General features: G+C 70.4%; 48 protein-coding genes, 1 other RNA gene and 1 riboswitch. Of the genes, 32 read left to right on the top strand and 17 right to left on the bottom strand.

Annotated elements, in window-relative coordinates; translation table 11 throughout:
- A partial coding sequence (locus tag P3L51_RS10350; protein ID WP_354604821.1) for an alkaline phosphatase D family protein occupies nucleotides 1-602 on the bottom strand: 602 nt, incomplete at its 3' end.
- A gap of 202 nt (nucleotides 603-804) precedes the next feature.
- Between P3L51_RS10350 and P3L51_RS10345 the strand changes: the two genes are divergently transcribed.
- Nucleotides 805-1,590, top strand: coding sequence for an SDR family oxidoreductase (locus P3L51_RS10345; protein WP_354604820.1), 786 nt, complete (start codon nucleotides 805-807; stop codon nucleotides 1,588-1,590).
- 55 nt (nucleotides 1,591-1,645) lie between these two features.
- Nucleotides 1,646-2,539 carry a PhzF family phenazine biosynthesis protein gene (locus P3L51_RS10340; RefSeq protein ID WP_354604819.1) on the top strand — a complete coding sequence of 298 codons (894 nt, stop codon included), beginning with the start codon at nucleotides 1,646-1,648 and terminating at the stop codon, nucleotides 2,537-2,539.
- A 56-nt stretch (nucleotides 2,540-2,595) separates the two neighbouring features.
- Here P3L51_RS10340 and P3L51_RS10335 read toward each other — a convergent pair whose 3' ends face one another.
- Together P3L51_RS10335 and P3L51_RS10330 are read right to left on the bottom strand one after the other, a co-directional pair.
- Complete coding sequence (locus P3L51_RS10335; RefSeq protein WP_354604818.1) at nucleotides 2,596-3,594, bottom strand: aldo/keto reductase; 999 nt, start codon at nucleotides 3,592-3,594, stop codon at nucleotides 2,596-2,598.
- A gap of 93 nt (nucleotides 3,595-3,687) precedes the next feature.
- A complete protein-coding gene (locus P3L51_RS10330; protein WP_354604817.1) occupies nucleotides 3,688-3,993 on the bottom strand; it encodes a hypothetical protein in 306 nt (101 codons plus the stop codon).
- Nucleotides 3,994-4,006: 13 nt separating this feature from the next.
- Here P3L51_RS10330 and P3L51_RS10325 point away from each other — a divergent pair, with 13 nt between their 5' ends.
- Complete coding sequence (locus tag P3L51_RS10325) at nucleotides 4,007-4,870, top strand: hypothetical protein (protein ID WP_354604816.1); 864 nt, start codon at nucleotides 4,007-4,009, stop codon at nucleotides 4,868-4,870.
- A complete protein-coding gene (locus P3L51_RS10320) occupies nucleotides 4,849-5,199 on the top strand; it encodes a hypothetical protein (protein ID WP_354604815.1) in 351 nt (116 codons plus the stop codon). Before P3L51_RS10325 ends, P3L51_RS10320 begins: the two co-directional genes overlap by 22 nt.
- A gap of 12 nt (nucleotides 5,200-5,211) precedes the next feature.
- Here the strand turns inward: P3L51_RS10320 and P3L51_RS10315 are convergent, their stop codons facing one another.
- Nucleotides 5,212-5,436, bottom strand: coding sequence for a hypothetical protein (locus tag P3L51_RS10315; protein ID WP_354604814.1), 225 nt, complete (start codon nucleotides 5,434-5,436; stop codon nucleotides 5,212-5,214).
- 273 nt (nucleotides 5,437-5,709) lie between these two features.
- Nucleotides 5,710-7,404: a TIGR04141 family sporadically distributed protein gene (locus P3L51_RS10310; RefSeq protein WP_354604813.1), complete on the bottom strand. Its 1,695-nt coding sequence runs from the start codon at nucleotides 7,402-7,404 to the stop codon at nucleotides 5,710-5,712.
- Nucleotides 7,405-7,597: 193 nt separating this feature from the next.
- Between P3L51_RS10310 and P3L51_RS10305 the strand changes: the two genes are divergently transcribed.
- The 6 genes from P3L51_RS10305 (at nucleotide 7,598) to P3L51_RS10280 (ending at nucleotide 18,163) form a co-directional block, all read left to right on the top strand.
- Nucleotides 7,598-9,721: an N-6 DNA methylase gene (locus tag P3L51_RS10305; RefSeq protein WP_354604812.1), complete on the top strand. Its 2,124-nt coding sequence runs from the start codon at nucleotides 7,598-7,600 to the stop codon at nucleotides 9,719-9,721.
- A 79-nt stretch (nucleotides 9,722-9,800) separates the two neighbouring features.
- A complete protein-coding gene (locus P3L51_RS10300) occupies nucleotides 9,801-11,867 on the top strand; it encodes a type I restriction-modification system subunit M (RefSeq protein ID WP_354604811.1) in 2,067 nt (688 codons plus the stop codon).
- The gene (locus P3L51_RS10295; RefSeq protein ID WP_354604810.1) at nucleotides 11,864-13,117 is read left to right on the top strand and encodes a restriction endonuclease subunit S; all 1,254 of its coding nucleotides are present in this window, start codon (nucleotides 11,864-11,866) and stop codon (nucleotides 13,115-13,117) included. The genes P3L51_RS10300 and P3L51_RS10295 overlap by 4 nt, the downstream gene beginning before the upstream one ends.
- Before the next feature lie 7 nt (nucleotides 13,118-13,124).
- The gene (locus tag P3L51_RS10290; protein WP_354604809.1) at nucleotides 13,125-14,342 is read left to right on the top strand and encodes an AAA family ATPase; all 1,218 of its coding nucleotides are present in this window, start codon (nucleotides 13,125-13,127) and stop codon (nucleotides 14,340-14,342) included.
- A complete protein-coding gene (locus P3L51_RS10285) occupies nucleotides 14,339-14,953 on the top strand; it encodes a DUF4276 family protein (RefSeq protein WP_354604808.1) in 615 nt (204 codons plus the stop codon). Before P3L51_RS10290 ends, P3L51_RS10285 begins: the two co-directional genes overlap by 4 nt.
- Nucleotides 14,954-14,959: 6 nt before the next feature.
- The gene (locus tag P3L51_RS10280) at nucleotides 14,960-18,163 is read left to right on the top strand and encodes a type I restriction endonuclease subunit R (protein ID WP_354604807.1); all 3,204 of its coding nucleotides are present in this window, start codon (nucleotides 14,960-14,962) and stop codon (nucleotides 18,161-18,163) included.
- Nucleotides 18,164-18,193: 30 nt separating this feature from the next.
- Here the strand turns inward: P3L51_RS10280 and P3L51_RS10275 are convergent, their stop codons facing one another.
- Nucleotides 18,194-18,607 (bottom strand): ATP-binding protein, encoded by a 414-nt coding sequence (locus P3L51_RS10275; RefSeq protein ID WP_354604806.1) that lies wholly within the window; start codon nucleotides 18,605-18,607, stop codon nucleotides 18,194-18,196.
- 253 nt (nucleotides 18,608-18,860) lie between these two features.
- Between P3L51_RS10275 and P3L51_RS10270 the strand changes: the two genes are divergently transcribed.
- The 3 genes from P3L51_RS10270 (at nucleotide 18,861) to P3L51_RS10260 (ending at nucleotide 21,605) form a co-directional block, all read left to right on the top strand.
- Nucleotides 18,861-19,709 carry a helix-turn-helix domain-containing protein gene (locus P3L51_RS10270; RefSeq protein WP_354604805.1) on the top strand — a complete coding sequence of 283 codons (849 nt, stop codon included), beginning with the start codon at nucleotides 18,861-18,863 and terminating at the stop codon, nucleotides 19,707-19,709.
- Between the two features lie 9 nt (nucleotides 19,710-19,718).
- Complete coding sequence (locus tag P3L51_RS10265) at nucleotides 19,719-19,910, top strand: hypothetical protein (RefSeq protein ID WP_354604804.1); 192 nt, start codon at nucleotides 19,719-19,721, stop codon at nucleotides 19,908-19,910.
- A gap of 78 nt (nucleotides 19,911-19,988) precedes the next feature.
- On the top strand, nucleotides 19,989-21,605 hold the full coding sequence (locus tag P3L51_RS10260) for a serine/threonine-protein kinase (protein ID WP_354604803.1): 1,617 nt from the start codon (nucleotides 19,989-19,991) through the stop codon (nucleotides 21,603-21,605).
- 25 nt (nucleotides 21,606-21,630) lie between these two features.
- Here the strand turns inward: P3L51_RS10260 and P3L51_RS10255 are convergent, their stop codons facing one another.
- Both P3L51_RS10255 and rnpB read right to left on the bottom strand, forming a co-directional pair.
- Nucleotides 21,631-23,748 (bottom strand): AIPR family protein, encoded by a 2,118-nt coding sequence (locus P3L51_RS10255; RefSeq protein WP_354604802.1) that lies wholly within the window; start codon nucleotides 23,746-23,748, stop codon nucleotides 21,631-21,633.
- A gap of 332 nt (nucleotides 23,749-24,080) precedes the next feature.
- An RNA gene (gene rnpB, locus P3L51_RS10250) (RNase P RNA component class A) lies at nucleotides 24,081-24,482 on the bottom strand.
- A gap of 97 nt (nucleotides 24,483-24,579) precedes the next feature.
- On the opposite strand from rnpB, the gene P3L51_RS10245 reads away from it, so the two are divergent.
- The 4 genes from P3L51_RS10245 to eda all read left to right on the top strand — a co-directional run bounded on the left by P3L51_RS10245 (nucleotide 24,580) and on the right by eda (nucleotide 27,741).
- Nucleotides 24,580-25,326, top strand: coding sequence for a MerR family transcriptional regulator (locus P3L51_RS10245; protein WP_354604801.1), 747 nt, complete (start codon nucleotides 24,580-24,582; stop codon nucleotides 25,324-25,326).
- Nucleotides 25,323-26,237 (top strand): hypothetical protein, encoded by a 915-nt coding sequence (locus P3L51_RS10240; RefSeq protein WP_354604800.1) that lies wholly within the window; start codon nucleotides 25,323-25,325, stop codon nucleotides 26,235-26,237. The genes P3L51_RS10245 and P3L51_RS10240 overlap by 4 nt, the downstream gene beginning before the upstream one ends.
- An 11-nt stretch (nucleotides 26,238-26,248) precedes the next feature.
- Entirely contained in the window at nucleotides 26,249-27,049 is an 801-nt protein-coding gene (gene yaaA / locus P3L51_RS10235; protein WP_354604799.1) for a peroxide stress protein YaaA, read from the top strand.
- 77 nt (nucleotides 27,050-27,126) lie between these two features.
- Nucleotides 27,127-27,741 carry a bifunctional 4-hydroxy-2-oxoglutarate aldolase/2-dehydro-3-deoxy-phosphogluconate aldolase gene (gene eda / locus P3L51_RS10230; protein ID WP_354604825.1) on the top strand — a complete coding sequence of 205 codons (615 nt, stop codon included), beginning with the start codon at nucleotides 27,127-27,129 and terminating at the stop codon, nucleotides 27,739-27,741.
- A 67-nt stretch (nucleotides 27,742-27,808) separates the two neighbouring features.
- On the opposite strand, the gene P3L51_RS10225 is transcribed toward eda, so the two are convergent.
- From P3L51_RS10225 to P3L51_RS10205, 5 genes are all read right to left on the bottom strand, one after another.
- Nucleotides 27,809-28,666, bottom strand: coding sequence for a GNAT family N-acetyltransferase (locus tag P3L51_RS10225; protein ID WP_354604798.1), 858 nt, complete (start codon nucleotides 28,664-28,666; stop codon nucleotides 27,809-27,811).
- Nucleotides 28,667-28,678: 12 nt separating this feature from the next.
- Nucleotides 28,679-29,929, bottom strand: a complete 1,251-nt coding sequence (locus tag P3L51_RS10220; protein ID WP_354604797.1) for a bifunctional RNase H/acid phosphatase — start codon at nucleotides 29,927-29,929, stop codon at nucleotides 28,679-28,681.
- The gene (locus P3L51_RS10215) at nucleotides 29,930-30,673 is read right to left on the bottom strand and encodes a zinc ribbon domain-containing protein (protein ID WP_354604824.1); all 744 of its coding nucleotides are present in this window, start codon (nucleotides 30,671-30,673) and stop codon (nucleotides 29,930-29,932) included.
- Entirely contained in the window at nucleotides 30,670-31,506 is an 837-nt protein-coding gene (locus tag P3L51_RS10210) for a Nif3-like dinuclear metal center hexameric protein (RefSeq protein ID WP_354604796.1), read from the bottom strand. Before P3L51_RS10210 ends, P3L51_RS10215 begins: the two co-directional genes overlap by 4 nt.
- Before the next feature lie 78 nt (nucleotides 31,507-31,584).
- Nucleotides 31,585-32,616, bottom strand: coding sequence for an ABC transporter substrate-binding protein (locus P3L51_RS10205; protein WP_354604795.1), 1,032 nt, complete (start codon nucleotides 32,614-32,616; stop codon nucleotides 31,585-31,587).
- Nucleotides 32,617-32,978: 362 nt separating this feature from the next.
- On the opposite strand from P3L51_RS10205, the gene P3L51_RS10200 reads away from it, so the two are divergent.
- The 6 genes from P3L51_RS10200 (at nucleotide 32,979) to P3L51_RS10175 (ending at nucleotide 38,121) form a co-directional block, all read left to right on the top strand.
- Complete coding sequence (locus P3L51_RS10200) at nucleotides 32,979-34,223, top strand: hypothetical protein (protein ID WP_354604794.1); 1,245 nt, start codon at nucleotides 32,979-32,981, stop codon at nucleotides 34,221-34,223.
- Between the two features lie 115 nt (nucleotides 34,224-34,338).
- Nucleotides 34,339-34,509, top strand: coding sequence for a hypothetical protein (locus P3L51_RS10195; RefSeq protein ID WP_354604793.1), 171 nt, complete (start codon nucleotides 34,339-34,341; stop codon nucleotides 34,507-34,509).
- Nucleotides 34,510-34,629: 120 nt separating this feature from the next.
- Nucleotides 34,630-35,574, top strand: a complete 945-nt coding sequence (locus tag P3L51_RS10190; protein ID WP_354604792.1) for an ABC transporter ATP-binding protein — start codon at nucleotides 34,630-34,632, stop codon at nucleotides 35,572-35,574.
- Nucleotides 35,574-36,299: an ABC transporter permease gene (locus tag P3L51_RS10185; RefSeq protein WP_354604791.1), complete on the top strand. Its 726-nt coding sequence runs from the start codon at nucleotides 35,574-35,576 to the stop codon at nucleotides 36,297-36,299. The genes P3L51_RS10190 and P3L51_RS10185 overlap by 1 nt, the downstream gene beginning before the upstream one ends.
- Complete coding sequence (locus P3L51_RS10180; RefSeq protein ID WP_354604790.1) at nucleotides 36,296-37,519, top strand: sensor histidine kinase; 1,224 nt, start codon at nucleotides 36,296-36,298, stop codon at nucleotides 37,517-37,519. Before P3L51_RS10185 ends, P3L51_RS10180 begins: the two co-directional genes overlap by 4 nt.
- On the top strand, nucleotides 37,516-38,121 hold the full coding sequence (locus P3L51_RS10175; protein WP_354604789.1) for a response regulator: 606 nt from the start codon (nucleotides 37,516-37,518) through the stop codon (nucleotides 38,119-38,121). The genes P3L51_RS10180 and P3L51_RS10175 overlap by 4 nt, the downstream gene beginning before the upstream one ends.
- A 22-nt stretch (nucleotides 38,122-38,143) precedes the next feature.
- Here P3L51_RS10175 and P3L51_RS10170 read toward each other — a convergent pair whose 3' ends face one another.
- Nucleotides 38,144-39,604, bottom strand: coding sequence for an MFS transporter (locus tag P3L51_RS10170; protein WP_354604788.1), 1,461 nt, complete (start codon nucleotides 39,602-39,604; stop codon nucleotides 38,144-38,146).
- Between the two features lie 252 nt (nucleotides 39,605-39,856).
- On the opposite strand from P3L51_RS10170, the gene P3L51_RS10165 reads away from it, so the two are divergent.
- From P3L51_RS10165 to P3L51_RS10145, 5 genes are all read left to right on the top strand, one after another.
- Nucleotides 39,857-41,620 (top strand): MFS transporter, encoded by a 1,764-nt coding sequence (locus P3L51_RS10165; protein WP_354604787.1) that lies wholly within the window; start codon nucleotides 39,857-39,859, stop codon nucleotides 41,618-41,620.
- A gap of 60 nt (nucleotides 41,621-41,680) precedes the next feature.
- Nucleotides 41,681-42,337: a class I SAM-dependent methyltransferase gene (locus tag P3L51_RS10160; RefSeq protein ID WP_354604786.1), complete on the top strand. Its 657-nt coding sequence runs from the start codon at nucleotides 41,681-41,683 to the stop codon at nucleotides 42,335-42,337.
- Nucleotides 42,338-42,368: 31 nt separating this feature from the next.
- Nucleotides 42,369-43,352, top strand: a complete 984-nt coding sequence (locus P3L51_RS10155) for an N-acetylmuramoyl-L-alanine amidase (protein ID WP_354604785.1) — start codon at nucleotides 42,369-42,371, stop codon at nucleotides 43,350-43,352.
- A gap of 344 nt (nucleotides 43,353-43,696) precedes the next feature.
- Complete coding sequence (locus P3L51_RS10150) at nucleotides 43,697-44,500, top strand: hypothetical protein (protein ID WP_354604784.1); 804 nt, start codon at nucleotides 43,697-43,699, stop codon at nucleotides 44,498-44,500.
- A 122-nt stretch (nucleotides 44,501-44,622) separates the two neighbouring features.
- The gene (locus P3L51_RS10145) at nucleotides 44,623-44,916 is read left to right on the top strand and encodes a hypothetical protein (RefSeq protein WP_354604783.1); all 294 of its coding nucleotides are present in this window, start codon (nucleotides 44,623-44,625) and stop codon (nucleotides 44,914-44,916) included.
- A 20-nt stretch (nucleotides 44,917-44,936) separates the two neighbouring features.
- On the opposite strand, the gene P3L51_RS10140 is transcribed toward P3L51_RS10145, so the two are convergent.
- The 3 genes from P3L51_RS10140 to P3L51_RS10130 all read right to left on the bottom strand — a co-directional run bounded on the left by P3L51_RS10140 (nucleotide 44,937) and on the right by P3L51_RS10130 (nucleotide 48,283).
- Nucleotides 44,937-46,025, bottom strand: coding sequence for a prenyltransferase/squalene oxidase repeat-containing protein (locus P3L51_RS10140; protein WP_435594418.1), 1,089 nt, complete (start codon nucleotides 46,023-46,025; stop codon nucleotides 44,937-44,939).
- A gap of 2 nt (nucleotides 46,026-46,027) precedes the next feature.
- Complete coding sequence (locus P3L51_RS10135) at nucleotides 46,028-46,762, bottom strand: class I SAM-dependent methyltransferase (RefSeq protein ID WP_354604781.1); 735 nt, start codon at nucleotides 46,760-46,762, stop codon at nucleotides 46,028-46,030.
- A gap of 204 nt (nucleotides 46,763-46,966) precedes the next feature.
- Entirely contained in the window at nucleotides 46,967-48,283 is a 1,317-nt protein-coding gene (locus P3L51_RS10130; RefSeq protein WP_354604780.1) for a glycosyltransferase family 4 protein, read from the bottom strand.
- Nucleotides 48,284-48,682: 399 nt separating this feature from the next.
- Nucleotides 48,683-48,755: riboswitch (cobalamin riboswitch) on the top strand.
- A gap of 165 nt (nucleotides 48,756-48,920) precedes the next feature.
- Between P3L51_RS10130 and P3L51_RS10125 the strand changes: the two genes are divergently transcribed.
- From P3L51_RS10125 to P3L51_RS10110, 4 genes are all read left to right on the top strand, one after another.
- Complete coding sequence (locus P3L51_RS10125) at nucleotides 48,921-50,234, top strand: SCO2321 family membrane protein (RefSeq protein ID WP_354604823.1); 1,314 nt, start codon at nucleotides 48,921-48,923, stop codon at nucleotides 50,232-50,234.
- Entirely contained in the window at nucleotides 50,231-50,923 is a 693-nt protein-coding gene (locus P3L51_RS10120) for an SCO2322 family protein (RefSeq protein WP_354604779.1), read from the top strand. Before P3L51_RS10125 ends, P3L51_RS10120 begins: the two co-directional genes overlap by 4 nt.
- Before the next feature lie 658 nt (nucleotides 50,924-51,581).
- Nucleotides 51,582-52,655 (top strand): energy-coupling factor transporter transmembrane protein EcfT, encoded by a 1,074-nt coding sequence (locus tag P3L51_RS10115; RefSeq protein WP_354604822.1) that lies wholly within the window; start codon nucleotides 51,582-51,584, stop codon nucleotides 52,653-52,655.
- Nucleotides 52,652-54,376 (top strand): ABC transporter ATP-binding protein, encoded by a 1,725-nt coding sequence (locus P3L51_RS10110; RefSeq protein ID WP_354604778.1) that lies wholly within the window; start codon nucleotides 52,652-52,654, stop codon nucleotides 54,374-54,376. Before P3L51_RS10115 ends, P3L51_RS10110 begins: the two co-directional genes overlap by 4 nt.
- Nucleotides 54,377-54,382: the final 6 nt, after the last annotated feature.

The following is a 54,382-nucleotide window of genomic DNA, read 5'->3' as shown; positions in this document are numbered from 1 at the left end:
TCGAGGTCTTCGGCGGCCAGGTGCTTGTAGGCGGTGAAGTAGCCGTCGTGGTAGGCCTGGCAGGAGACGGCGGCGAGCTTGAGTTCCCCGATGTTCGCGGAGCGCGCGGGGGCGGTGCGGGTGCGGCCGACCGGGCTGATCCACGTGCCGGCGCGGAAGCGGTAGAAGTAGAAGCGGTCCGTGTCCAGGCCGGGGACCTCGGCGTGCACGCTGTGGTCGAACTCCGGGTGGGCGGTGGCGGTTCCGCGTCTGACGATCCGGGTGAACCGCTCGTCGTGGGACACCTCCCAGCGTACGGAGACCCTGGCGCGGGGCATGCCGCTGTCGCTCTGGTACGGGCTCGGGGCGAGGCGGGTCCAGAGCAGTACGGAGGTGGGCCCCGGGTCGCCCGAGCCGACGCCGAGCGTGAAGGGGTCGCTCTTGATCTTCGCGGCGTCCAGCTCGGCGGCGCTCGCGGTGCCCGCCGTGGGCAGGTTGACGGCGAAGGCGAGCGCGGCGGCCGCACCGGTGACGGTGAGGAACCGGCGACGGCCGAGGTGCGCGGCGGCGGCCCGCAGTTCGGGTGAGTGCGTGGCGCGTGAGCTTGTTCGCACGGGTGTCATGGTGGTGTGCCCCTCCCCTGACGGCTGTTGTCAGAGGAAGTGCAGCCGGACCCGACGTCGGACCGTTGTCGGGTACACAACATTCGGATGTCCGCCCGGTGAGTTCCCCGTGCGCTCCTTGCGCGCCACCGCTTCGGCGGCCCGGTCACGGCTCGCCGGGCCCCGTACTCCCGCCGGTCCTCCTGCCGTACGCTGCGGGCCCATGACTGCTGTGCGGAAGATCGCTGTGGTGACGGGAGCGGGTTCGGGCATCGGACGGGGCGTCTCGGTCGCCCTGGCCGGGGCGGGCTGGTCGGTGGTGCTCGCGGGACGGAAGGCGGAGCGCCTGGAGGAGACGGCGGCGCTGATGGCGGACTCCGGGTCGAAGGCGGTGTCCGGGACGGCGCCCGAGGCGGTGTGTGTGCCGACGGACGTGGCGCGGCCGGAGGACGTGGACGCGCTCTTCGAGACGGTGCGCGAGCGGTACGGCCGGATCGACTTCCTCTTCAACAACGCGGGCACGTTCGGCCCCGGCGGCGTACCGCTGGAGGATCTGCCCTACTCGGCGTGGCGCAAGGTCGTCGACACCAACCTGACGGGCTCGTTCCTGTGCGCGCAGGCGGCGTACCGGCTGATGAAGGACCAGGACCCGCAGGGCGGCCGGATCATCAACAACGGCTCGATCTCCGCGCACGCGCCGCGCCCGGACTCGGTGGCGTACACGGCGACGAAGCACGCCCTCACCGGACTCACCAAGTCGCTTTCCCTGGACGGCCGTCCGTATCGCATCGCGTGCGGCCAGATCGACATCGGCAACGCGGCGACGGACATGACGCAGCGCATGCGGCGGGGTGTGCCGCAGGCGAACGGCGAACTGGCGGTGGAGCCGGTGATGGACGCGGCGGACGTGGCGACGACGGTGCTGCACATGGCGGAGCTGCCGCTGGAGGCGAACATCCAGTTCGTGACGGTGCTGGCGACGGCGATGCCGTTCATCGGGCGGGGCTGAGGGGGCGGCGGCCGTGGGCGGGAATGACCGCCCGCCCCGCGTCGTTGGCACACGCATGAGTGAACCTGGCCCCGCCACCCTGACCGGCGAAGTCCTGCGCTACACGGCCTTCTCGGCCGACCCCGCGGGCGGCAACCCCGCCGGCGTCGTGCTCGACGCCTCCGGGCTGACGGACGACGCGATGCTCGCGATCGCCGCCGACCTCGGCTACAGCGAGTCCGCGTTCCTGACAACGGCGCCCGACGGCGCGGGCGAGCCGGGACGGGCCTTCACCATCAGGTACTTCAGCCCGAAGGCCGAGGTCCCGTTCTGCGGACACGCCACGGTCGCCACCGCGGTCGCGCTGGCCGAGCGGATCGGCGCGGGTGACCTGGTCTTCGAGACGCGCGCCGGGACCGTACCGGTGACGGTCACCGCCGGGGACGACGGTGCGCCGCGCGCCACCCTCACCAGCGTCGAGCCGCACGTGGAGGACATCGCCGGCGCCGACCTCACCGAGGCATTGGCCGCGCTCGGCTGGCCCGCCGGTGATCTCGACCCGGCGCTGCCGCCCCGTATCGCCTACGGCGGTGCCCGCCACCTCGTCGTCGGCGCGGCGACCCGCACCCGCCTGGCGGACCTGAGTTACGACTTCGCCCGCCTCGAAACGCTGATGCACCGGCTGGATCTGACCACCGTCCAACTGGTGTGGCGCGAGTCGGCGGACGTCTTCCACGTACGCGACCCGTTCCCGGTGGGCGGTGTGGTCGAGGACCCGGCGACGGGCGCGGCGGCGGCGGCGTTCGGGGCGTACGCGCGTGAACTCGCCCTCGTCCCCGAGGCGTCGGTGCTCACGCTCCACCAGGGTGTGGACATGGGCCGCCCGGGCGTCCTGACGGTGGAGCTGCGGGCGGGCGACCCGCGCGTACGGGTGTCGGGCACGGCGACTCTCATCCCGGCGTCCCTCTAGGTCCTGTCCGGCGGCCGTTGATCCCCGGGCGGGCCGATCGATCCCGCCCGGGGGGGTCAGGACGCGTCGTCCGGCGCCGCCAGCAGCCCAGCGATCTCCTGGAGTTGGGCCGCGCTCAGCGGGCCGAAGTCCCGCGCGCCCGCGTTCTCCTCGACCTGCGCGACCGACCGGAAGCCCGGGATCGGCACGGTCAGTTCGCTGCGCGCCCACAGCCACGCGAGCGCGCCCTGCGCGAGGGTGCGTCCGTCGCTGGTGAGTACCGACCGGACCGCGTCGACCCGCGCCACCCACTCGGGCAGCGCCCCGCCGCCCTCCCCGAACCACCGCAGCCACGACGGCGGTACGGCCCTGATGTCGCCGCTGGCTCCCCGGCTGCCCGCACCGGTCTTGTCGGTGAGCAGCCCCATCGCGAGCGGGCCGCGGTTGACGCTGAGCAGTCCGTGCCGCGCGCACAGGTCGAGTATCTCGGGGGCGTCGTCGAGCACGTTGCACTGGTGCTGCACGGCGGCGCAGTGCGGCCCCTCCGCGAAGACGGCCGCACGCGCCGGGTCGTCGGTGCTCCAGGCGTAAGCGCGGATCAGCCCCTCGGCCACGAACTCCTCGCAGAGATCGCGGAGTTCGGCCCCTTCCGCGAGGGAGGCCTCACCGACGTGGAACTGGTACAGATCGATGTGGTCCGTACCGAGTCGGCGCAGCGACGCGGTCAGCGCCTTCCGCGCGTGCTCGGGGGTGGTGACGGGGCCGGTGGCGGTGCGGGTCGCCTCGTCGAAGGTGTTGCCCCACTTGGTGGCGATGACCACCTCGTCCCGCCGTCCGGCGATCGCGCGGCCGAGTACGCGCTCGCTGTGGCCGGCGCCGTACGTGTCCGCCGTGTCGAAGAAGTTCACCCCGAGTTCCAGCGCCCGCCTGATCGCGGCGACGGACTCCTCGTCGTCCACCTTGCCCCAGCCGAGCGGATTGCCGTCGCGGTCCTGCCACTCGCCTCCGACGGCCCAGCAGCCGAAGCCGAGCGGACCGATCTCGGGACCGCCGTGTCCCAACGTCCTTGTCTTCATGGCCGGAACGGTAGATGTTGAAGTGCGCTCGAAGGCAAGGACCGGACGCCCGTGACCTCATCCACCCATCCGCCCGGCCACCCGGCCACTCGGCTACTTCGGATCGGCGACCCGCGCGTACCAGCTCTCCGCCTCGTCCCGCCCGAGGACGCGTTCGAGCACCAGGTCGCCGCTCATCCCGGGGAAGTACCGGCCGGCGGGCCAACTCCGCTCGTACGGCGGCGGGTCGAGGACCAGCAGTCGCGCGCCGTCCACGACGGGGATGTCGGACGGTGTTCCCTCGTTCCAGATCCAACTGCCGTCGGGAGCAGAGAGGTTGTACGTGCCGACGGTGAGCGTCTGCCCGTCCTTGTCCCGGCACATGGCTATCGCCTCGGCGGTCGGGCTGTCGCCCGGCACATGCAGTCCGCCGATGAGCCCCGGCGACCAGCGTGTGGAGCTGGAAGTTGTCGCCGATGCCGGTCATCCGCATCAGATAGGCGGAGCGCGTCGCACGGTGCAGAACGACCAGCGGCTCGTCGTCGAGCACGCGGAGCGCGTACACGAGGCCCTTGAAGTCCTCGCCCGCGTCGCCCGCCGCGGACTGGACCCGCTCCACGAGCGACCTCAACTCGCCCCCGTCGGAGGCGATCCGCTGCCGTACGGCCCTGCTGTTGAGCAGTGCGAGCGACGCCATACGCCACTCGGGGAGCGTCCACCAGCCGAGCGCGGCCTCGAAGCCGACACGGTCGACGATCTGGTCACCCAGCTCGTCCTCGCCCGGATCGGGCAGCTCGCCGCCGCCGGTGGCCGACCACCGGTCGGTGAATCCGAGGGCGGCGGTGAAGGCCTCCCGTACCGCCGCGAAGAGACCGGGCGCGCACGGCAGGGGGTCGGCGCCGCGCTCGACACAGGCACCGACGAGCACCGCGGTCACCGCCCGGGGCCCCGGCGGGACCTGCTCCAGCAGCGCCGCCAACCGGGGCGCTCCCTCTTGGAGTTCGTCCTGGTCCGCCTCCTGGAACGCCCGGTGGAGCAGCGGGAAGGCCCGGTCGAACCGCTCGCCGTCCTGATCGCGCACGGCGGACTCGAACGCACCGAGGGCGTCCGTGAATGTGTGTGGTGCCGATGTCATCCGGAAACCCTATTCGACGCCCATGACCCCCGACGCGCGTCCGGCCGACGCCGGGACCGCGTCCGGCGTTCGATGACGTCTCACTCCTCCGGCTCGCGCTGCTACCCACACGGCCCATCCCGCCCGCCTATGCTCACGGCATGGAGCAGAGCGAGGTCCTGAAGCGCGTGATCGGCATCCTGACGCAGGCCGGTGACTGGCAGCGTCGGCTTGAGGAGGACACCGGTCAGGAGCAGGACATGGACGCCGAGATGGGTGTCGTGACCGAACTGCTCAACGAGACGATGCCCCGCGTCGAGGTCCCGGCCGACGCGACCCCCGAGGAACTCAGCGCCCTGCTCGGCCGGGAGGTCGGCAGCGCCGTGGAACAGCTCGTGGGGGCGTTCACCCTCGCCTTCGTGACGCTTGCCCGCGTCCACGACGCCGGCGGCCCCGAAGTCTCGTCGGCGGACATCCTCCAGGACCTGGCACTGCGCGCCGAGGAACTGTGACCGACCGTCCCGTCAGCGCCCCCGGTTCCTGGGGTGGTCACGGGCCACGCGCTCGTTCCCGAACTTGTACGCCCCGGTCCACCGGGCCATCACCAACTGGGCGTCGCCCGCCTCGACCTGCGCGACGAACTTGTCGGCGCGCCCGCCCCGCAGTGTGCTCGCCACCCGCCCCTGGTGCGTGATGACGACGGTGCCGTCGGTGTGCCGCTCGTAACTGAAACCGGTGGGTCGGGGCATGCCCCCATCCTCGCCCCTGCCGCACTCACGGACATCCCCTGGGGCGGGGCCCAAGGGGGCGGCACACGAGTCGGGCTCCACGCCGAAGAGAACCAGTGCCATGAACTGAACACACGTGCAGGAAGGGCGCTTGCGTAGCCGACTTGAAGGCGAAGCGCGACAATCGCGCCTTGCGGCGGTCCGGACATGGTCTACGTCGCTATTGGGGTCAGACGGTCTCCTCGAGACGCTCGAAGATGAGCGGGGCCGATTCCATTCGGCGCCTTCGCACAGCTAGGCGGCCAGGTGACGGATTCCTACCCGGCTCTGAGGGATCGACGTGGCCTGGATCCCGATAACCTCGACGGCCACACCCCATGCCTGGAGCATCTTGGCCGTCTGCACGAGAGTGACCTGGGAGAACGGGAAAAGCGTGTCGGCGGTGAGGTCGGTCCCGTTCTTCAGCAGGATCGCGAAGACGACCTTCGACGGCCGGAAACCCATCGGCAGGCTCCGGCCACGCCGGGCCGCGGCAACCTTCCGGGCAAAGGCGTCCGCGGCCTGCGGCGAGTGGAGCAGGGTCTGCACGGCCACCACGGCCTGGCCGAACAGATGGCTCAGCGCGTCGGACCCCTTGGCGCGTTTCACCATGACCAGGACGTTGTCCGGACTCAGCAGGTCGCAGATCTCCACGCCGTTGCCCCGGTGCAGCGACGTCCGGACGTTGTCCCGGTCGAAGCAGACGTACCCGGGCCGCAGATCGGGCACCGACTCGTTGTACTTCCGCTCGTTGTCGCCGAGCACCCAGGCCGGAAGGTTCACCGCAGGCGCCTCGGTGATGAGCGTCTTCACCTGCTCACGGATCGCCTCCAGGTATGCCTCCCCGATCACGTACCACTGCCCGTCCAGCAGAAAGAACCTGCGAGCACCGAGCGCCACCTCCGCCTCGATCCACCGCAGCACGCCCGACGTCCAGAGGATGTCGCCCTTCTCGGCCCGGGTGTGCGTGTAAAGGGTTACGGTGCCGTCCCGCAACGCGGCGAAGCGCGTTCCCGCCCGCTGCACGCGTGCCCGGTCGAGGACGTACTCCAGGCTGAAGTCGTCGGTGAGGTGGGCCTCCGAGCGCTTGACCCTGGTCGCGAACGCCTGGGCGGCGCCGTAGTCGTCCCAGTGGTCGGACGGAACGGCGACTGCGATACGGCCGTCCGCCCGCTCACCGAGCATGTCGTCGAGCTGCTCCTCCAGCCGCGCGACGAGGTTGTCGTCCTTGACCGGAACGATGTGCTCGACGAACTCCAACTCCGGCGTGGGTGCCTCCTCCCGCAGAACACGGGCGATGGCGCGGATGTCCGTGACCAGGTCCATGGCGTCGATTCCGAGGCGCATCCGCAGCCCGGTACCGCCCTCGACGCTGGAGATCTTCGTACGGTCGTTCTGAGCGATCGTCATCTGGAGGCCGTCCAGCCGCCCTCCCAGCCGCCGCACAATCTGCGCGTGCTCCTGGACACCCAGGCTCCAGACCGGAGCACCGCCGGGCACGAGCGTGATGTCGGTCCGGCCGTTGCCCGGCGTATGGGAGACCATGTCCCGGATCTGGCCGGGGTCCACCCGGCGGATCACGAAACCCAGCCCGAACCGCCGGTCCTTGACACGGTCGGGCACCAGACGGAAGCCCTGGTCGTACCCAACGGCATACACCTCTTCGTCGACCGCGAGCATCAGGAGCCCCGCCGACCGGTTCACGGGCCGCGACACCTCGCACCCGGTCGTACGACTGATCTCACCGCACCAGCTCGCGACCGGCTGCTCGAAACTGCCGGTGACCAGCAGCGCGGGAACGCCCAGCCGCTCCTGCGGGAAGTGCAGCTCCGCGTCTACGGCTTCGAGCTGGGCCGCATCGAGAACATCGAACATGGCGTCGACCGAGGGAGCGATACCCGTGAGCCGGTACAGGGTGCGCTTGGACGTGCCGGAAGTAGTGGTGGCCATGGAGCCGCTCCATTCGTATCGACGTCTTCCGGGCATGCGATGCCCGGGACACCCGGGGAAGCCGGGAATGCAGGTGAAAGCAGAACCAGTAGAGCGTCGACTGAAAGCACTGTCAAATGATTCACGACGGTTGGGTACTGGTATAGAGTGAACCCATCCGCCTCACCGTCCCGACGTCATCCGGCAGGAGCCCATGAACCAGCAGGCCAGTGGCCTCGTGACCGCCGCCGACATTTCCCGGCTGGCCGGGGTCACCCGTGCCACGGTGAGCAACTGGCGTCGTAGGCACCCGGACTTCCCCACCCCGGCGGGAGGCACGGACAGCAGCCCCACCTACGATCTCGACGCCGTTCGCGCCTGGCTTTCCGCCCGTGGTCAGCTCCCTGAGGACACCCCGGCGGACCGCCTTCGCACGACGCTGCGCACCCATCCCGACGGCGGCGAACTGGCGCTGGACCTGCTTCCCGTGGTACTCGGGGCCGCCCGGCTGGACCGGAGCGAGAGCGAGGCCCTCCCCGAACTGCGTGACGAACCCCTGCTGCGTTGGGTCAGGTCGGCAACGGACGACGGAGCCCAGTCCATCCCGGGACCCAAGGGCGTCGTGTACGGCCCCGAGGCGGCCGGGCCGGTGAGAAGCTTGCTCCGGTATTTCGTCACGGACGGCGCCGAGGCCGCGGCGGACGTCCTGGCCGAACGCCTGCTGGAGGACACGGGCGCCACCGGCACCTACCTCACACCACGCCCCCTGGCCGACCTCATGGCCCGTCTCCTGACCGACAGCGCGGGTGCGTTCCCCAAGAGCGTCCTCGACCCGGCGTGCGGCATCGGATCCCTACTCGCCGCCGCGGCATCCGAGGGCGCGACCGCGCTGCACGGCCAGGACATCCTGCCCGCGCAGGCCGCTCAGGCCGCCGTGCGGCTCCTGCTGAGAGCCCCCGAAGCCACTGTGTCCGTACGTGCGGGGGACAGTCTGCGCTCGGACACCTTCGAGGACTTCGCCGCCGACGCCGTACTGTGCAATCCCCCGTACGGAGTCCGTGAGTGGGGGCACGAGGATCTCGCGTACGACCAGCGCTGGGCCTACGGCGTCCCGCCCAAGGGCGAGCCCGAACTCGCCTGGGTCCAGCACTCCCTGGCCCATCTCGTGCCCGGGGGCCGTGCCGTGCTCCTCATGCCGCCCGCGGTCGCGGAACGCACCGCCGGCCGGCGCATCCGGGCGCAACTCGTACGTGACGGAGCCCTCCGCGCGATCGTCTCGCTCCCCCAGGGCGCGGCCACCCCACTCCATATCGGCCTGCACCTGTGGGTACTCGAACGGCCCGATCCCGGTAGTGAGCCTCCGGGGTCGGTGCTGCTCGTCGACGCCGCCGCCTCGGAGAACCGGAAACTCGACTGGGCTGCCGTCGACAACACCGTTCTGTCGGCATGGCGGACTTTCCTCGCCGACAAGGACGGCTTCACCGGAACTCCGGGCATCGCCGAAGCCGTACCGATCACGGACTTCCTCAACGAGGCCGTGGACCTGACCCCGGCCCGCCGTGTCCGCACGACCTCCCGGCAGACCCTGCGCCCCGCGCTGCTGGCCCGGCAGGCATCGGAGCTGTACGACCAACTCCACCAAGCCGCAAAGGACCTGAGCGACCTGAGCACTGACAGCGAGTGGGCACCGGCCGACGGCCTCCCCCGTGAGTGGCGTACGGCAACGGTCGCCGACCTTCTGCGCGGCGGCGCTCTCACTCTGCTTCGCACGCCGCCGGGAAGCCGCCGGACGCGGAGCGGCGAACCGCTGCCGGAGCCCGAACCCGAACGCGCCGGACGACCGACACTCACGGTTCGCGATGTCGTAAAGGACCGACCCGCCTCCGGGACGGAAGCAGACGCTCCCGCCGGCACGGTGCTCCCCCTGATCCAGACAAGTGACGTGCTGCTCACGGAGTTGCTTCGTACGGGGCACAGCACCGTGGCCCGGGTCGTCGAGCCGAGCGAGACAGGCTTCTTCCTGGGACGCCACCTGCTGCTCTTCCGCCCGGATCAACGTCGGCTCGACCCCTGGTTCCTGGCCGGGTTCCTCTCAGCCGAACAGAACGTCAACGCCGCAGCCACCGGTACATCCATCGTGCGGGTGGATCCTCGACGGCTACGCGTTCCCTTGCTCCCCCTCGCAGAACAGCAGCGGTACGGCGCCACGTTCCGCCGCTTGCATGACCTGCGGACCGCCGCCCGCCGGGCCGACCAAGCCGCCGAGGATGTCACACGTCTCCTCCGCACCGGACTCACCGGCGGCGCGCTGTTGCCACACGGTCACGGATCGGCGTGAAACGTGCGGTCCGGCACCGTGAACAGCCAGACTTGACGTCTCCGTCCCACAGGGACGGCGAAACTCCGGAAGGACAGCGTTGAACAGCAGTAAGCACACGGAACTGGCGAACCACGCATGGTCGGTCGCCGACCTCCTGCGCGGCGACTACAAACAGTCCGACTACGGCAAGGTGATCCTGCCGTTCACCGTGCTGCGGCGCCTGGAGTGTGTCCTCGCTCCGACCAAGGACAAGGTCCTGGAGGTTGCGGCCCAGTACGAGGGCAAGGACATGAACCCCGACCGCTTTCTGCGCAGGGCCGCCGGCCACAGCTTCTACAACACCAGCTCCTACACGCTGAAAGCCATCGCAGGCGACCCCTCGCACGCGGCGAAGCATCTCACCCAGTACTACGGCGCCTTCTCCCCCAACGCGCGGGAAGTCCTGGAGCGGTACGACTTCGCCCAGCAGATCAAGCGGCTGGCGGCAGCCGACCTGCTGTATCAGGTGGTGGGGCGCTTCGCCGACCTCGACCTTCGGCCCGTGAAGAGGGACGCGGACGGGAATGTCGTGCTCGACGAGCACGGCAAGCCGGTCGAGATCGTCGCCAACCATCAGATGGGTTACATCTTCGAAGAACTGATCCGGCGCTTCGCCGAGCAGTCCAACGAGACGGCCGGTGAGCACTTCACCCCCCGGGAAGTCATCCGGCTGATGGTCAACCTGCTCGTCGCACCGGACAGCGACGTGCTGACCCTGCCGGGCACCGTCCGTACCGTCATGGACCCGGCCTGCGGAACCGGCGGCATGCTCAGCGCGGCCGACGAGCACATCACGGCGTACAACGAGGACGCCACGGTCAAGGTCTTCGGTCAGGAACTGAACCCCGAGTCCTGGGCCATCTGCCGGTCCGACATGATGATCAAGGGCCAGGACCCGGAGAACATCAAGTTCGGCAACTCGTTCAGCGACGACGGCCACAGCGGCGCCACCTTCGACTATCTGCTGGCCAACCCGCCGTTCGGCGTGGAGTGGAAGAAGGTCAAGGACGCCGTCGAGGACGAACACGAACGCCTCGGCGAGAGCGGGCGGTTCGGGGCCGGCCTGCCCCGTATCAACGACGGCTCGCTGCTCTTCCTCCAGCACATGATCTCGAAGATGAAGCCCGTGGACGCTGCGGGGGCCGGCGGCAGCCGGATCGCGGTTGTCTTCAACGGCTCCCCGCTCTTCACGGGCGCGGCGGAATCGGGTGAGTCCAAGATCCGGCAGTGGATCTTGGAGAACGACTGGCTGGAAGGCATCGTCGCCCTCCCCGACCAGCTCTTCTACAACACCGGCATCTCCACGTACTTCTGGGTACTGAGCAACCGCAAGGCCAGGGACCGGCGAGGCAAGGTCGTCCTGCTGGACGCACGCGACTACTGGCGGAAGATGCGGAAGTCCCTCGGCGACAAGCGCAAAGAGCTGAGCAACGAGCACATCTCCGAGATCACCAAGCTCTACACGGAGGCGCTGGCGATCGTCGAGGCGGCGGAGAAGGACGGCGTCCATGACCTGGCTGACCGGGCCGGAAAGATCAAAATCTTCCGCAACGAGGACTTCGGCTACCACCGGATCACCGTCGAACGGCCGTTGAAGCTCCGCTTCGAGGTGACGGAGGAGACGCTGGCGGCGATCACCGCGTCGAAGCCGATCACACGGGCGACGGATGCGGAGGCGTTCGCGGAGGCGCTGCGTCCGCTGGTCGGCAAGTCGTGGGAGACGAAGTCCGACGCCTGGATCGACCTCAAGGACGCGGTCGTCGCGGCCGGCCTGCTTTGGCCGACGGGCGCCCCGTTCGGCAAGGCGCTGCGGGAGGCGGTCGGGGTACGGGATCCGGGGGGCGAGGTCCAGCGGATCAAGGGCGAGACTGAGCCGGACCTAGAGCTGCGGGATTACGAGAGCGTGCCGCTGGAGGAGGACGTGGAGGAGTATTTGCGGAGGGAGGTGCTGCCGCATGTCCCGGATGCGTGGATCGACCACAGCAAGACGAAGGTGGGGTACGAGATCCCGTTCACGCGGCATTTCTATGTGTACAAGGCACCACGGCCGTTGGCTGAGATCGACGGGGAGCTGAAGGCTCTGGAGACCGAGATCCAGGCGCTGCTTGGGGAAGTGACGGAGTGAGTACGGTCCCGCTGAAGTACATTGCCAAGATCAATGCTGGCCAATCTCCCCCGTCTGCCGAGGTTTCGAACCTATCGGACGACCCTCCTTTCTTGCAGGGAAATGCGGAGTTCCAACAAGAACATCCCCTACCAAGATTTCAGTGCCGCACAGCGCCAAAGGTTGCCCAGATCGGGGATATTTTGCTTTCCGTCAGGGCTCCTGTCGGTGCGCTTAATGTTGCCGACCGGAACTACGGCGTTGGGCGTGGTCTTTGCGCTATCACCCCTTCTGATTGCGACGGACGCTTTCTCTGGTGGTGGCTCCATAGCCAGCGCGCAAGACTCGACGCAGTGTCCACAGGCACGACGTACCGAGCGGTCACAGCAGAAGATGTCGGAGCCCTGCCATTCTCTCAGCTAGACATCGTAGAGCAGCGCCGAATCGCCGACTTCCTTGACGCCGAAACTGCCCGAATCGACACTTTGAGCTCACTCAGGAAATCCCAGCACGCGAGCTTGGATGAACGAGGTTACGCCGTCGTGTCGGAAGTCCTAGTACCCGGGATCCTGTCCAGCCCGGCGGGAGCTTGGCCATGGGTATGGCTTCCGGAAATGTCACCAGACCGGCCGCTCGTGCGCCTGGGATATTTCTGCCGCTTGCAGACCGGCCTTACCGTCGATGGCAAGCGGGAAGTGACTGGTGATGTGGTGACTCGTCCGTACCTAAGAGTGGCCAACGTGCAAGCGGGACGAGTAGATCTTGGCAATCTCAGTGAAATCACCGTCCCGACCGAAATGGCCAGTCGCGCAACTCTTCGCGCAGGCGACGTACTGATGACCGAGGGCGGCGATCTGGACAAGCTCGGACGCGGCACCGTCTGGCATGGAGAAGTCTCCGAATGTTTGCATCAGAACCATATTTTCGCTCTTCGTCCGGAAAGAAATAGCCTTGACGAAAACTATCTCGCTCTCATGACGAGAACGCTGCATGGTCGGAACTATTTCGAAAGCACGGGAGTCAAAACAACTAATCTGGCGTCAACAAACAGCAGCAAGATCCTGAGCTTTCCCATTCCGCTCCCAAGCGTGACAGAACAGCGCACCCTGGCCAAGAGGGCTCAGACTGCACTCAACAACGTGGCGGCTGCTGGTCAACTGCTTAACCGTCAACTCGAAGTGCTCGCCGAGCGGCGCCAAGCCCTGATCACCGCCGCAGTCACCGGTCAGATCGACGTGTCCACCGCCAGCGGACGTGGGATCGAGGAATGATCGCTCCATGAGTCCCGCCGCGCCTCACCAGCCGACGCCGTTCATCACCCGCGTCCGAATCAAGAACTACAAGTCCATCGCTCATTGTGATGTGACGCTCGACCGGTTCACCGTGCTGCTCGGGCTGAACGCTGCGGGAAAATCAAACTTCCTCGACGCCCTGCGTTTTGTCCGCGACGCGCTCACGGATGGGCCGGAGGAAGCCGTGGCTGCACGCGGAGGATGGTCGGAGGTGCTGCGCCGGGTCCCTGAGCCTGCGACCTCGTGCACGATCGGTCTGGACTTTCACCTGCCAGTGATCACCAACAACGAGACGCCCTGGGAAGGGCGGTACGAGATCACACTCGCTCCCACGATTCAGGACAGGACAAGCCCTCACTCAAGAGTGGGCGTCCACGTCCAGCATGAGTTCTGTGAGATGCGCCGCCCCGGGGGCGAGAGATTCTTGTTGCCGAACGATTTCGGAAAGAACCGCCATCAGCGGTTTCTGGAGCTTCCACGCACCAGGAGCGGAGAAGGACCGTTCCCCGTTCTCTGGGTGGCTCTCATGCAGATGTTCTTCTACAACCCTGCCCTGTCCAGGCTCCGCGAGGCCCGGCCCAACCTGTCACTTGCCCGCACGCTGGACAACGACGGCGGCAACCTCGGCCCAGCCCTCGCCGCCCTCGGAGAGCAGGAGCGCGACCGCGTCTCGCAGTACCTGGGAGTGATCGTGCCCGGAGTCGTAGAGGTCGGCCCCACGGACCCCTCCGCCGACTACATCGCGGCGCGAATCAACTTCGCCGCGGAGGGCGACACCGAACCACACGTCTTCCGGGCCGAGTCCATGTCGGAAGGCACCATCCGGGCCATCGGCCTGCTTACCGCGCTCTTCCAACCTGACGCTCGCGAAGGCTGGATTCCGCTCGTCGCCATAGAGGAACCCGAGTTGGCGCTGCACCCGCTCGCGGCCGGTGCCCTCTACGACGCGCTCACAGAAGCGAGCGAGCACGTACAGGTCCTCGTCACCACGCAGAGCGCGGAGTTGTTCGACCGCAAGGAAGCCGACCTGTCGGCCATCCGCGTGGTCGCCGCCGAGCACGGAGTGACCGTGATCGGCGAGGTTGACCCCGTAAGCCGGTCGATCGTGGCCGACGGTCTGGCCACCACGGCAGAACTACTGCGCTCCGACCAACTGCGTCCGGTCGTCGTGGAACCCCCGGCCCAGCCGGAGGGTGAGACGTGAACCAGCCGAGCGTCACGATCGCCTCCGTCGTGGAAGGTGAAGGTGAGATCAGCGCGCTGCCCGTGCTGCTCCGGAGGCTGATGCACGAGGCCCAGATCTGGGACGCGGACATCCAGAAGCCTTTCCTGGTCGACCGTGGCCGACTCGTCCGGCCCGGCGGGCTGGAACGCGCCGTAGAGGCCCAGGGCCGACGCGTACCCGCCGACCACCCCGGGGGCATCCTGGTCGTGATCGACGCCGACGACGATTGCCCGGCCAACCTCGGCCCTTCGCTCCTGGCCAGGGCCGAAACGACCCGCCCGGACCGCCGTACAGCGGTCGTCGTGGCGAACCGCGAGTTCGAGGCATGGTTCCTCGCGTCAGCGCCGTCGCTCGGCGGCCGGGCAGGTCTTGCCGACCGCCTGAAGGTCCCTGCCAACAGCGAGACGTTACGTGACTGCAAGGGGTGGCTGACCCACCACCGGCGCGACGGGGTGCGATACCGCCCGCGGGTGGACCAGCCCGCCCTGGCCCAGCACATGGATCTCGACCTTGCCCGCGCCAACTCTTCCTCGTTCGAGAAGTTCTGCCGCGACATCACGTACCTGATCACCGGAAAGCGGGGGGAATAGCCGCTCATGTCCGTCCACGACGAAGCAGCATTCGGAAACGCCATAGTCGCCGCCCTGTTGGAGCGCGGTTGGGCCGAAGGAAGCCAGTCGGGCTACCAAGCCCAACTCAGCCTGGACACGGCCCAGCTCTTCGAGTTCGTCGGCAAGACCCAGGCCGACGACTGGGCCGAGCTGATCGCTCTCTACGGCGGTGACCCCAACATCGCCCAGGCAGGGTTCGCCAAGCGCGTGGACCAGGCGATCGGCACCGACGGTGTGCTGGACGTACTCCGCAAGGGCGTGAAGGACCACGGCATCCTGATCAAACTCGCCTACTTCAAGCCGTCGCTCGTCGCATCGGACGATGTCCTGGACGACTACCGGGCGAACCGGCTGACCTTCGTCAAGGAACTGGTGTACGCCGCCAAGCAGGCGGACAAGGGCAAGCGCCTCGACCTCACCCTCTTCCTCAATGGAATCCCCCTGGCGACAGCCGAGTTCAAGAACGCCCTCACGCGCCAGGGAGTGGAGGGGGCCAAGGACCAGTACCGGACGACCCGCGACCCCAGTGAGCTGATCTTCGCCAAGCGTGTGATCGCGAACTTCGCCATAGACACCGACCTGGTGTTCGTCGCGCCGGAACTCCGTGGCAAGCTGACCCGATTTCTGCCTTTCAACACAGGCTCCGATGGTCCTGGAAAGCCCGGCGGTGCGGGAAATCCGGCGTTCAGCGCCCCTGGGACGTACCCGACCTCCTACCTCTGGGAGCAGATCTGGGAACGGGACACCTGGCTGGACCTGATCGAACGCTTCGTGCACCTCAGCAAGGAAAAGGGCGCGGACGGGCGGACACGGCGAAAGCTGATCTTCCCCCGCTACCACCAGTGGGACATCGTCAAGAAGCTCGCCGCCCACGCGGCCCGCCACGGCGCCGGCCACAACTACCTCGGCATGGCCTCCGCCGGCTCGGGCAAGTCGAACACCATCGGCTGGCTGGCGCACCGCCTGTCGTCGCTGCACACGCCCACCGATCCGGCCGAGATCGACCCCGATGCCCTGGCCGCCGGACTCAAGCCCGGCGCGCCCGTCTTCGACAAGGTCGTGATCATCACCGACCGCCGCAATCTCGATGCCCAACTGCGGGAGACCGTCGGCAGTTTCGAGAAGACCGCCGGGCTGGTCGTGAAGATCGACGAGAAGCAGGGCGCGAAATCCGAACAGCTCGCCAAGGCACTGACCCGCGAGACCGGGAAGATCATCACCGTCACGCTGCACACCTTCCCGGCCCTCATCGACTACCTGCGCCGCAACCCGACCGAGATACAGGGCCACAACTTCGCGATCATCGTGGACGAGGCGCACTCCTCCCAGTCCGGGGACGCCGCCACGGCCGTACGAGCGGCGCTCCGTGACCTGGGACTGGATTCGGACTCCGACGATGCCGGGGCGACGGAGCTGGAAGCGGTGGCGGCCACCACCGATGCCAAGCTCGTCCGCAAAGCCATCCAGCGCAGCAAGGCTGCGAACCTCTCCTACTTCGCGTTCACGGCCACGCCCAAGGCCAAGACGCTCGAACTCTTCGGCACCCTCGACACCGTCAACGGCAAGCCGGCGTACGTCCCCTTCCACACGTACTCGATGCGCCAGGCCATCGAGGAAGGCTTCATCCTCGACCCCCTGCGCACGTACGTCACGTACGAGACCTACTGGAAGCTGGTGAACAAGAACCCGACCGAACGCGAGGTGGAACGGTCGAAGGCCAATCCCCTGCTCGCCCGGCACGCGCTCACACACGACTCCACCGTGACGCAGCGGGCGCACAGGGTTGTCGAGCACTTCCGCACCCATACGGCCGGCAGGCTCGGCGGGCGCGCCAAGGCCATGGTGGTCACGGGCTCACGGCACGGCGCGGTACAGATGGCCCGTGCCATCAAGAAGTACATCGGGGACAACGGGTACGCAGACCCCGGTGTCCTGGTCGCGTTCTCCGGCAGCCTGACGTACGACGGCGAGGAGACCACGGAGCCGAAGGAGAACGGCGGTCTCGCCGAGTCCGCGCTGCCGAAAGCATTCGCCTACACGCGCAAGGACGACAAGGCCGTACGCACCGGAGGTAAGGCGACTCAGCGCGAGTACCGCATCCTGGTCGTCGCCGAGAAGTACCAGACCGGCTTCGACCAGCCGCTGCTCACCACGATGTACGTGAACAAGAAGCTCGCGGGCATCAGCGCCGTACAGACTCTCTCCCGCCTGAACCGGACCGCCGACCGCAAGTCCCAGGCGGATCTGGCCGTCCTGGACTTCGTCAACGAAGCCGAGGACATCAAGGAGTCCTTCCGCCCGTACTTCGAGGAGGCGAAAACACTTCCTTCCGACCCGAACCTCCTCTACACCGCGCAGAGTCAGGTCCTGCGGCCCGACATCCTCGTCGATGAGGAGATGCGGGAGTTCGCGGATGCCTATCTGGCGGCCGAGGAGCAGGCTGTTGGCTCGGCCGCCCGCTGGGAGAGGCTCCACGCGGAGCTGTACCGCCATCTGGCCCCCGCCGTCGGGCGGTTCACCGATCTGCTGGACCGCAGGGACGAGGCGGGCGACCCCGACGAGGAAGCCGTCAACGAAGCCGAGCAGTTCCGTGCCGATCTCAACGACTACGTACGTAAGTACGGTTTCCTCTCGCAGATCGTGCCGTACCACGACGCCGACCTCGAATGCCTCTACCTGTACGGCCGCCACCTGCTCAACCGTCTGCCGCGACGCGGAGACGGCGGCGTGGACATCGGTGACGTCGACCTCAGTCACCTCCGCATCCAGAAGACCGGCGAGCACGACCTCGCTCTGACCGCCGAGGGGGCGGCGGAACTGCGCGGCTTCGGGGAAGGCGGAGGCGGCGCGAAGGAGCAGGAGAAGTCCCTGCTGTCGGAGTTGATCGAGAAGTTCAACGACAAGTACGGCACCAGCTTCACCGATCAGGACGTGATCACACCGTTCTCGGAGGCGAAGGCGGACCCGAAGGCCCGCGCCGCCGCCGTCAACGACGAGGAGAACTTCGGTCTCGTCTTCGACGAGATCTTCGAGGACAAGATGGCCGAACACATCGACACCATCGCCGACATGGGACGGCAGTACTTCAGCCACGACGACAGCTTCAAGCGGTCGCTCAACCAGAGCGCGCGCCGCGCGGCCTGGCGGATGATCCGCCGGGAGGAGAACATCGACGACGAGGCGGCCTGACCCGTCCAGCCCGCCGTCTCCTCCCCCCAGTCATCCTCCCTGGTCAAACGGAAGCCCCGCGATCACGGACGTTCCACGAGTGGGGCGGGGTCGGACCGTCCAGGCGGTGGCGAGGCTCTCCACGAGGATCAGCCCCCGCCCGCTCTCGGAATCGGCGGTGGGGTGGGCCAGCACCGGCTTTCCCGTACCGGGGTCGGAGACGGCCAGCCGGTAGTGCCCGTCGGCCGGCCACAGCACGAGTTCCACAAGGTCTTCGCCGTCCGCGCAGGCACCGTGCCGGATGGCGTTGGTGACCAGCTCCGAGGTCAGCAGACCCAGATCGCCTCCGAGGCGGGGCCGGAGGAGTTCCGGCAGCGATTCGGCGACGGCCTGCCGGGCCCGCCGGACGGAGACGGGGTGGGCGGGGAAGCGCCAGTGAGCGGGGACAAGAGGGATCTCGGGCATGGCGAACTCCACTAGTGTGTGAGGGTTTTGGGATCGCCGGTGGCCTACCGCCCTGGTCGCGGGCGCACCGGTCCCAGGGCGGACGGGCATGCTCGCGCGGTGCGCTTCCGGCACTGCGGTGTGTAGCTTGCGCGATACCGACAGTAGAGCAGTGCGTGGTAAATTTTCCACGCACTCGGATAAATTCACCACCACGAGGTGGGGGCCGCTTCAGCGTACGAACACGCGAACCCACTGGACGGAAGGGAATTCCATGCCTCCGAGGACGACTCCCACGGAACGGCAAAGGCGTCTGGGGAGTGAGCTTCGGCGCATCCGTACAGCAGCAGGCAAGTCAGCGGAATTCGCGGCGGGCCTGCTGGGCGTGGACCGAGGGAAGATCTCCAACATCGAGTCGGGAGTGCGAGGCATCAGTGCGGACCGCCTGCGGACGCTGGCCTGCAACTGCGACGTGACCGACGATGCCTACGTCGACGCGCTCGTCGACATGGCGGAACCAAAATCAGGCTGGTGGGAACGCTACCGAGGCACACTGCCTCAAGGCCTTCTGGACATCGCGGAAGCCGAGAGCGGTGCCGTACGCATGCGTGGCGCCAACACCGTGCACGTACCGGGCGTGCTCCAGATCTCGGAGCAGGCCATGGCCATCTTCCGCTCCGCCGTCCCTCCTCTGCCGGAGCACGAGGTCGCCCTACGCCTCGCGCTGCGCTCGGAACGCCAGCAGGTGATCACCGGCGATGACGCGATCTCGTACACCGCTGTCATCCACGAAGCGGCTCTTCGGATGCAGTTCGGCGGCACCGAGGTGGCCCGCGCCCAGTTGGTGCGCCTGTTGGAGGTATCCGACCGGGACAATGTGACTGTGCTGGTCGTGCCTTTCGCCCACGGCGCCTTTCCGGGAGCCGGGCAGACAGTCGTCTACCTGGAAGGACCTGTACCACAACTCGATACAGTCCAAGTGGACAGCTCGCACGGACCTGCTTTCCTGCACGCCGAGGGGCAGGTGGCGAAATACAGGGCACAGCTCGATCTGTTGGAGAATCTGGCGCTGCCACCAGGGCAGTCCCGAGACTTCATTCGTGAACTCGCGCGCCAACTGTGAGGACCACCCATGCCCGACATCACCTGGGAAAGTCCCTTCTGCGCCGAAGGCAGCTCCTGCTTCCGCATCGGCACCGACTCCGACGGCAACGGCTACATAGCCCTCAACGGCCAGGAAGAGCGCTACCTCACCGACTCCCTCGAAGCCCTCCGCACCCTCATCACCGACATCAAGGCCGGCAAGGCCGACCACCTGCTGTAACCCTGCCGCGCGCCACGCCAGTAGGTACCGTGTACCGCGATCGGCTGACGTGACATCAGGACGACGGGGGCGCGAGGCGTGGCGCAGGCACGGAGGATCGGCGAGCAGGGCCGCTACGAGCTGATCGAGGAGATCGAGTCCGGCGGTATGGGCACGGTCTGGCGGGGTTACGACGCCGTGCTCGACCGGGAGATCGCGGTCAAGCTCATCCGGCCCGATGTCGTCGTATCGCCCGCGCAGGCGGAGGAGTTCGCCCGCCGCTTCGAACGCGAGGCGCGTGTCACCGCCCGGATCGGGCATCACGGGGTGCCGCAGGTGTTCGACGCGGTGCTGGACGAGGCGTCGTACGACCGGCTGTATCTGGTGATGGAGTACGTGCGCGGGGTCTCCCTGCGCACGGTGCTGGCCAACGCGGAAGACGGAGCGGCGGCGCTGCTGCCGGTGACCTGGGCCGCGTCGATCGCGGCCCAGATCTGCACGGTCCTGTCGTACGCGCACGCCATCCCAGTCGTGCATCGCGACCTGAAACCGGACAACCTCTTGATCGCCGCTGACGGCACGGTCAAGGTACTGGATTTCGGCATCGCGAAACTGATGCGCACGGATGTCACGCGGCTCACCGCGACCAACGGCTTCATCGGTAGCCGCCACTACATGTCACCCGAGCAGATCGACAACGCGCAGATCACCCCACTCAGCGACCTGTATGCCCTCGGCTGCGTGCTGCACGAACTCCTGTCCGGGCAAACGGTCTTCAGCAGCGACAGCGAGTACCAACTCCTCCAACAGCACATGGATGAGGTGCCGACTCCGCTGCGTTCCCTCCGACCCGAGGTACCGGAAGCTCTGGAGGCACTGGTCCTGGACCTGCTGGCCAAGGTCCCCGAACACCGTCCGGCCGACGCGTACGCGGTGTACGAGCGCCTGTCGCCCTTCCTGCCGCCACCGGGATCGGCAGCCGAACGCGTGGCCCTCAGCCACGGCGGCTCCCCATCTGAAGCTCCCGACCCGACGTTGGTCTACCGGCAGCCGAACGCACCCTTGCGGCGTACCACACCGCCCGCACCCCCGATCGAGCAGAAGCCTCCCGTGCCGATGCCGGCGCGCGTCGACACCGCACTGCGGGATGCGATCCGGGAGGCCTACGCCCGGTCTGCGGATCTTGCCGAGAGCGGGCGGTTCGCCCAGGCCGCAGACGTACTCAAGGCGGCGATCGCCACGGCGGCCACCGCTCTCGGCGCACACAACTCGCGTGTGCTCGGTCTGCGGCGGCAGCGCGCGGCGATTCTCATGGCAGGCGGGGATTACCGGCGGGCCCTGCCGGAGTTCGACACGCTGGCAGCCGTCTACGCCCGTACAGCGGGACCGGCCGACGAAAATACGCTGGAGTGCCGTCGGCATGCCGCCCACTGCCGGGCCAACCTCGGTCAGGCCACGATCGCCCTGCGTGAATTCCAGGAGGTCCTGGAAGTCGTGTCCGACGCGGCCGGGGACGCCTCCGAAACCGCGCTCGACCTGCGCCGCAGCATCGGCGTACTACTCTTCTCCGACGGACGCCGTGCCGAGGCGGAGGGAGTCCTCGACGCCCTCCACGAGGACATGTGTGTCCTCCTGGGCGAGGAGGACGAGGAGACCCGCGAGATCACCGACCTCCTCGCCCGGCTACGAGGTCCGGAAGGAACGCCCGCTCAGTGACCTGGCGGAAGCGGGGCGCACCCCGTCAGGCTTCCTCCTCGGAGTCGGCCTCGGCCTCGTCGTTGTGGATGCGCTGGGCAAGATCCCAGAGGCTCAGCCCGTCCGACCGGAACCAGCGAGCTGTTCCCTGGTTGGACACGGGGCGCTCGTCCCAGTCGGCGTCCGCCCACATCTTGGATACCATCCCGGTGGGCGAGTACCGCTGCTCGTCGTACGCCCACAGGATCGGCTTCGTCCGGTGATTGGCCCAGGTCGCCTGGCGCCGCCTTTCGTCCCCGGCAAGCCACGCTTCCATGGCGTCGCGCTCGGAGTCGCTCTGTGCCCTGTACACGAGGGGAGCTCCATCCTCGATGACACGGCGGTCGACCAGGAGCGGCACGGTGTTCGGGCGACGCGTCTTGCGGACCTTGGCGGGAGGCTTGGGAACAGCGACGCCATTGGTCAGGTCGGCGAGGACATGCTTCGCAAGGTCCCGGCATGTCTCCGCGGTCTGGAAGGCAGTCCTGATCTGGGGCCGCGGCCCGTAACGGGTGACGACATGGTGCGTCAGCCGACGCACCATGTCGGGGACGAGGGCGGTAATTTTCTCCAGGACCTCGCTGTCCCAGTCGAAGTCGGGGTCATCGATGCTCGTGCCGCCGAGATACTGGAAGAGCAGGTGAGTGACGAGAAGGCCACCGTGTTCCGCCGTCGCCGCTTCGCGGCTGTTCTGACCACTGCCCACCTCGTAGACCGCACTCCGTGCCGCGCGGAGCGTGAGCACGGAACGCCACACCCTATGAGGTGAGGGTTCGCGTGTGAACAGCAGCGTGTGGGTGCCCTTGGGTCCTTGTTCCCAGAGGTTCTCTGTAGAGCTGGCAGCCCGTGCGGACTGTTCCGCATCCTCGTGCAGACACGCAAGGGCGAGTGCGAGTTCGTCCAGCGAACAGCCGGTCTCGGGGGCCACAGGCTCACCGCCGCGCTTGATCACGTAGTGCTTGCGCATCTCGGCACGGAGGTTGGCCTTGATCGCCTGATGCACAGGTTCCAGCGCGATGTGATCGCGCTGTCCGATGGCGTTCTGCCGGTTGGCCGCCTGCGAGACCTGGACACCGAACTCCCGGTCCTCCTGCGTGTTGATCACCTTGATGTTCAGGGTGGCGTTGGCCGCTGCCTCACCGTCGTCGTGCATGGCACGGGCGACAGCCCGGACCGTCTGCGCGCCGTTCACAATGCTCGCCCCCGACACGGAAAGCGTGGTCGGCCTGCTCTGCGGTGACTTGGCGCTGTCGTGCTTGGCCGTGAGCGAGGTGCAGATCATGGTGATGCCGTTGTTCAGATGCCAGAACCGCGTGGGATCGGACGTAAGGGTCTGGCCGATCTCCGCATTCGTGACGGTGGTCCCGAGCGGGGCCCGGAGATTCTGCTCGAACAGAGCGGTGCCGTGCTCCTCGTACCATTCGGCGACAGTCTCGGCGGCTACCGTGCCCTGGAAAGCCTCGAGCGGCCCCCTCTGCTGGTACCACTCGTCGAGGCGTACGTCCAGACAGATCGGCTCCGGCCGGAGATCCGCGTGGATCTGGTCATGAAAGTCGGCTGCGTACAGCACTTCGACGCTCATACGGGCGCCGTGCTTGTTGAACTCGTCGAGAGCGTTGTCGAGAACTTCGAGTGCGGGCGGAGAGGGTTTCGCCGTACCCATCAGCGCGATGACAAGGATCGTTTTGGCGTTGACGATGAGCGGCCTGGCCTCCAGGGCAAGTTCGCCGGCACGCTGGTTGAACTGGTCGTACAGCTCGTTCTCGATCCGGTTCAGGCCGTCGACCATCGCCTTGGCGGCGTCCACGTCGAAGGTCGCCGTGCCCTTGTCGCTCCACTTCGCCTGAACGAGCAGCACTTGACCCTGATCCGGCAACGGGGCAATGGCGTCCAGCCCCTGGTCCGCGATGCCGTCGGTCACGAACCGGGCCGCCTCGGCCACGCTGCACTTGGCTACTCGGCGTACCGCGAGGGCGGCGAGAGCACGGGACAGAAAGCGCTGTTCGTAGTTGCCCCCGCGGAAGTGGGCGATGTCGCTGTCGTCTATCACCCCGTGGAAGTTCTCACGCAGTTGCTCGCGCACCTGCGTGACCTGACGAGGTGTGTCCGCCCCCGGGGTAACCATGGTGACTGCCTTCCCACTGATGGTGTTTTGCTTGACGGCTGTTGGGCCCGCGCTACGGTCCGAAGGTGCCGCCCCGCTGCCGGAGGGCGAAGTCCGCGACGTACTGCGCCGGCCGTATCATTCCGGGCCCGGCCGGAAACTGGAGCAGGACGCACAATACCCAGGCTCGGCGCAACTCGGCTAAATCCATTGGTTTTTGCCCGGTTCGTCGGAGATCCAGACCGACGGAACCACTGATTGCGGGGGGGCATACGCGCCCTTGATCTCTCCGGACAACGCATCGCCTGGGTTGAGGCTCGCCGAAGCGCTCGGATAATGCGGGCCCTTGGCGGCAGACGAGTCGGGCTCTACGCCGGATTCTGTCGCCCGGTCGCCTCGCGGCGGCCGGGGAGACGGCCATCCATCTAGGACCGACGTTGCCGTCGGCCTCCTGCGGTCTACCCGCGGACTCGGGCGGGCAGCCCTCGAACGTCCGCGCAGGGCCGTCTCGCGACGGCCCCTCTTGACCTTGCTCCAAGTGGGGTTTACCTAGCCGCCTGAGTCACCTCAGGCGCTGGTGGTCTCTTACACCACCGTTTCACCCTTACCCGGCACCTGAGCGCCGGGCGGTCTCTTTTCTGTGGCACTGTCCCGCGGGTCACCCCGGGTGGGCGTTACCCACCACCTTGCCCTGTGGAGTCCGGACGTTCCTCGGGAAGATCCGGAGATCCTCACGCGGCCGTCCGCCCGGCTCGTCTGCCGTGATCGTCATGGTACCCGCCCGGCGGGTCACCCGGGCGCCCGGCCGATCCTCCTTGACCTTGCCGCAGCGTCAGGGTTTCTACTGGGCTCATGCGAATCGGAGAGATCGCCGCACTCGTGGGGGTCACCTCGCGGGCGGTGCGGCACTACCACCACCTGGGGCTGCTGCCGGAGCCCGAGCGCCGGTCCAACGGCTACCGCGTCTACACCGTGCGGGACGCCGTCCTCCTCGCCCGCATCCGCCGGCTCTCGGAGCTCGGGCTCAGCCTGGACGAGGTACGGGACGTGCTCGCCGACGACGCCGGGCGGGAGCTGGTGGAGGTGCTGGGTGAGCTGGACGCCGATCTGGCGCGGCAGGAGGAGGAGATCCGGACCAGGCGGCGCAGGCTCGCCGAGCTGATGGCGGGGACGCTGCCTCCCGAGGGGCCGGTGTCGCCCGCGCTGGCGCGATTGCTGGGGGCCATGCCGGAGACCACCTCGGCGATGGCGGCCAAGGACCGCGAACTCCTCACGCTGCTCGACACGGTCGGCGGCGACGAGATCGTCTACGACGCCCTGCTCCCCCTGACACACGACCCGGACGTCCTGGCGCTCTACGAACGCCTCGACGACCTCGCCGACGCGGCGACCGGCGACCCCCGCGTCGGACCGCTGGCCCAGGCGCTGGCGGCCGTCATCCCGGCGGAGGTGCTGGCCAAGCTGGCGAAGGCGGACAGTCCCGCGCTGGAGGGGTTCGGCGACGCGTTCCTCGCCGATTTCGCCCCCGCCCAGGCCGAGGTCGCGCGACAGGTGATGGCAGAACTCGCGAAGAGGATGGACGGGGAGGGACTGGGATGAACAAGGTCCTGTGGGTGATGGTGCCGGCCGAGATCGCGCTGGTCGTGTGTCTGCTGGCGGGCGTGGACGTCCCGGCGCCGGTCGTCCGGACCGCCGAGGCCGTCGTGCTCACCCTCGTGGCGATCGAGGCCGTGCTGGTGCGGCGGCTCTACAAGGCCGCCCGCCTGGCCGGAGCCGGGCGCCGGGACGCCCTCGCGCGTGCCGTGGAGGCCGCCGTACCGGCCACCGCGCGCCGACTGCTCGTCAACGAGGCGCGGGGCCTGACCAGCCTCGTACGGTGGGTGGCCCGGCGTACGCACGGTGTACGCGAGGGCGATCTCGCCGCCCCGTACACCGGCCCGCAGACGGCGATGATGTACGGCTTCCTCTTCGTGTCCGTCGTCGAGACCGTGGCGCTGGCGATCCTCATCCCCTGGCCGCTGGTGCACCTGATCATGCTGGTGCTGGACGTGTACGGCGTGCTGATGCTGCTCGCCCTGCACGCGAGCTGCGTCACCCGGCCTCATGTCGTGGGCGCCGACGGGTCGCTCCGGGTGCGCTGGGGCTCGCTGTTCGACATGCCGATCGGGAGCGGTCAGATCGCGTCGGTACGTGTCGAACGCCGTTACCCGGACGGGTCGTTGATCAAGATCGACGAGCCCGGCGGGACGCTCGACCTGATCGTGGGCGGCCAGACGACCGTTCGGGTGGAGCTGACGGAGCCGGTGGAGTTCGTACGGCCGATGGGCGGACGCGGTACGGCGACGGTGGTCCGCTTCCACGCGGACGACCCGGCGGCGCTGGTGGCCGGGCCAGCTCAGGAAGGCGCTCGCCGAGGCACCGGACGTGACCGCCGACGAGGACGGGATCACCAGCGGCGTCGCTTAACCTGGGCGGCCGGGGGCCGCACCCCCCGGTCCGTACGTCCTTGAGGAGAACCACCGTGCTCGTGCTGCTGCCACCGTCGGAAGGCAAGGCCGCTTCCGGCCGCGGGGCTCCGCTGAAGCCGGAATCACTGTCCCTGCCCGGACTGGCCGAGGCACGGGCCGCCGTGCTGGACGAGCTGGTCGAGCTGTGCGCCGCCGACGAGGAGAAGGCCGCGGAGGTCCTGGGCCTGAGCGAGGGCCTGCGCGGGGAGATCGCCAAGAACGTGGAGCTGCGGACCGCGGGGACACGGCCCGCCGGGGACATCTACACCGGCGTCCTGTACGACGCGCTCGACCTCGCCACGCTGGACACCGCCGCTCGGCGGCGCGCCGGGAAGTCGCTGCTGGTCTTCTCCGGGCTGTGGGGCGCGGTACGTATCGGCGACCGGATCCCGTCGTACCGCTGCTCGATGGGCGTGAAGCTGCCGGGCGTCGGGGCGCTGAGCGCCCACTGGCGGAAGGCGATGGCCTCGGTGCTGCCCGAGGTGGCGGGTGACGGGCTCGTACTGGATCTGCGCTCGTCGTCGTACGCGCCGGCCTGGAAGCCGGCGGGCGATGTCGCGGCCCGTACGGCGACGGTGCGGGTCCTGCACGCGCAGTTCGTGGACGGTGTCGAGAAGCGGTCGGTGGTCAGTCACTTCAACAAGGCCACGAAGGGGCGGCTGGTCCGGGACCTGCTCCTGGCCGGTGCCCGGCCGAAGAAGCCCGGGCAACTCGTGGAGACGCTGCGCGAGTTGGGGTACGTGGTGGAGGTCGCGGCGCCCGGCGGGGCCGGGCAGTCGTGGTCGCTGGACGTGGTGGTGTCGGAGATCCACTGAGTGGCCTCACCGGGCGACCGTTGCGCAGGGCGCAACGACCGTTGCGAGGAGCGTGGGTGGCGCGGCAGGATGGCGGCATGACCTCCGTGCTCGACCTCGCCCCCGTTGTCCCTGTCGTCGTCGTGGACGATGTCGCCGACGCCGTCCCGCTGGCCCGCGCCCTCGTGGCCGGCGGGCTGCCCGCGATCGAGGTGACGCTGCGCACCCCGGTCGCGCTGGACGCGATCCGGGCGATCGCCGCGGAGGTGCCGGACGCGGTGGTGGGCGCCGGGACGGTCATCTCGCCGCGGTCGGTCACGGACTCGGTGACGGCCGGGGCGCGCTTCCTGGTCAGCCCCGGCTGGACGGACACGCTGCTGGAGGCGATGCGGACGTCCGGGGTGCCGTTCCTGCCGGGCGTCTCGACGACGTCGGAGGTCGTGGCGCTGCTGGAGCGCGGCGTGAGGGAGATGAAGTTCTTCCCGGCGGAGGCGGCGGGCGGCACGGCGTACCTCAAGGCCCTGTCGGGCCCGCTGCCGCAGGCGCGGTTCTGCCCGACGGGCGGGATCTCCCTGGCGTCGGCCGGGTCGTATCTGGCGCTGGCGAACGTGGGCTGCGTGGGCGGCTCCTGGATGCTGCCGGCGGACGCGATCACAACGAAGGACTGGTCCCGGGTGGAGAAACTGGCCCGCGAGGCGGCGGCCCTGCGCTGACGCGCGGCCTGCCCCGGGCGGGGCCGTCCCGGTCCGGACGTACATCGCCCGGGAACGACCGTCGCCGCTACTCGAAGGTCAGTACCTGACTGTCCGTCACCGGGCGGTATCCCAGCCGCCGGTAGAGCGCGTTGCTCGTCGGGTTCGCCAAGTCCGCGTAGAGCACGACCTGTTCGGCCCCGGCGTCCAGCGTCGCCCGGCCGGCCGCCGCCGTGACCGCGCCCCCGTAACCGCGGCCGCGCAGCCGGAGCGGCGTGTAGACGGGTGACACCCGCGCCTGGCCCGCGATGATCGGGGAGACCGAGGCCATCGCCACCGGTGCGCCCGCGACGTCCCACAGCCACAGCCGACCGGTGGCGATGCGCTCCGCCGTGGCCCGGGTGTGGTCCCCGCCCGGCTGACCCGTGTCGGCGGCGAAGGCGCTCATCCACTCGGCGAGAAGCGGCAGGTCCCCCTCGGCGGCGAGCCGGGCCCGGCCGGCGGGGGTGGGGTCCGGTGGCGTCTGTGCGCCCAGCCGGAACAGTCGTACGCGGGCCGAGACCCGCCAGCCGCAGGACCCTCCGGTCCACTCGGCGGCGAACGCCTCCGCGCACGCGCTCTCGCCCTGCACGGAGGTCAACGACGGTTCGACGGCACGGAGTTCGGGAACGAGTTCGCGCGCCGCCCGGTCCGGCATCGGACCGAGCAGCGGGCGCAGCGGTGGCCTCTGGACGAAGGCGGCGGAGACCGGGGCGCCGTCGCGCGCCCGCCAGTAGCCGAACCGCGCGGGCGTCGCGGCCCCGTTGGCGCGGATCGACTCGCGGATCGACTCACGGATCGACTCGCTGATCGTCAGCAGCAGCGTCGAACGGGCGGCGTCCCGCGCGAGGCACGGACCGGCCGCCGTACGGAACTCCTCGACGTCCTCGGTCAGTCGCCAGCCCATGCCGCGCCCCGCTCAGCGCAGATGCGACGTGTCGTTCAGCAGCCGCAACGACGCGTTGCCGTCCGCGTAGTAGGCGACCGCCGAAAGCGACGCCGCCGAAAGCTCCATCCGGAACAGGGATTCCGGCGGTGCTCCCAGCGCCAGTCTGACCAGGGTCTTCACCGGCGTCACATGGGTGACGACCAGCACCGTACGTCCCGGGTGCCGCGTGAGCAGCGTGTCCCGGGTGGCGGCGACCCGCGTCGCGACCGAGTTGAAGCTCTCGCCGCCGCCCGTCGGCGCCACGTCGGGCGAGGCCAGCCAGGCGCTGAGATCGTCCGCGTACCGCTCCCTGACCTCGGTGAAGGTCATCCCTTCCCAGGCGCCGAAGTCCGTCTCGCGCAGCCCCTCCTCGACGCTCACCTCCAGGCCGAGCCGGGTGGCGACGGCGCCGGCCGTCTCGCGGCAGCGCAGCAGCGGCGAGGAGACGACGGCCTGGATCGTGCCGCGCGCGGCGAGCGCCGCCGCGACGGCGTCGGCCTGCCTGCGGCCGACCGCCGACAGCTCCGGGTCACCGCCACCGCTGCCCGAGAAGCGCTTCTCGGGGGTGAGGGCGGTCTCGCCGTGCCGCAGCAGGACGAACGTGGCGGGCGTACCGAGGTCGGCGGAGCCCCATCCGACGGACGGCGCGGCCTGCTCGGGGACGACGGCGGACAGCTCGTACGAGGCGGCCAGCGCCGCGCGCGCCTTGGCCGCGCCGGCCGCCGCGTCCCCCGGCGGCCCGGCCGGGGCGGCAGCGGCGGCCGACTGCCCGGAGCTACGCCGCGCACCCGCGTCCAGCTCCGCCGTGGACCGCGACGGCTCCCACCGCTTGCCCTTCTTGCCCGCGTCCATCGCCTCGTTGGCGAGCCGGTCGGCGTGCTTGTTCTTCTCGCGCGGGATCCACTCGTAGCGGACCTGCCCCGCGGGAAGGACCCGCGCGGCCTCGGCGGCCAGCGGCTTCATGTCCGGGTGCTTGATCTTCCAGCGGCCCGACATCTGCTCCACGACGAGCTTGGAGTCCATCCGCACGTGCACGTCCGCGGCCGGGTCGAGCGTCTTCGCCGCCTTCAGCCCGGCGATCAGCCCCTTGTACTCGGCGACGTTGTTCGTCGCGACGCCGATGTACTCGGCGGCCTCGGCGAGCGTCTCACCGGTCACCGCGTCGATGACGACGGCGCCGTAACCCGCCGGGCCGGGGTTGCCCCGCGACCCGCCGTCCGCCTCGACGACGAATTTCGGCATCTACAGACCCGATTCGGAGGTACGGACGAGGATGCGGCGGCAGTTCTCGCACCGCAGGACGGTGCTGGGGCTCGCCGCCTTGACCTCGTTGACCTCGGTGATGTTGAGCTCCAGCCGGCAGCCCTCGCAGCGGCGCTGGTAGAGGCGGGCCGCGCCCACGCCGCCCTGCTGCACGCGCAGCTTCTCGTACAGCTTGAGGAGGTCGGCGGGGATCGTCGCCGAGACCGTTCCGCGCTCCTTGGCCGCCGTCGTCTCCTCGGTGCCGAGCGTCCCGGCGGCGATGTCGCGGCGCGCGACCGCGTCGTCCGCCTTGGCCTGGACCGAGGAGACCCGCTCCGTCAGCTCGGCGGCACGTTCCTGTGCGGCCTCGCGGCGCTCCATGACTTCGAGGACGACGTCCTCCAGGTCACCCTGGCGCTTGGCGAGCGAGACGATCTCACGCTGGAGGCTTTCGAGGTCCTTGGGCGAGGACACGGCGCCCGAGTCGAGGCGCTGCTGGTCGCGTACGGCGCGCTGGCGGACCTGGTCGACGTCCTGCTCCGCCTTCGTCTGCTCGCGCGCGGTGTCGCTCTCCTCGGTCTGCGAGGCGACCAGCAGGTCGCGCAGCTGGGTGAGGTCCTTGGTCAGCGACTCGATCTCGGCGTGCTCGGGCAGCGACTCGCGCCGGTGGGCGATCTGCTGGAGTCGCGTGTCGAGGGCCTGGACGTCGAGGAGTCGGATCTGGTCGGCGGGGTCGGCGTTCAGTTGGGGGCTCCTGAGGAATGGTGGGAGGACCAGGGGTCGGTGACCGTCTTCGAGACGTGGACCCGCAGGTCCCAGCCGTGGCGGTCGGAAATCTCGTCGAGCTGGGTGGCCGCCAGTTCGCACCAGGGCCACTCGGTGGCCCAGTGCGCGGCGTCGACCAGTGCCAGCGGTGAGTGCTGGGTGGCCTCGGAGACCGGGTGGTGGCGCAGGTCGGCGGTGAGGAAGACGTCCACGCCCGCCGCCCGTACCTGGTCGAAGAGGCTGTCGCCGGATCCGCCGCTCACGGCGACGGTACGGACGAGGGCGTCGGGGTCGCCGGCCACGCGGATGCCCTGCGCGGTGGCGGGCAGCCGGTGCGCGGCGCGCGCGGCGAAGTCGCGGAGGGTGGCGGGCCGGTCGAGTTCGCAGATCCGGCCGAGCCCCCGGCGGCCCGCCGGGTCGGTCGGGTCGGGTACGAGGGGGCCCACGACGCGCAGGTCGAGCGCGCCCGCGAGGGCGTCGGAGACTCCCGGATCGGCGCTGTCGGCGTTGGTGTGCGCGACGTGCAGCGCGATGTCGTGCTTGATGAGCGTGTGTACGACGCGGCCCTTGAAGGTGCCCGCGGCGACCGTCGTCGTGCCCCGCAGATAGAGCGGGTGGTGGGTGAGGATCAGGTCCGCGCCCAGCTCCAGGGCCTCGTCCACGACGGACCGGACGGGGTCGACGGCGATGAGGACGCGGGTCACCGGGGCGTCGGGATCGCCGCAGACGGTGCCGACGGCGTCCCACTGTTCGGCCCGCTCGGGCGGCCAGAGGGCGTCGAACTGGGCGAGGACTTCGGACAGGCGGGGCACGGGTCAAAGGCTACCTGCCGACCATGGTGCTCCCACCATGGCCGGTCGACCCCGATGAACCCCGTGCCCCCGCCCGCGTCACTTCGCCAGGTACCCGCGCAGGTCGTCCAGCACCAGCCCGGCGGCGGTGACGCCGAGGCCCAGGTACCAGGTCTCGTCCGGTACGTCCTCGGCCTGCCCTGCACCGACGGCCTTGAGGTTCTTCCAGAGCGGGTTGGAGCGCGCGGTGTCCCGCTTGGTGGCCTTGGGGTCGCCGTACACACCGGTGAAGATCCAGTCGGCGTCCGCCTCGTCGATCTTCTCGGGGCTGACCTCGACGGCGAGATCGTTGATCCGCTGGTTCGCGGGCCTGGGCAGCCCGGCGTCCTCGAGGATCGTGCCGATGAAGGACGCCTTGGCGTAGAGGCGGATCTTGCCCGGCATGTACCGCACCATCGAGACGGTCGGCTTGTCGGCGCCGATGTCGGCGGAGAGGGCCTTGACCTTCGTGTCGTACGCGCCGAGCGCCTTCTCGGCCACCGCGCTCCGGTCGAGCGCCGCCGCGTTGAGCCGGAAGTTCTCCTTCCAGGTGAAGCCGGGGCGGATGGCGAACACGGTGGGGGCGATCGTCGACAGCTCGTCGTACTTGTCGGCGGCGCGGAGCTGGCTGCCGAGGATCAGGTCGGGCTTGAGCGCCGCGATGGCCTCCAGGTTGAGCCCGTTGATGGTGCCGACGTTCTTGGGGCTGCCCGCGCCCTTCTTCAGGTAGGCGGGTATGCCCTCGTCGCCCTCGGTGGGCGCGTAGCCGACCGGTTCGAGACCGAGGGAGACGACGTTGTCGAACTCACCGACGTCGAGCACGACGACGCGCTCGGGACGCGCCTTGAGGACGGTCTCGCCCATGGCGTGGGTGACGGTACGGGGGAACTCGCCCGGCTCGGCTTCGGTGCCGTAGCCCGCGGTCTTCGCCGCCGCGGCCGCGAAGTCCTCGCCGCCCTGCGCGACGGCCTTCTTGTCCGCGCCGGCGGGGGACGACTTCTCGTCCGATCCCCCGTCGCTTCCACAGGCCGCGAGGGAGAGGACGGCGGCGAGGGCCACCAGCGCGGCTGTGCCGCGACGTCTGACGGACATCTGTACTCCAAGAGGTCTTACTTAGGCGTGCCTTACCAACTCCTCAGGAACGTACAGCCCAGGTTCCACTTTGCGGAAACTGACCCCTGATCAGCTCGCCCGGACCGGCTCTCCCTGATCGGCGCGAGGTGCGACGGCCAAGGCTCGGCCGAGGGCTCCGCCGAGTGACGGGTGGCCCGGAGCGACTCCTCCGGCATCCCACCGCCCGCCCGGCGGCGGACCCACGTTCGCCCGGCTCAGCACAGCCGCCCCCTCCCCCTCAGCCGAACCCTCGACCGGCCACCCTTACGTGTGAAGCGGCCGGTCCCGTGTTGTTCGGCAGCGAGTGCGAACCTAGCGTCGTCGCCGGAGGTGACGGAGCGATGACAGCCTGTGTCATTGACAGCGTGGAGAGTACCGGGTCCGCCCCGGCGGACGAGGCCGGGAGGCGGGCGGGGATCGCGATCGCGGCGGACGGTTCGTACGCGGCGCGGCTGACCCTTGGTGGCGACGAGCCTTCCCAGGAGGGCGAGGCGGCGGAGAGCGCGGCCTGGTTCCCCGAGCGGTGGACGCTCGACGGGCCGGAGCCGTACGCCGTACCGCTTCCCCTCGACCAGCCCGAGGAGCCCGACGCCGAGGTGCTGCCGCTGGCCGACGGGCGGGTGCTGATCCACCGGCGGGTGGCGGAGCGGCAGGCGTTCTCGCTGCTCTATCCGACGGGGCCGGTGACGGGTGAGCTGCCGCTGGGCGCGGTCGAGTGCCCCGAGCTGACCCTGCTGCCGCCGTCGCCCGACGGCACGAGCGCCTACGCGCTGGCGCCCGGCGAACACGGCACCACCGTCTGGCTGGTGGCGGGCGGCGCCTTCGGACCGGAACCGGTCGCGACCGTGCGCGGGCGCTGTACGGGCGGGGTCTGGCTCGACCGTACGGGGCGGCTGCTGGCCCTCGACCGCGAACTGGGCGGCGTGGTCAAGGCCGTGGCCGTCGATCTGGAGCGGGGCGGCGAGGTCAGCCCGTTGCTCCAGATCACCGAGGGAAGCAACGACCGGCTGCTGCTGGCCGACGCCGACAGCGGTCTGCTGCTGATCCGTTCGGACGCGCCGGGCCATGACCGGCTCGGCTGGGGCGTGCTGGGCAGCGCGCGGCCGGTGCGCTTCCCGGAGTGCCTGCGGCCGGCGGACCGCGTGGTCACGCCGTTCGCCGTCCAGCCGGGGCAGGTACTGATGCCCGAGAGCTGCGCGGTCGCGCTGCGGATCGACGGACCGGGCGGGACCTGGGTGGGGACATGGCGGCCGTCGGGCCGGCAACTCCATCAACAGGCCGCGCCGGACGGCTGGTTGGCCGGGGCCGGGCTGTGGTCGCGGGACGGGGTGCTCCAACTGCCGTACGCCACGGGCACGATGCCGTGCGGCGTGGCCCGGCTGGAGGTGCCGCGCGACGTACCGCGGGACGTACCGATGGACACCTGGCAGCCCGCACCGCAGGACGTACGGCCCGAATCGCCCACAGAACCCGCACAACCGGAGGCCGCGGAGGGGAATGGGTCCCCGCGCCCGCCAACTCGCCCCGCGTGCAAGCCGGTTCCCTTGCAGCAGGCACCCCTCACCGGGCGTACGGCCGCCGGATAGGGCTGGTTAGAATTTTGGCGCGGGTCCGGCCGGTCGGTACGGGGACGGTCGGCTCCCGTGTGTCACAAGCAGTGACAGCAGCGAATATCAGCGATTCAACGGGGTGACTTCCCACATGTCTGAAAGCCGAACAGACACGGCCCAGAACCGTCCGCACCAGACGGTCGGCGACCGGGACGACAACGGCCACGGAAAACACCGGGGCGGCGCCGCCGCGACGGACGACTCGCAGGCGTCGGCACACGGACGGCACCGCCGTCCCGGCGACAACTCCGAGGCGGCCTAGGGTCGCCGGGCGGGCCGCGTATACGGCCCGCCCGGCGATCCTCGGCAGGACATTTGTCCCGGCCGAGTCCGTACATGCGCATCTGCCGGGGGCCCACCCGCTCTCCGTAGCGTCGTCGGCATGACAGAGACCAGAGCAACAGAGCGCGCGGTGAGCGTCGAAGGAGCCGTCAAGTCCTTCGGCGCCGTACGCGCGGTGGCCGGCGTCGATCTGGACATGGCGCGCGGCGAGACCATCGCCCTCCTCGGCCGCAACGGCGCGGGCAAGTCCACCACCATCAACCTCCTGCTCGGCCTCGACGAGCCCGACAGCGGCCGCGTCCGCCTCTTCGGCGACACCCCCGAGCGCGCGGTGCGGTCGGGCCGGGTCGGCGCGATGCTCCAGGACGGCGGCCCGGTCCGCCGCGCGACGGTGCGCGAACTCGTCTCGTTCGTCGCGAGCACCTACCCGCACCCGCTGCCCGTCCCCGAGGCCCTGCGCCTCGCCGGGCTCACCGAACTCGCCGCCCGCCGCGTCGACAAGCTCTCCGGCGGCCAGTGGCAGCGCGTCCGCTTCGCGGTCGCCCTGGCGGGCAGCCCCGAGCTGATCGTCCTGGACGAGCCGACGGCGGCGCTCGACGTGCGGGCCAGGCGCGCGTTCTGGGCGTCGATGCGGGCCTACGCCCGCCGGGGCAACACCGTCCTGTTCTCCACGCACCACCTGGAGGAGGCCGACGAGAACGCCGACCGGATCGTCGTCATCGACCACGGCCGGATCGTCGCCGACGGCAGCGGCGAGCGCATCAAGAGGACGGTCGGCGGCGGCCATCTCGTCGCCTTCGACCTGGCGGGGCGCGGCACGGCAGGGCTCGGCACACTGCCGGGCGTCGTGTCGGTGGAGGTACGGGGCGACCGGGCCCGGCTGCGTACGGACAACTCCGACGCGACCGTGATGGCGCTGGTCGGCCTCGGCAGGGTCAGGGGCCTGGAGGTCGCCCACGCCACGCTGGAGGACGCGTTCCTCGCGCTCACCGCGCCGCGGGACGCGAAGTTCACCGCTGCCCAGGACGCGAAGGAGACGGTGTGATGCTCGACTACGTCAGGCTCGAAGTGCGGCGCACACTGCGCGACCCGGGATTCGTGGTCTTCAGCGCCGGGATGCCCGTGCTGATGTATCTGCTGTTCACCAACCTCGGCGCCGCTGAGGACGGCGAAGGCGCCTGGAAGACGATCGCCATGGTCGGCATGGCCGCCTACGGCGCGCTCGGCGCCGCCGTCAGCGTCGGCACGGGCATCGCCGAGGACCGCTCGCTCGGCTGGCTGCGCCAGCTGCGCATCACCCCCATGCGGCCCCGCCAGGTCGTACTCGGCCGCGCGGTCACCAGCTCGGTGACCGTCCTGCCCGCGATCCTGGCGGTCCTGACGGCCGGCGCCCTGGCCAACGGTGTACGGCTCGACGCATGGCAGTGGGTGGTGCTGGTCCTGCTGCTGTGGGTGGGCACGCTGCCGTTCACGCTGTTCGGGATCGGCAACGGCTACCGGCTCTCCGCGCAGACCGCAGGGGTGGTCAACGTGGCCGCTCTGATGGGTCTCGCGGTCATCGGCGGGCTCTGGTTCCCGATCGATGCCTTCCCGGGCTGGCTCCGGGCGGTGGCCGGGTACACGCCCGCCCACGGCTTCGCCGAACTCGGCTGGGCGACGACCGAGGGCCACGCCCCCGGAATCCCGGCGGTCGCGGTACTCCTCGGCTGGCTGGCGGCGTTCGGTTCGTACGCTGTGACGTCCTACCGCAAGTCTGCGAGGACGGCATGAGCGACAGAGCGACCAAGGCACGACGCCGGCAACGGCCGGGCCCGGCCTCCGGCTTCGCCATGCTGCCGTGGCTCCTGCTGGGCCTCGGCTCCTTCTCCAACCTCGTGCAGGGCGAGACCCCCAACCCCTGGTTCGGCGCCATCGGTCTGCTGGTCTTCAACTCCCTCTACATCAGCGTGGTGTTCCGGGCCTTCCACCCAATGGCGCGCAACAGTGCGGCCACCTGGTGGTCGCTCGCCGGGATGGCCGTGCTGACGTTCGGCCTCGGCGGCGCCTACGGCGGCAGCTGGCTGCTGTTCTTCCCGCTGTTCGGACTCGCCTGCGGCACGGTGCTGCGTGGCCGGTCCCTCGTCCTGGTCGGCGCGCCGCTGACGGTGGCGGTCGCGGTCGTCGCGGCGCTCCACGACGGCTGGGGCGCGGTCACCATCGCGTACGGCACGGTCATCTCGATGCTGGTCACCGCGGCGATCCTCGCCCTGTCCGAGACGATCGTGGAGCTGCGAGCCACCCGGCAGGAGCTGGCGCGCTCGGCCGTCGAGGAGGAGCGGCTGCGCTTCTCCCGCGACCTGCACGACCTGCTCGGCCACACCCTGTCCGTGATCGTGGTGAAGTCGGAGGCCGCGCGCAGGCTCGCGCCGCGCGACATGGACGCGGCGCTGGAACAGATCACCGACATCGAGTCCGTCGGCCGGCAGGCGCTGACGGAGATCCGCGAGGCCGTCACCGGCTACCGCGACGGCAGCCTGTCCACCGAGCTGGACCGGGCGCGCTCCGCGCTGACCGCCGCCGGGATCGAGCCCGTCGTACGGCAGTCGGGGCCGCCGCTGGGGCCGCGTACGGAGGCGCTGCTCGGCTGGGTCGTACGGGAGGCCGTCACCAACGCCGTACGGCACAGCGGGGCGACCCGGTGCGAGATCACGGTGAACGGCGCGCCGGAACAGGTCCGGCTGGTGATCGCGGACAACGGTCGCGGCGTACGCTCCGGACCGGCCGTCGATACGGGCGGCGGCAGGGAGACGGACAGCAGGGGGACGGGGCTCAAGGGCCTCACCGAGCGGCTGGCCGCGGCGGGCGGCTCACTCGAAGCGGGACCGGCGCCGAGCGGCGGCTTCCGGGTGACGGCCGTGCTCCCGGTGGATCCCGCGACCGACGGACCCACGACGGCAACAGCCTCACCCGCACCGTCACCCTCACTCACGGAATCGGAGCGACCGGCATGATCAGAGTCCTTCTCGCGGAGGACCAGGGCATGATGCGCGGCGCCCTCGCGCTCCTGCTCGGCATGGAGAGGGACATCGAGGTGGTCGCCCAGGTGTCCACCGGGGACGCCATCGTCGCCACCGCGCTCACCGCACGCCCCGACGTGGCGCTCCTCGACATCGAACTCCCCGGCCGCAGCGGTCTGGACGCCGCCGCCGATCTGCGCGACACGCTCCCCGACTGCCGGGTGCTGATCCTCACCACCTTCGGCAGGCCGGGCTATCTGCGCCGGGCCATGGAGGCGGGGGCCGCCGGGTTCCTGGTCAAGGACGGACCGGTGGAGGAGCTGGCCGAGTCGATCCGGCGGGTGCTCTCGGGGCAGACCGTCGTCGATCCGGCGCTGGCCGCCGCCGCGCTCAGCGCGGGGCCGAGCCCGCTGACCGCGCGTGAACGGGACGCGCTGAACGCCTCCGTGGACGGGGCGACGGTCGCCGACATCGCGGCGAGGCTGCATCTGTCCGAGTCGACCGTACGGAACTACCTCTCGTCGGCGATCGGCAAGACCCACACGCGCAACCGCATGGAGGCCGTACGGGCCGCCCGTCAACAGGGCTGGCTCTGACCGCACCCGGCCCGGCGGGGCGTTACGTGTCGGAGTGGCGCGGCAGCCAGAAGAACATCAGCACGGCCGCCACGAGCAGCAGCCCCGAGCCGGTCCTGAAGGCCAGCGCGTACCCCTCGGTGAGCGCGCCGGGCCCGGTCCCGTGCGACGTCCGCGCCGCCGCGACCGTCGAGAGGACCGCGAGGCCGATGGCCCCGCCCATGGTCCGCGAGGTGTTCACCAGGCCGGAGACGAGGCCGGCCTCGCCGGGTGCGGCGCTCCCCGTCGCGAGGGCGGCGAGCGGTGTCATGGCCAGCCCGGCGCCGGCCATCATCAGGATGCCGGGTCCCAGGATCGTCCTGAGGAAGGTGCCGTCGGCGGTCATCATCGACTGCCAGCCGAATCCGGCGGCGCCCACGAGCGCGCCGAGGACCGCGACGTGCCGGGCGCCGACGCGCCGCATCAGCAGGGGCGCCAGTTTGGAGCCGAGCACGACGCTCAGCGAGCTGGGTATGAGCGCGAGGCCCGCTTCGAGGGGGGTGTAGCCGAGGACGTTCTGGGCGTAGACGGTCATGAAGAACCACATCGCGAACGACGCCGAACCGGTCACCAGCATCCCCGCGTTGGCCGCCGACACCGCCCGTACCCGGAAGAGTCTCAACGGCATCAGCGGCACCTTCGTACGCGCCTCCACCACCAGGAAGGCCGCGAGCAGCAGCAGTCCTCCGAGCAGCGGCACGAGTGTCGCCGCGGCGCCCCAGCCGGCCTGCTCGGTCTGCACGATGCCGTAGGCGACGACGGCGAGACCGCCGGTGACGAGTACGGCGCCCGGCAGGTCCAGCCGGCGCCGCGCCTCCGTGGCCCGGCTCTCCGTCAGCCACAGCACGGCGGCGACAAGGACCAGGGCGCCGGCGGGCACGTTGATCAGCAGCACCCAGCGCCAGGACAGCAGGTCGGTGAGGACGCCGCCGACGAGCCCGCCCGCCGCGCCGCCGCCGGCGCCGACGGCCGCCCAGGTGGCTATGGCCCGCGTCCGGGCCGGTCCGGCGGGGACGGCGGCGGTCAGGATGGTGAGGGTCGCGGGGGCCAGTACGGCGGCGCCGAGCCCCTGCACACCACGGGCGGCGAGCAGTTGCCAGCCCTCTTGCGCGAGACCGCCGGCCAGGGACGCGGCGGTGAAGACACCGAGCCCGGCGAGGAACATCCGCTTGCGCCCGAAGATGTCGGCGGCACGGCCACCGAGGAGCATGAACCCGGCGAAGGCGATCGAGTAGGCGTTGAGCACCCACTGGAGCCCGATGGTGCTGAGGCCGAGGTCGGTGCGCATCGACGGCAGGGCGACGTTCACGACCGAGACGTCGAGGACGACGAGGAACTGCCCGGCGCACGCGGCGAGGATGACGGCCCAGGTACGGGTCGACCGCGAGCCGACGGCGCCGTGCTCGGCCCCGGTCCGGGGCCGGGGATCGGTTTCGGGTGCGGTGTCTGCCGGGACGTGGGCCATGGCGGTAATAGTTACACCCCCACCCCTGCCCCGTACATGGGGATATCGTCGTACCCGGCGGGGCCACAGGACCTAGGGCCCGTCCGGGAAGTAGCGCCTGTGCCCGTGCGCGGCGAGCGCCGGGGTCCCCGGTACACGGGGGGGGCAGGAATACCCGGCCACCAGGAAGCGTTCAGCTCCCATCTACTTAGTGGCCTCAAGCACCCTTTTTGATGGCCTTGCTCACTCTTCGCCTGCCCGGAGGCTTCACCTATGCCACAAGCGACGCCTGACCAGTACGCCGGATCCGGCCCCCTCCCCGGGGCCGTTCCGCGTAAGCGGGGGACCGGCGGTGTCGTCCCCGTACTCGCGTTCGCCGGCATCACCGTCGCCGTCATGCAGACCCTGCTCGTCCCGATCATCAAGGATCTGCCCGCGCTGCTCCGCACCTCGCCCGACAACGCGACGTGGGTCATCACCGCGACTCTCCTCGCCGGTGCGGTGTCCACCCCGATCATGGGGCGGCTCGGCGATCTTTACGGCAAGCGCCGGATGCTGCTCGCGAGTCTCGCCGTCATGGTCGTCGGCTCGCTGGTCTGCGCGTTCACGGACGATCTGACGGTGATGATCGCCGGCCGCGCCCTCCAGGGCTTCGCGATGGGCGCCATACCCCTGGGCATCGGCATCATGCGCGACGAGCTGCCCCGCGAGAAGCTCGGCTCGGCGATGGCGCTGATGAGTTCGTCGATCGGTGTGGGCGGCGGACTCGCCCTGCCCGCCGCCGCGTTCGTCGCCCAGCACGCCGACTGGCACACGCTGTTCTTCGGCGCCGCCGGGCTCGGCGTGGTGTCGATGGTGCTGACCGTCCTCGTCGTACCGGAGAGTTCGGTCCGGGCCGGCGGCACGTTCGACTGGTTCGGCGCGCTCGGACTCTCCGCGGGCCTCGTCGCCCTGCTGCTGCCGGTCACCAAGGGCAGCACCTGGGGCTGGACCTCGGCCACGACGCTCGGGCTGTTCGGTGCGGCCGTCGTGATCCTCGGCCTGTGGGGCTGGATGGAGCTGCGGCTGAAGGCCCCGCTCGTGGACCTGCGCACCAGCGCGCGCCGCGAGGTGCTGCTGACCAACCTCGTCTCGGTGATGGTCGGCGTCGCGTTCTACGCGGTGTCGCTGATCCTTCCGCAGCTGCTCCAGCTCCCCACCTCCACCGGTTACGGCCTCGGCCAGTCGATGGTGGTCGCGGGCCTGTGCGTCGCCCCGCTCGGTCTGACGATGATGTTCGTCGCGCCGGTGTACGCCCGGATCTCGGCGCGGCGCGGCCCCAAGGTCTCGCTGATGATCGGCATGGCCGTCATCGCGATCGGCTACGGCGCGGGGCTGCTCATGATGAGCGCCGCCTGGCAGACCGTCGTGATCTCGGTGATCCTCGGCGCGGGCATCGGTCTCGCGTACTCCTCGCTGCCCGCCCTGATCGTCGGGGCGGTCGACCCGAAGGAGACCGGCGCGGCCAACGGGCTGAACACGCTGGCGCGTTCGATCGGTACGTCGGTCTCCAGCGCCGTCATCGGGATGGTGCTGGCGCGTACGGCGATCGGTACGGGTCCCACGGCGGTGCCCAGCCTGCACGGCTTCCGCATCTCGTTCGTGATCGCCACCGTCGCCGTGCTCGGTGGTCTGGCGCTGGCGGCGTTCCTGCCGTCCCACAAGGCGTCGGCCCGGACCGAGTTGCTGGCGAGCAGCGAGGACGACGTCGCCGCGCGCGACCTCCGGGGTTTCCACGGCCGGGTGCTCGACGCCGACGGCGTGCCCGTCTCGCGGGCGAACGTCACGCTGATCGACCCCGGGGGCCGTCAGGCGGGTCTCACCACGGCGGACGACGAGGGCCGGTACACGCTCGCGGCCCCGGCGGCCGGCCGGTACGTCCTGGCGGGCTCGGCCACGGGCCACGCCCCGTACGCCCACCCGGTGACGTATCTCGGCGGGGCTGTCGCGGTGGAGGTGGACCTGGTCCTGGCGCCGCGGGCCGCGGTGCGCTCGTAGTAAGGCGTACGGGAACATGGCCGTACTACGACCGCACCAAGCGCCCCGCAGGAGGACCGCATGACCGCCGGGACCGCCCCCACCCCCTCCCCCGACGTCCTCGCCGCCTTCGAGTCCGCCAAGGGCTTCATGCCGACCGGTGAAGGTCTCGCGCTGTACGCCGCCGCCACCGAGGCCGCCGCTCTCGGGCTGCCGCTGCTCGAAGTCGGCACGTACTGCGGCCGTTCCACGATCCTGCTCGCCTACGCCGCCCGCGCCGCCGGTGTCACCGCGCTCACCGTCGACCACCACCGCGGCAGCGAGGAGCAGCAGCCCGGCTGGGAGTACCACGACCCGTCGGTCGTGGACCCCGAGGTCGGCCGGATGGACACCCTGCCGTCCTTCCGCCGCACGCTGCACGCGGCCGGTCTCGAAGACCATGTCGTGGCGCTCGTCGGACGCTCCCCGCAGGTAGCCGCCGTCTGGGGCGGCCGGCTGGGTCTGGTGTTCATCGACGGCGGCCACACCGACGAGCACGCGAACGGCGACTACGAGGGCTGGGCACCGCATCTCGCCGAGGGCGGGCTGCTGATCGTCCACGACGTGTTCCCCGACCCGGCGGACGGCGGACAGGCGCCGTACCGCGTGTGGCTGCGGGCCCTGGCGTCCGGCGCGTTCGCCGAGGTCTCGACGCACGAGTCTCTGCGAGTCCTGCGACGTACCGGCGCCGGAACCTGACGCTCCGTCCCGCACGGACTAGCATCGCCGGGTGTCGTACGACGAAAGCCACTCCCCCGCCCCGCGCCGCCGGATCCCGCGGAGCACCCTCGTCCTCACGATCGGGGCCCTGGTGCCCGGCGCCTTCGCCGGGTGGATGATCTGGCAGACCACCGGCGGGTCCGACGACGAGCCCTCCGCCCGTGCCGCGAGCACATCCGCCGCCGCCGAGCGCCCCGGCTCCCCCGGCCCCGAGCCGAGGACGTCCCCGTCCACCTCGAAGTCGCCGCCGGCATCCCCGTCGAAGTCCGGGCCGGGCGACGACGGGGCGCCGGGGGACGCCCGTCCCGTTCCCGGCGAGGGGCCGCTCGCCGGACGGATCGTCGTCATCGACCCCGGCCACAACCCGGGCAACTTCAAGCACACCACCGAGATCAACAAGCTCGTGGACATCGGAACCAACCGCAAGGAATGCGACACCACGGGCACCTCGGGCAACACCGGTTACACAGAGGCCGAATTCACCGCCGATGTTTCACAGCGCCTCCGCACTCTCCTCCGTAAAGAGGGCGCGACGGTGAAACTCACACACGAGAACGACCGCCCGTGGGGACCGTGTGTGGACGAGCGCGCGGAAATCGGCAACAAGGCCGGTGCCGATGCCGTGATCTCCATCCACGCGGACGGCTCGGCCGTCGGCAACCGCGGCTTCCATGTCATCCTCCCCGCACTGGTGAAGTCGGGCGGGGCGGACACCACAAAGATCGTGGGACCCTCGCGCGATCTCGGCGAACGCATCGCGGGCAATTTCGTACGCGCGACCGGAAGCGCTCCCTCCAATTACGTCGGCGGGGGCACGGGACTTGATGTCCGCGACGACCTCGGCGGACTGAATCTGTCGACCGTGCCCAAGGTCTTCGTCGAGTGCGGCAACATGCGTGACGCCAAGGACATCGCCCTTCTGACGGACGCCGACTGGCGCCAGAAGGCGGCGCGGGGAATGGCCGACGGCATCAGCGGTTTCCTGAAGCGATAGCGGCACGCCGGAAACAGCGGACGGGGACAACTGGCGGTAACGCGTGGGGAACACCGCCCGAACAGCCGGAAACGGCAACGGATTCACAACGAAAAGACCGCGATCGATTCTTCGGCGCGCACTCCCGCAACCGTTGGAGTGCTTGCCGTTGTCCTCTCATGAGGTGGCCCGGAACCGAGAAGACGACCCGCTCGGGCAGACGGTAGATTCATCCGTACGATAGGGAGCCGCCCCCGAGCTTCGCACTTCGCACCGTCGCCCTCGCGCCGGTCGCGACCGCCCGACGAGACGATCTACGAAGGACTCTTCACGTGAACATCCGCTCCCTCACTCGAGGCGATGGCATGGTGATCGGAGCAGCGGTGGTGCTGTTCATCGCCTCGTTCCTCGACCTGATCGGTATCGACTGCCCGCAGGGCGTCGACTGCTCGAACTTCAGCTCGAACGCCTGGGACGAACTCGGTCTTCTGATGAGCATGTTCATCGCCGGAATCATCGGTGCTGCGCTCATCGTCGTCGGACGCGCCATGCCGGGCCGCAAGGTGGCCGGTCTGGACCTCGGTCAGTTCGGTGTCGCCCTGACCGTGTTCGCGCTGTGGACGGCGTTCTGGAACATCATCGACGCGGACAACGCGGGCGCGGGCATGATCCTCGGCCTGCTCTCCACCATCGTTCTCGCCGCGGGCGCACTCGCCACCCCGCTCGTTCCCGCCCTCAAGGCGCCTCTCGTCGGCGCCCCGAAGCCGCAGGTCGCTTCGCCGTACGGCCAGCCGGGCCACCCCGGCCAGGGCTACGGCTACCCGGGCGCCCAGCAGGGGCCGTACGGTGGCCAGCCGGGTCAGCCGCAGCCCGCGTACGGCGGCCCCCAGCCGGGTCAGCCCGGTCCCGGGCAGCCCTCGCAGGGCGGACAGCCGGGGGCTCCGGGTCGGCAGGACGGCGCGCCCGCCGCTGACTTCGAGCCGTTCTGGTTCGCCGTGCCGGTCGCCCGTCCCCTGTACGGCGAGGACGGCTCGCCGTCCCCGATCGCGGAACTCGCTCCCGGTACTTGGTACTTGGCCGTCGAGCAGCGTGGTCCGGGTCTCATCGCCCAGACGCAGGACGGCCGTCGCGGTCTGCTCCAGGACACGACCGGCATCCAGCGCGGCTGAGCGACACGCACACCGCCGACGGCCCCCCGCCCCTACCGGGCGGGGGGCCGTCGGCGTTTACCAGACAGAGCATGTGGGCCGGGTAAGGGTTTCACCCGCCCGGAAGCGGCAACACGGTCGTCATGGCCTCACGTCAACGCAGTGGAAGCAGCGCAGCAGCCACGATCCTCATAGTGATCGCGGATGTCATGGCCTTCATCTTGGGCCTGTGGATTTTGATGTACCTGCTGGACGCCAACCGCGCCAACGACCTGGTGAACTTCATCCAGGACGCGGCACGCTGGCTCGCCGGCTGGTCCTACGACCTGTTCACCTTCGACGAGGCATGGGCACGGGTGGTGTGCGGTTACGGTCTCGCGGCCGTGGTCTACCTGTTCATCGGCCACGGACTGGCCGGCCGGATCCGCCGGGTCTGACGCACCGTCAGAATTCGGCCTCAGCCGACCCGTCCGCAGCAGTCCGGCTCAAGTCCGGACGGCAGCCTCTCACCGCTGAATACCGCCGTGGTCGCCTCGTCCCCCCCGAGCGCGGCCACGGCCAGCAGCAGTGACGCCGCCGTCCAGCTCGTCAACTCCTCGGGCCAGACGGCCTTCTCACCCTCGAAGACATAGCCCGTCCAGTACAGTCCACCGTCCGCGCGCAGATGCCCGATGGACTGGAGTACGTCCAGCGCCCGGTCCGACTCGCCCACCACCCAGAGCGCCAGGGCGAGTTCGCAGCTCTCACCGCCGGTCACCCACGGGTTGGGCAGTACGCAGCGCACCCCGAGTTCCGGGACGACGAAGCGGTCCCAGCCCTCCTCGATGCGGGCCTTGGCCTGCGGTCCGGTCATCGCGCCGCCGAGGACCGGGTAGTACCAGTCCATCGAGTAGCGGCTCTTGTCGAGGAAGCGTTCGGGGTGCTCGCGGATCGCGTGCGCCAGCGATCCGGCCGCCAACTCCCAGTCGGGCTGCGCCTCTTCGCGCTCCTCGGCGATGGCGAGCGCGCAGCGCAGCGCCTGGTGCACGGACGAACTGCCTGTCAGCAGCGCGTCGTCGACGGCGGTGCCGTCGGCCTCGCGCTTCCAGCCGATCTGCCCGCCGGGCCGCTGGAGCGCCAGGACGAACTCGACGGCGGAGTGCACGACGGGCCACATCCGGTCGAGGAACGCCTCGTCGCCGGTGGCCAGATAGTGGTGCCAGACCCCGACGGCGGGATACGCGCAGAAGTTGCTCTCCCGGCTCAGGTCGGTGGGCCGGGCGGCCTCGCCGTCGTCGTAGGCGGCGTACCAGGACCCGTCCTCGTTCTGATGCCGCGCCAGCCACTCGTACGCGCGCGCCGCGGCCTCGTGTTCGCCGGACGCGTCGAGCGCCATGGCGGCCTCGGTGTGGTCCCACGGGTCGAGGTGGTGGCCACGGAACCAGGGGATGGCACCGTCGGAACGCTGCACGGCGAGGATGCCGGCGACGGTCTCGTCCGCCTGATCCACCGTCAGGACACCGGGCAGGACGAGGTGTTCGGTGCGGTCGGGGCCGCGACCGGGCAACGTCACTTGCCCTCCGCCGTGGGCAGGTGCGGCTTGGTGGCGTAGGCGACGAAGCTCTTGCCGACGACCGGGTTGAGCAGTTGCTCGGCGAAGCGGGTCGCGAAGGGCTTCTTCATGATGTCCCAGACGAGCAGCTTGTGGTAAGCGCGGACGGGCAGCGCCTGGTCGTTGTCCACGCCGAAGGCGCACTTGAGCCACCAGTACGGCGAGTGCAGGGCGTGCGCGTGATGCGTGCCGTACGGCCTGAGCCCGGCCTCCCGCATCCGGTCGAGCAGTTCGTCGGCCTTGTAGATGCGGATATGGCCGCCCTCGACCTCGTGGTACGCGTCGGAGAGTGTCCAGCAGACCTTCTCGGGGCCGTACCGGGGCACGGTCACGGCGATCCGGCCGCCGGGCCGCAGGACGCGGACCATCTCGGCGAGTACGCCCTTGTCGTCGGGGATGTGCTCCATGACCTCGGAGATGATCACGACGTCGAAGGACTCGTCGGGGAAGGGGAGGTTCAGCGCGTCCCCCTCCATCGCGGTGGCGGTGGCGCCGGACGGCGCCTCACCTTCCTCCTTCATCGCGGCGAACCACGTGGCGACCTCGCGGATCTCCGCACCGTTCCGGTCGAGGGCCACGACCTGGGCGCCGCGCCGGTAGCACTCGAAGGCGTGCCGGCCCGCGCCGCACCCCAGATCGAGCACCCGGTCGCCGGCGGCGAGCGGGAAACGGGAGAAGTCCACGGTCAGCACGGGTTCCTGCTTTCGCGGTCGGGGTGCGGGGTCGGATACAAGGGTCGGATACAAGGTCGGAGTACGCGGCGGGCTACGAATCCGTCGGACGGCCGGACCGACGGCCGGACCGACGGCCGGACGGACAGTTGGCCGGTCAGGGCTTCGCTGGACAGGGCTTGGCCGGACAGGGCGAAGGACACCGGGATGAGGCTGCGTCCCCCATCAGCGTGCCGCCCCCGCGCGGGCGGCGACGGCCGCGCGGTACGACTCGACGGTGCCCTCGGCGGCGCGCGCCCAGGTGAACCGGCTCAGCACCCGCTCACGTCCCGCGGCTCCCAGCCGCTCGCGCAACTCCCGGTCGTGGAACAGTCTGTTGAGCGCGCCGGCCAGCGCGTCCGCGTCGCCGGGCGGCACGGCCAGACAGGTCTCGCCGTCGGCCCCCGCGACCTCGGGGATCGCGCCGCCGGTGGTGGCGACCAGTGGGGTGCCGGTGGCCATGGCCTCGGCGGCGGGCAGCGAGAACCCCTCGTACAGGGACGGCACACAGGCGATCTGCGCGCCGCGCACGAGATCGACCAGTTCGGCGTCGGAGATGCCCTTGACGAACTGGACGGCGTCGCCGAGACCGTACTTCTCGATGGCCCGGTAGACCGGCCCGTCCTCGGCGCGCTTGCCGACCACGACGAGATGCGCGTGTGGATTCTCCGTGCGGAGCTTGGCCAGCGCCTCGACGAGATGGATCAGACCCTTGAGCGGCACGTCGGCGCTGGAGGTGGTGACGATGCGGCCCGGTATCTCCGGTACGGCGGGGTCCGGCGAGAACAGGCCGGTGTCGGCGCCGATATGGACGACCCCTATGCGGTCGGGCCGTACCCCGAGGTGGTCGGTGATCTCCTGCTTCGAGCTCCCGGAGACGGTGACCACGGCGGGCAGCCGGCGCGCGACGCGCTTCTGCATACGGGTGAAGCCGTACCAGCGGCGTACGGAGGCGCGGGCGCGCCACCCGTCGGCGGCGTCGATCTCCAACCGCCGGTCGACGGTGATGGGGTGATGGATGGTGGTGACGAGGGGGGCGCCGAGGTCGCCGAGGAGCCCGTAGCCGAGCGTCTGGTTGTCGTGCACGACGTCGAACTCGCCCCGGCGGGCGGCCAGATGACGGCGGGCCCGCAGCGAGAAGGTCAGCGGCTCGGGAAAGCCGCCGGTCCACATGGTGGCGACTTCGAGGGTGTCGATCCAGTCGCGGTACTCGCCGCGCTTCGGTGTCCGGAACGGGTCGGGCTGCCGGTAGAGGTCGAGACTGCCGAGTTCGGTGAGCGGGACGCCCTCGTCGAGTACGGGGTAGGGCTGGGCGCCGATGACCTCGACGCTGTGCCCGAGGCGGGCCAGCTCGCGCGAGAGGTGTCGTACGTAGACGCCCTGGCCGCCGCAGAAGGGGTTGCCCTTGTAGGTGAGGAGCGCGATGCGCAGCGGCCGGTCCGGCGCACCGGAGGTGGCTGCGGGCGTCGCGGGGGTACCCGCCTCTATGGCCTCAGCGGTCACTCTCGGCCCTCACTTCTCACTTCACTTTCACCGGAGCGTAACCGCTCGCGTCAATCCGGAACAAGTTCCCGTCGGGGGACGGTCGGGTGGACGGGAGGACACCGGAAGTCTCGAATCTACCGGCAGGTAGCGACGCGCAGAGGGGCGGCCGGGGGTGATTCGCGCCACGACCGGCCCGTGCGGCGCTGCCGGACACGGCGGGGCGGCACGGTTTCTGACGGAGCGTCAGGAAGCGTCCGCCGCCGGGCGGCGGCCGGGTCGGCCCACCCCGACCGGCCATTGGGGACGAATCCGACATCCGGCCGGGGTCGCCGAGGTCGCTCACGGAGTCGGCGGCGGCGTCCCGGGCGGCCGAAAAGGGGCCGGTAGAGTGAGCGCGTCGTCATCATGCCCGTACGGGGGGAAGCCGGTGCGAATCCGGCGCTGACCCGCAACCGTGAGCCGCCCTCGCGGGCGGCGAGTCGGACCACCCCGGACGTGGACGTGACCGGCTCGCGCCACCGGAACCGCCGGTGGCCGGCACCGTCGAGGCATACGGAGCCGGAGCCTGGTGCCTCAGCGTGCCTGCCCGGTTCCCGCGTTCCCGCATTCCGCATTCCGCATTCCGCATTCCGCAGGAGAGGCTCCACCCGCCATGATCACCGTTCGCCGCCGCGCGGCGCGCAGCGCAGCCGCGTGCGCCGCATTCGCCGTCCTGTGCGTGGCCGCCGTCCCCTCCGCGGCCTCCGCCGCCGCCCCGGCCGACGCCTCCGCCTCCACCGACGAGCGGGCTCCCGCCGCACCCCCGGTCGAACTCCCCGCCGGGATGTACGGCACCACGGACCCGACCTACGACGGCGTCTGGCGGCAGTCCCTCGCGATGCTGGCGCAGCGCGCCGTGAACGTCATGCCCGCCAAGTCCGCCGTCAAGTGGCTGCTCGGCCAGCAGTGCGACAGCGGTGCCTTCCCGGCGTACCGCCCCGCTCCCACGAAGCCGTGCGACGCGACGACGGTCGTCGACACCAACTCGACCGCCGCGGCCGTACAGACACTGGCCGCCCTCGCCAAGTACCCCGACGCCATGAACAACGGCATGAGCTGGCTCGCCTCCGCGCAGAACAAGGACGGCGGCTGGGGCTACAGCGCGGGCGCCCCCAGCGACGCCAACTCCACGGCGCTGGTGATAGGAGCACTGGCCGCGGGCGGTGCCCCGGTGGGCAAGAGGGTGTCGACGGACGGACGGTCCCCGTACCAGGCGCTGATCGGCTTCGCGATCCCCTGCGACGCGAAGGAGGGCGGCGGCGCGTTCGGCTACCAGCCGGACACGTCCGGCAAGCTACTCCCCAACGCCGATGCCACGGCCGCCGGTCTGCTCGGCGGGGTCGGGAAGCGGATGGTCACGACGGGCGTCGAGCCCGGCCCGGCGCCCGACTGCCAGGACCTGCACCCGCTCACGCCGGAGCGCGCGGCGCGCAACGGCGCGGCGTATCTGGTGAAGGCGCTCGCCGGGACCGGTCATCTCGACCAGCCGCCCATGCCCGGTGCCGAGGACTCGGCGCCGCTGCCCGACTACGGCAACACGGCGGACGCGGTCGTCGCGCTGACGACGGCGGGGTACGGCGATCAGGCCGCGGCCTCGATGAAGTGGCTGGAGAAGAACGCGGCCGGCTGGGCGAAGCAGAACGGCCCCGCCGCGTACGCCCAGTTGATCTTCGCCGCGCATACGACGAGCACCGATCCGCGTACGTTCGGCGGCACCGATCTGGTCAAGGCGCTCAACGCGACGGGGCCGGCGCCCAAGTGGATCGGGCCCAAGCCGTTGACGACCGCCGAGCAGCAGAAGGTGCTGTCGGACCAGAAGGAGGAGAGGAGCAGCATGTCCGGGAACCTGTGGACAATCGCCATCGGGCTCGTCGCCGCGTTCGCGATCCGGACGCTGTTCGTCATGCGGGCGAAGCGGCGCCGGTCATGAGGCGAGTCGTCTCCCTCGTCGCCGTCCTGTTCGCGTTCACCGGAGCGCTGACGGTGCCGGGCACGGGGACGGCCCACGCGGCCGGCTACCGCTACTGGTCGTTCTGGGAGAGCGACGGCTCGGCGTGGACGTACGCCACGCAGGGACCGGCCCTGGCCCGCCCCGCCGACGGCGCGGTCAACGGTTTCCGCTTCGCGGTCAGCGCGGACAGCCAGGACGCGGCGAAGCCACGCGAGACACCGGACTTCGCCGCCGTCTGCGGGTCCACGCCCGCGAAGTCCGGCGGCAAGCGCGTCGCGGTGGTCGTCGACCCGGGCACGGCGGCGGACGCACCGGACGGCGAGAAGCCACCGGCGCCGCGCGCCGCGTGCGCGCGGGTGGGCGCGGAGGCGACGAGCGCGGACGCGCTGGCGGCGGTGGCGAAGCCGCTGCGCTACAACAGCGAAGCGCTGCTGTGCGGGATCACGGGCTACCCGAAGTCGGGCTGCGGCGAACAGATCTCGGGCGACGCCCCGGCCCCGGCCCCCACGGCTTCCCGCGCCACGGGCGGCCTCCAGAAGGACGACAAGGCCGACGAGACCGACGAGGCCGGCGGAGACACTCCGTCGGTCGGCATCTTCGCCGGAGCCGCGGCAGTACTCACCCTCGCCACGGCCGCCGTCTGGCAGGCCCGCCGTCGCCGCGCCTGACCGGGCCGCGGGCGGACGCCGCGCTCGCGGGGCGGGTTCACCACCGGGGCCGGAAGCGGCCTCGGGCGCGGACCGGACCACGGCCGACGGCGAGGGCGAGGGCGAGGCGCCTACGGGGCCGGACGCGGTGTCGCCCACGAACGCGACTGCCGGTGGCAACTCAGGCGCGCCAACCGGCGCCTACACCGGAACGCATCCCGCCCCGGAACACGCCACCAAGACGGACACAGACACGGGCACCGAAACGCATCCCCCTACGGGCCGCGCCACCGAGGCGGGCACGAGCACGGCCACCAACAACCCCACCGACCCCACCCCGGACACACCGACAAGCACGGGCACAGCCTCGAACCCGGACCCCGGACGCGCCGCCGAAGCAGGCACCCCCGCCGACCCGCACTCACGCGTGCCAACCGGCGCCTACACCGGAACGCATCCCGCCCCGGAACACGCCACCGAGACGGGCACGAGCACGGCCACCAACAACCCCACCGACCCCACCCCGGGCACACCGACAAGCACGGGCACAGCCCCGAACCCGGGCCCCGGACGCGCCGCCGGGCCGACCCCGAGACGGCCCGCCCAGGCGGGCACGGGGCGGGGCGGCCGGGGCGGTGGGGGTTTCCTTCGTGCGCCCCGGGCCACCCGGAGCAACGCCCTGCACGCCGGGGCCTGGTGGCTGTGGGCGCTCGGGTTGGCCGTGGCCGCTTCGCGGACCACCAATCCGCTGCTCCTCGGGCTCCTCGTCGGCGTGGCCGGATACGTCGTCGCCGCCCGGCGGACCGACGCGCCGTGGGCCCGCTCCTACGGGGCCTTCGTCAAGCTCGGGCTCGCCGTCATCGTCGTGCGGCTCGTCTTCTCCGCCTTCCTCGGCTCACCGATCCCCGGCTCGCATCTGATCGTCACCCTGCCCGAACTGCCCCTGCCCGACTGGGCGAAGGGCATCCGGATCGGGGGCCGGGTGACGGCCGAGCAGCTGGTGTTCGCCCTGTACGACGGCGCCAAGCTCGCCACGCTCCTCATCTGCGTGGGCGCGGCGAACGCGCTCGCCAACCCGGCCAGGCTGCTCAAGTCCCTGCCGGGCGCGCTGTACGAGGCGGGTGTCGCCGTCGTCGTCGCCATGACCTTCGCGCCGAACATGGTCGCCGACGTCCTGCGCCTGCGCACCGCCCGCCGGCTGCGCGGCCGGCCGGCCGGCGGGGTGAGGGCCGTCCTCCAGATCGGACTGCCCGTCCTGGAAGGCGCGTTGGAGCGGTCCGTCGCCGTCGCCGCTTCGATGGACGCGCGTGGATACGGCCGGACGGCCGCCGTACCCCCCGCGGTTCGCCACACCACCACCGTGCTCACGCTCGGCGGTCTCCTCGGCGTCTGCGCGGGCACGTACGGGCTCCTCGCCGCCGAAGGCGCCGTCTACGGCCTGCCCCTCCTCGGTATCGGGCTCCTCGCCGCGCTCGCCGGTCTGCGGCTCGGCGGGCGCCGTTCGGTCCGTACGCGCTACCGCCCCGACCTGTGGGGCGTCAGGGCCTGGCTCGTCGCGGGATCCGGCGCGGCCGTCGCCGCGCTGATGATCCGGGCGAGCGCGTACGACCCGGAGGGGCTGCACCCCGGCGTCGTACCGCTCGTGACACCCGGTCTGCCGCTCTGGCCCGCCGCGGGCATCCTGCTCGGCCTGCTCCCGGCCTTCGTCGCACCCCAGCCTTCCCCCCATACTCCCAAGGAGAAGACCCGGTGATCCGGTTCGAGCGGGTGTCGGTGACCTACGCCGACGCGCCGGCCCCCGCCCTCGGCGCATCGCGGGGGGTGGATCTCACCGTCCCCGAGGGCGAGTTGGTGCTGGTCGTCGGCCCCTCCGGCGTCGGCAAGTCCACCCTGCTGGGCGCGGTGTCCGGCCTCGTCCCGCACTTCACCGGCGGCAGGCTGCGCGGCCGGGTCACCGTCGACGGCCGCGACACCCGCACCCACAAGCCGCGCGAACTCGCCGATCTCGTCGGCACGGTGGGCCAGGACCCGCTCGCCCACTTCGTCACCGACACGGTCGAGGACGAACTGGCCTACGGCATGGAGTCGTTGGGCCTGGCCCCCGACGTGATGCGGCGCCGCGTGGAGGAGACCCTGGACCTGCTCGGCCTGGCCGAGCTGCGCGACCGCCCGATCGCTACCCTCTCCGGCGGCCAGCAACAGCGCGTCGCGATCGGCTCGGTGCTCACACCGCACCCCAAGGTGCTGGTCCTGGACGAGCCGACGTCCGCGCTCGACCCGGCGGCGGCCGAGGAAGTACTGGCCGTGCTGCAACGCCTCGTGCACGACCTGGGGACGACCGTGCTGCTGGCCGAGCACCGGCTGGAGCGGGTCGTGCAGTACGCGGACCAGGTCATCCTCCTCCCCGGCCCCGGCGAGGCGCCGGTCGTCGGCGGGCCTGAGCGGATCATGGCCGTCTCCCCCGTGTGCCCGCCGGTGGTGGCGCTCGGCAGGCTGGCCGGCTGGGACCCGCTGCCGCTGTCCGTACGGGACGCCCGCCGCGGGGCGGGCGGCCTGCGCGCCCAACTCGCCGCAGCGGGGCCCCCGTCGGCGGGCGAACCGGTCGCGGGAACCACCGTGCCGCCGTCCCGGCCCGGCACTGCCCGTACCGCGTTCGGCCGCCTGCTGCACCGCCGGCCGCCGGAACCCCGACCGCCGGGCACCGAGGTCGCGTCGGTCACCCGGCTCGGCGTGCGGCGCGGCCGGATCGAGGCGCTGCGCGGTATCGACCTCACCGTCACCCCCGGCGAGACCGTCGCGCTCATGGGCCGTAACGGCGCGGGCAAGTCCACCCTGCTCGCCACCCTCGTCGGCATGGTCGAGCCCTCGTCGGGATCCGTCACCGTCGGCGGGCACACCCCGCACCGTACGCATCCGCGCGAGCTGATCCGCCAGGTCGGGCTCGTCCCGCAGGAGCCGCGCGACCTGCTGTACGCGGACACGGTCGCCGCCGAGTGCGCGGCGGCGGACACCGACGCGGGTGCCGCGCCCGGCAGTTGCCGCGCGCTGGTCGACGAGCTGCTGCCGCACGTGCCCGACGGGACACACCCGCGTGATCTGTCGGAGGGGCAGCGGCTGGCCCTGGCGCTGGCGATCGTACTGACGGGCCGGCCCCCGCTGCTGCTCCTGGACGAGCCGACGCGCGGTCTCGACTACGCGGCGAAGGCCCGTCTCGTGGACGTGTTGCGCGCGCTCGCCGCCGAGGGGCACGCGATCGTGCTGGCCACCCACGATGTGGAGCTGGCCGCCGAACTCGCGCTTCGGGTGGTGATCCTGGCCGACGGCGAGATCGTCGCCGACGGGCCGACGGCCCAAGTGGTCGTCTCCTCACCGGCGTTCGCACCGCAGGTCGCGAAGATCCTGGCGCCGCAGGAGTGGCTGACGGTCTCTCAGGTCCGACGCGCGCTCGCCGCCGTCACGAAGGATCCGGCATGAGCGCCC

The organism is Streptomyces panacea, from assembly GCF_040560175.1.
Classification (GTDB): domain Bacteria; phylum Actinomycetota; class Actinomycetes; order Streptomycetales; family Streptomycetaceae; genus Streptomyces; species Streptomyces panacea.
This window is presented reverse-complemented; position numbering and strand designations above follow the sequence as displayed.

What these genes read in the sequence shown, in the direction of transcription:
- P3L51_RS10345 (WP_354604820.1), top strand. Translation starts at nt 805, where the DNA reads ATGACTGCTGTGCGGAAGATCGCTGTGGTGACGGGAGCGGGTTCGGGC.
- P3L51_RS10340 (WP_354604819.1), top strand. Translation starts at nt 1,646, where the DNA reads ATGAGTGAACCTGGCCCCGCCACCCTGACCGGCGAAGTCCTGCGCTAC.
- P3L51_RS10335 (WP_354604818.1), bottom strand. Translation starts at nt 3,594, where the DNA reads ATGAAGACAAGGACGTTGGGACACGGCGGTCCCGAGATCGGTCCGCTC.
- P3L51_RS10325 (WP_354604816.1), top strand. Translation starts at nt 4,007, where the DNA reads ATGAGCCCCGGCGACCAGCGTGTGGAGCTGGAAGTTGTCGCCGATGCC.
- P3L51_RS10320 (WP_354604815.1), top strand. Translation starts at nt 4,849, where the DNA reads ATGGAGCAGAGCGAGGTCCTGAAGCGCGTGATCGGCATCCTGACGCAG.
- P3L51_RS10315 (WP_354604814.1), bottom strand. Translation starts at nt 5,436, where the DNA reads ATGCCCCGACCCACCGGTTTCAGTTACGAGCGGCACACCGACGGCACC.
- P3L51_RS10310 (WP_354604813.1), bottom strand. Translation starts at nt 7,404, where the DNA reads ATGGCCACCACTACTTCCGGCACGTCCAAGCGCACCCTGTACCGGCTC.
- P3L51_RS10305 (WP_354604812.1), top strand. Translation starts at nt 7,598, where the DNA reads ATGAACCAGCAGGCCAGTGGCCTCGTGACCGCCGCCGACATTTCCCGG.
- P3L51_RS10290 (WP_354604809.1), top strand. Translation starts at nt 13,125, where the DNA reads ATGAGTCCCGCCGCGCCTCACCAGCCGACGCCGTTCATCACCCGCGTC.
- P3L51_RS10280 (WP_354604807.1), top strand. Translation starts at nt 14,960, where the DNA reads ATGTCCGTCCACGACGAAGCAGCATTCGGAAACGCCATAGTCGCCGCC.
- P3L51_RS10275 (WP_354604806.1), bottom strand. Translation starts at nt 18,607, where the DNA reads ATGCCCGAGATCCCTCTTGTCCCCGCTCACTGGCGCTTCCCCGCCCAC.
- P3L51_RS10270 (WP_354604805.1), top strand. Translation starts at nt 18,861, where the DNA reads ATGCCTCCGAGGACGACTCCCACGGAACGGCAAAGGCGTCTGGGGAGT.
- P3L51_RS10265 (WP_354604804.1), top strand. Translation starts at nt 19,719, where the DNA reads ATGCCCGACATCACCTGGGAAAGTCCCTTCTGCGCCGAAGGCAGCTCC.
- P3L51_RS10255 (WP_354604802.1), bottom strand. Translation starts at nt 23,748, where the DNA reads ATGGTTACCCCGGGGGCGGACACACCTCGTCAGGTCACGCAGGTGCGC.
- P3L51_RS10245 (WP_354604801.1), top strand. Translation starts at nt 24,580, where the DNA reads ATGCGAATCGGAGAGATCGCCGCACTCGTGGGGGTCACCTCGCGGGCG.
- P3L51_RS10240 (WP_354604800.1), top strand. Translation starts at nt 25,323, where the DNA reads ATGAACAAGGTCCTGTGGGTGATGGTGCCGGCCGAGATCGCGCTGGTC.
- eda (WP_354604825.1), top strand. Translation starts at nt 27,127, where the DNA reads ATGACCTCCGTGCTCGACCTCGCCCCCGTTGTCCCTGTCGTCGTCGTG.
- P3L51_RS10225 (WP_354604798.1), bottom strand. Translation starts at nt 28,666, where the DNA reads ATGGGCTGGCGACTGACCGAGGACGTCGAGGAGTTCCGTACGGCGGCC.
- P3L51_RS10220 (WP_354604797.1), bottom strand. Translation starts at nt 29,929, where the DNA reads ATGCCGAAATTCGTCGTCGAGGCGGACGGCGGGTCGCGGGGCAACCCC.
- P3L51_RS10205 (WP_354604795.1), bottom strand. Translation starts at nt 32,616, where the DNA reads ATGTCCGTCAGACGTCGCGGCACAGCCGCGCTGGTGGCCCTCGCCGCC.
- P3L51_RS10200 (WP_354604794.1), top strand. Translation starts at nt 32,979, where the DNA reads ATGACAGCCTGTGTCATTGACAGCGTGGAGAGTACCGGGTCCGCCCCG.
- P3L51_RS10195 (WP_354604793.1), top strand. Translation starts at nt 34,339, where the DNA reads ATGTCTGAAAGCCGAACAGACACGGCCCAGAACCGTCCGCACCAGACG.
- P3L51_RS10190 (WP_354604792.1), top strand. Translation starts at nt 34,630, where the DNA reads ATGACAGAGACCAGAGCAACAGAGCGCGCGGTGAGCGTCGAAGGAGCC.
- P3L51_RS10185 (WP_354604791.1), top strand. Translation starts at nt 35,574, where the DNA reads ATGCTCGACTACGTCAGGCTCGAAGTGCGGCGCACACTGCGCGACCCG.
- P3L51_RS10180 (WP_354604790.1), top strand. Translation starts at nt 36,296, where the DNA reads ATGAGCGACAGAGCGACCAAGGCACGACGCCGGCAACGGCCGGGCCCG.
- P3L51_RS10175 (WP_354604789.1), top strand. Translation starts at nt 37,516, where the DNA reads ATGATCAGAGTCCTTCTCGCGGAGGACCAGGGCATGATGCGCGGCGCC.
- P3L51_RS10170 (WP_354604788.1), bottom strand. Translation starts at nt 39,604, where the DNA reads ATGGCCCACGTCCCGGCAGACACCGCACCCGAAACCGATCCCCGGCCC.
- P3L51_RS10165 (WP_354604787.1), top strand. Translation starts at nt 39,857, where the DNA reads ATGCCACAAGCGACGCCTGACCAGTACGCCGGATCCGGCCCCCTCCCC.
- P3L51_RS10160 (WP_354604786.1), top strand. Translation starts at nt 41,681, where the DNA reads ATGACCGCCGGGACCGCCCCCACCCCCTCCCCCGACGTCCTCGCCGCC.
- P3L51_RS10150 (WP_354604784.1), top strand. Translation starts at nt 43,697, where the DNA reads ATGGTGATCGGAGCAGCGGTGGTGCTGTTCATCGCCTCGTTCCTCGAC.
- P3L51_RS10145 (WP_354604783.1), top strand. Translation starts at nt 44,623, where the DNA reads ATGGCCTCACGTCAACGCAGTGGAAGCAGCGCAGCAGCCACGATCCTC.
- P3L51_RS10120 (WP_354604779.1), top strand. Translation starts at nt 50,231, where the DNA reads ATGAGGCGAGTCGTCTCCCTCGTCGCCGTCCTGTTCGCGTTCACCGGA.